Source organism: Mesobacillus zeae (genome assembly GCF_003570705.1).
GTDB lineage: Bacteria > Bacillota > Bacilli > Bacillales > Cytobacillaceae > Mesobacillus_C > Mesobacillus_C zeae.
On record NZ_QWVT01000037.1, the window covers coordinates 1 to 57,671 of the forward strand.

The 57,671-nt window shown below is 44.0% G+C and carries 56 protein-coding genes and 2 pseudogenes (1 of these 58 running past the window's edge); 15 read left to right on the forward strand and 43 right to left on the reverse strand.

Annotation, left to right across the window (positions count from 1 at the left end; translation table 11 throughout):
* Positions 1 to 47: 47 nt before the first annotated feature.
* The 5 genes from D1970_RS18680 to D1970_RS22505 form a co-directional block, all read right to left on the reverse strand.
* The gene (locus tag D1970_RS18680; protein ID WP_119114373.1) at positions 48 to 230 is read right to left on the reverse strand and encodes a hypothetical protein; all 183 of its coding nucleotides are present in this window, start codon (positions 228 to 230) and stop codon (positions 48 to 50) included.
* A 294-nt stretch (positions 231 to 524) separates the two neighbouring features.
* Positions 525 to 1,418: a VanY-A/VanY-F/VanY-M family D-Ala-D-Ala carboxypeptidase gene (gene vanY / locus D1970_RS18685; protein ID WP_119114374.1), complete on the reverse strand. Its 894-nt coding sequence runs from the start codon at positions 1,416 to 1,418 to the stop codon at positions 525 to 527.
* 114 nt (positions 1,419 to 1,532) lie between these two features.
* Complete coding sequence (locus tag D1970_RS18690; protein ID WP_119114375.1) at positions 1,533 to 2,639, reverse strand: sensor histidine kinase; 1,107 nt, start codon at positions 2,637 to 2,639, stop codon at positions 1,533 to 1,535.
* Positions 2,632 to 3,327, reverse strand: coding sequence for a vancomycin resistance response regulator transcription factor, VanR-F/VanR-M family (gene vanR / locus D1970_RS18695; RefSeq protein WP_119114376.1), 696 nt, complete (start codon positions 3,325 to 3,327; stop codon positions 2,632 to 2,634). Before vanR ends, D1970_RS18690 begins: the two co-directional genes overlap by 8 nt.
* 466 nt (positions 3,328 to 3,793) lie before the next feature.
* Positions 3,794 to 3,949: a hypothetical protein gene (locus tag D1970_RS22505; RefSeq protein WP_181213441.1), complete on the reverse strand. Its 156-nt coding sequence runs from the start codon at positions 3,947 to 3,949 to the stop codon at positions 3,794 to 3,796.
* A 545-nt stretch (positions 3,950 to 4,494) separates the two neighbouring features.
* Here D1970_RS22505 and D1970_RS23140 point away from each other — a divergent pair.
* The 5 genes and pseudogenes from D1970_RS23140 to D1970_RS18720 all read left to right on the forward strand — a co-directional run.
* Positions 4,495 to 4,674 (forward strand): annotated as a pseudogene (locus tag D1970_RS23140) (DUF5937 family protein); the annotation flags it as partial.
* 57 nt (positions 4,675 to 4,731) lie between these two features.
* Positions 4,732 to 5,532: an ArsR/SmtB family transcription factor gene (locus D1970_RS18705; protein ID WP_246370288.1), complete on the forward strand. Its 801-nt coding sequence runs from the start codon at positions 4,732 to 4,734 to the stop codon at positions 5,530 to 5,532.
* A complete protein-coding gene (locus D1970_RS18710; protein WP_119114379.1) occupies positions 5,532 to 6,341 on the forward strand; it encodes an ABC transporter permease in 810 nt (269 codons plus the stop codon). Before D1970_RS18705 ends, D1970_RS18710 begins: the two co-directional genes overlap by 1 nt.
* 13 nt (positions 6,342 to 6,354) lie before the next feature.
* Positions 6,355 to 7,332, forward strand: coding sequence for an ABC transporter ATP-binding protein (locus D1970_RS18715; RefSeq protein ID WP_119114380.1), 978 nt, complete (start codon positions 6,355 to 6,357; stop codon positions 7,330 to 7,332).
* A 5-nt stretch (positions 7,333 to 7,337) separates the two neighbouring features.
* Positions 7,338 to 8,141, forward strand: coding sequence for an ABC transporter permease (locus D1970_RS18720; protein ID WP_181213442.1), 804 nt, complete (start codon positions 7,338 to 7,340; stop codon positions 8,139 to 8,141).
* Between the two features lie 117 nt (positions 8,142 to 8,258).
* Here the strand turns inward: D1970_RS18720 and D1970_RS18725 are convergent, their stop codons facing one another.
* The 7 genes from D1970_RS18725 to rraA form a co-directional block, all read right to left on the reverse strand.
* Positions 8,259 to 8,891: a response regulator gene (locus D1970_RS18725; RefSeq protein WP_119114382.1), complete on the reverse strand. Its 633-nt coding sequence runs from the start codon at positions 8,889 to 8,891 to the stop codon at positions 8,259 to 8,261.
* The gene (locus D1970_RS18730) at positions 8,884 to 9,936 is read right to left on the reverse strand and encodes a sensor histidine kinase (protein ID WP_119114383.1); all 1,053 of its coding nucleotides are present in this window, start codon (positions 9,934 to 9,936) and stop codon (positions 8,884 to 8,886) included. The genes D1970_RS18725 and D1970_RS18730 overlap by 8 nt, the downstream gene beginning before the upstream one ends.
* Entirely contained in the window at positions 9,933 to 10,667 is a 735-nt protein-coding gene (gene liaF, locus D1970_RS18735; RefSeq protein ID WP_119114384.1) for a cell wall-active antibiotics response protein LiaF, read from the reverse strand. Before liaF ends, D1970_RS18730 begins: the two co-directional genes overlap by 4 nt.
* A gap of 149 nt (positions 10,668 to 10,816) precedes the next feature.
* Positions 10,817 to 11,464 carry a PspA/IM30 family protein gene (locus D1970_RS18740; RefSeq protein ID WP_119114385.1) on the reverse strand — a complete coding sequence of 216 codons (648 nt, stop codon included), beginning with the start codon at positions 11,462 to 11,464 and terminating at the stop codon, positions 10,817 to 10,819.
* A 19-nt stretch (positions 11,465 to 11,483) separates the two neighbouring features.
* Positions 11,484 to 11,831 (reverse strand): lmo0954 family membrane protein, encoded by a 348-nt coding sequence (locus D1970_RS18745; protein ID WP_119114386.1) that lies wholly within the window; start codon positions 11,829 to 11,831, stop codon positions 11,484 to 11,486.
* 613 nt (positions 11,832 to 12,444) lie between these two features.
* A complete protein-coding gene (gene safA, locus D1970_RS18750) occupies positions 12,445 to 13,050 on the reverse strand; it encodes a SafA/ExsA family spore coat assembly protein (RefSeq protein ID WP_119114387.1) in 606 nt (201 codons plus the stop codon).
* A gap of 93 nt (positions 13,051 to 13,143) precedes the next feature.
* On the reverse strand, positions 13,144 to 13,635 hold the full coding sequence (gene rraA / locus D1970_RS18755) for a ribonuclease E activity regulator RraA (protein ID WP_119114388.1): 492 nt from the start codon (positions 13,633 to 13,635) through the stop codon (positions 13,144 to 13,146).
* 120 nt (positions 13,636 to 13,755) lie between these two features.
* Between rraA and D1970_RS22510 the strand changes: the two genes are divergently transcribed.
* Complete coding sequence (locus D1970_RS22510; RefSeq protein WP_181213440.1) at positions 13,756 to 13,893, forward strand: hypothetical protein; 138 nt, start codon at positions 13,756 to 13,758, stop codon at positions 13,891 to 13,893.
* Positions 13,894 to 13,924: 31 nt separating this feature from the next.
* Here D1970_RS22510 and D1970_RS18760 read toward each other — a convergent pair.
* From D1970_RS18760 to D1970_RS18770, 4 genes and pseudogenes are all read right to left on the reverse strand, one after another.
* Positions 13,925 to 14,362 (reverse strand): annotated as a pseudogene (locus tag D1970_RS18760) (DUF421 domain-containing protein); the annotation flags it as partial.
* Between the two features lie 12 nt (positions 14,363 to 14,374).
* A complete protein-coding gene (locus tag D1970_RS23475) occupies positions 14,375 to 14,746 on the reverse strand; it encodes a DUF421 domain-containing protein (RefSeq protein ID WP_336105014.1) in 372 nt (123 codons plus the stop codon).
* Between the two features lie 97 nt (positions 14,747 to 14,843).
* Entirely contained in the window at positions 14,844 to 15,443 is a 600-nt protein-coding gene (locus tag D1970_RS18765) for a general stress protein (RefSeq protein WP_246370276.1), read from the reverse strand.
* A 71-nt stretch (positions 15,444 to 15,514) separates the two neighbouring features.
* Positions 15,515 to 16,657, reverse strand: coding sequence for a trans-sulfuration enzyme family protein (locus D1970_RS18770; RefSeq protein ID WP_119114390.1), 1,143 nt, complete (start codon positions 16,655 to 16,657; stop codon positions 15,515 to 15,517).
* A gap of 270 nt (positions 16,658 to 16,927) precedes the next feature.
* On the opposite strand from D1970_RS18770, the gene bioD reads away from it, so the two are divergent.
* The 3 genes from bioD to D1970_RS18785 are packed head-to-tail and all read left to right on the forward strand — an operon-like array spanning position 16,928 to position 19,594.
* Positions 16,928 to 17,620, forward strand: coding sequence for a dethiobiotin synthase (gene bioD, locus D1970_RS18775; RefSeq protein WP_119114391.1), 693 nt, complete (start codon positions 16,928 to 16,930; stop codon positions 17,618 to 17,620).
* Positions 17,617 to 19,011 (forward strand): adenosylmethionine--8-amino-7-oxononanoate transaminase, encoded by a 1,395-nt coding sequence (gene bioA, locus D1970_RS18780; protein ID WP_119114392.1) that lies wholly within the window; start codon positions 17,617 to 17,619, stop codon positions 19,009 to 19,011. Before bioD ends, bioA begins: the two co-directional genes overlap by 4 nt.
* Positions 19,001 to 19,594: a biotin transporter BioY gene (locus D1970_RS18785; RefSeq protein ID WP_119114393.1), complete on the forward strand. Its 594-nt coding sequence runs from the start codon at positions 19,001 to 19,003 to the stop codon at positions 19,592 to 19,594. Before bioA ends, D1970_RS18785 begins: the two co-directional genes overlap by 11 nt.
* An 82-nt stretch (positions 19,595 to 19,676) precedes the next feature.
* On the opposite strand, the gene D1970_RS18790 is transcribed toward D1970_RS18785, so the two are convergent.
* The 5 genes from D1970_RS18790 to D1970_RS18805 form a co-directional block, all read right to left on the reverse strand.
* Entirely contained in the window at positions 19,677 to 20,411 is a 735-nt protein-coding gene (locus tag D1970_RS18790) for a CBS domain-containing protein (protein ID WP_259339715.1), read from the reverse strand.
* A 190-nt stretch (positions 20,412 to 20,601) separates the two neighbouring features.
* Entirely contained in the window at positions 20,602 to 20,736 is a 135-nt protein-coding gene (gene ypzF / locus D1970_RS22520; protein WP_281373562.1) for a protein YpzF, read from the reverse strand.
* Between the two features lie 81 nt (positions 20,737 to 20,817).
* Complete coding sequence (locus D1970_RS18795) at positions 20,818 to 21,966, reverse strand: DEAD/DEAH box helicase (RefSeq protein WP_119114394.1); 1,149 nt, start codon at positions 21,964 to 21,966, stop codon at positions 20,818 to 20,820.
* A 543-nt stretch (positions 21,967 to 22,509) separates the two neighbouring features.
* Positions 22,510 to 24,918 carry an immune inhibitor A domain-containing protein gene (locus D1970_RS18800; RefSeq protein WP_119114395.1) on the reverse strand — a complete coding sequence of 803 codons (2,409 nt, stop codon included), beginning with the start codon at positions 24,916 to 24,918 and terminating at the stop codon, positions 22,510 to 22,512.
* Between the two features lie 567 nt (positions 24,919 to 25,485).
* Positions 25,486 to 28,935 carry a bifunctional 2',3'-cyclic-nucleotide 2'-phosphodiesterase/3'-nucleotidase gene (locus D1970_RS18805; protein WP_259339716.1) on the reverse strand — a complete coding sequence of 1,150 codons (3,450 nt, stop codon included), beginning with the start codon at positions 28,933 to 28,935 and terminating at the stop codon, positions 25,486 to 25,488.
* A 318-nt stretch (positions 28,936 to 29,253) separates the two neighbouring features.
* On the opposite strand from D1970_RS18805, the gene D1970_RS18810 reads away from it, so the two are divergent.
* Positions 29,254 to 30,315 (forward strand): M20 family metallopeptidase, encoded by a 1,062-nt coding sequence (locus D1970_RS18810; RefSeq protein WP_119114397.1) that lies wholly within the window; start codon positions 29,254 to 29,256, stop codon positions 30,313 to 30,315.
* Between the two features lie 34 nt (positions 30,316 to 30,349).
* On the opposite strand, the gene D1970_RS18815 is transcribed toward D1970_RS18810, so the two are convergent.
* The 3 genes from D1970_RS18815 to D1970_RS18825 form a co-directional block, all read right to left on the reverse strand.
* Positions 30,350 to 31,528, reverse strand: coding sequence for a PqqD family protein (locus tag D1970_RS18815; RefSeq protein ID WP_142921036.1), 1,179 nt, complete (start codon positions 31,526 to 31,528; stop codon positions 30,350 to 30,352).
* Positions 31,529 to 31,691: 163 nt separating this feature from the next.
* Positions 31,692 to 32,864, reverse strand: coding sequence for an HD-GYP domain-containing protein (locus tag D1970_RS18820; RefSeq protein WP_119114399.1), 1,173 nt, complete (start codon positions 32,862 to 32,864; stop codon positions 31,692 to 31,694).
* A gap of 167 nt (positions 32,865 to 33,031) precedes the next feature.
* Positions 33,032 to 34,258, reverse strand: coding sequence for an ATP-binding protein (locus D1970_RS18825; protein WP_119114400.1), 1,227 nt, complete (start codon positions 34,256 to 34,258; stop codon positions 33,032 to 33,034).
* 289 nt (positions 34,259 to 34,547) lie between these two features.
* Here D1970_RS18825 and D1970_RS18830 point away from each other — a divergent pair, with 289 nt between their 5' ends.
* The gene (locus D1970_RS18830; protein WP_119114401.1) at positions 34,548 to 35,615 is read left to right on the forward strand and encodes a GGDEF domain-containing protein; all 1,068 of its coding nucleotides are present in this window, start codon (positions 34,548 to 34,550) and stop codon (positions 35,613 to 35,615) included.
* Positions 35,616 to 35,652: 37 nt separating this feature from the next.
* On the opposite strand, the gene D1970_RS18835 is transcribed toward D1970_RS18830, so the two are convergent.
* The 7 genes from D1970_RS18835 to D1970_RS18865 all read right to left on the reverse strand — a co-directional run bounded on the left by D1970_RS18835 (position 35,653) and on the right by D1970_RS18865 (position 43,462).
* On the reverse strand, positions 35,653 to 37,506 hold the full coding sequence (locus tag D1970_RS18835) for an AMP-dependent synthetase/ligase (RefSeq protein WP_119114402.1): 1,854 nt from the start codon (positions 37,504 to 37,506) through the stop codon (positions 35,653 to 35,655).
* An 836-nt stretch (positions 37,507 to 38,342) separates the two neighbouring features.
* On the reverse strand, positions 38,343 to 39,866 hold the full coding sequence (locus D1970_RS18840) for a SulP family inorganic anion transporter (RefSeq protein WP_119114403.1): 1,524 nt from the start codon (positions 39,864 to 39,866) through the stop codon (positions 38,343 to 38,345).
* 177 nt (positions 39,867 to 40,043) lie between these two features.
* A complete protein-coding gene (locus tag D1970_RS18845; protein ID WP_119114404.1) occupies positions 40,044 to 40,670 on the reverse strand; it encodes a TasA family protein in 627 nt (208 codons plus the stop codon).
* A 29-nt stretch (positions 40,671 to 40,699) separates the two neighbouring features.
* A complete protein-coding gene (sipW, locus tag D1970_RS18850; protein WP_119114405.1) occupies positions 40,700 to 41,278 on the reverse strand; it encodes a signal peptidase I SipW in 579 nt (192 codons plus the stop codon).
* A 9-nt stretch (positions 41,279 to 41,287) separates the two neighbouring features.
* Entirely contained in the window at positions 41,288 to 42,088 is an 801-nt protein-coding gene (gene tapA / locus D1970_RS18855) for an amyloid fiber anchoring/assembly protein TapA (protein WP_181213438.1), read from the reverse strand.
* A gap of 136 nt (positions 42,089 to 42,224) precedes the next feature.
* A complete protein-coding gene (locus D1970_RS18860) occupies positions 42,225 to 42,821 on the reverse strand; it encodes a CalY family protein (protein WP_119114407.1) in 597 nt (198 codons plus the stop codon).
* A 245-nt stretch (positions 42,822 to 43,066) separates the two neighbouring features.
* On the reverse strand, positions 43,067 to 43,462 hold the full coding sequence (locus tag D1970_RS18865) for a YbaN family protein (RefSeq protein WP_209796922.1): 396 nt from the start codon (positions 43,460 to 43,462) through the stop codon (positions 43,067 to 43,069).
* Positions 43,463 to 43,642: 180 nt separating this feature from the next.
* On the opposite strand from D1970_RS18865, the gene proC reads away from it, so the two are divergent.
* Positions 43,643 to 44,449 (forward strand): pyrroline-5-carboxylate reductase, encoded by an 807-nt coding sequence (gene proC, locus D1970_RS18870; RefSeq protein ID WP_119114408.1) that lies wholly within the window; start codon positions 43,643 to 43,645, stop codon positions 44,447 to 44,449.
* Between the two features lie 47 nt (positions 44,450 to 44,496).
* Here the strand turns inward: proC and nagE are convergent, their stop codons facing one another.
* From nagE to D1970_RS18930, 12 genes are all read right to left on the reverse strand, one after another.
* On the reverse strand, positions 44,497 to 45,942 hold the full coding sequence (gene nagE / locus D1970_RS18875; protein ID WP_119114409.1) for an N-acetylglucosamine-specific PTS transporter subunit IIBC: 1,446 nt from the start codon (positions 45,940 to 45,942) through the stop codon (positions 44,497 to 44,499).
* A gap of 340 nt (positions 45,943 to 46,282) precedes the next feature.
* Positions 46,283 to 46,606 carry a nitrous oxide-stimulated promoter family protein gene (locus D1970_RS18880; protein ID WP_119114410.1) on the reverse strand — a complete coding sequence of 108 codons (324 nt, stop codon included), beginning with the start codon at positions 46,604 to 46,606 and terminating at the stop codon, positions 46,283 to 46,285.
* 463 nt (positions 46,607 to 47,069) lie between these two features.
* The gene (arsC, locus tag D1970_RS18885) at positions 47,070 to 47,489 is read right to left on the reverse strand and encodes an arsenate reductase (thioredoxin) (protein WP_119114411.1); all 420 of its coding nucleotides are present in this window, start codon (positions 47,487 to 47,489) and stop codon (positions 47,070 to 47,072) included.
* Positions 47,490 to 47,521: 32 nt separating this feature from the next.
* The gene (locus D1970_RS18890) at positions 47,522 to 48,820 is read right to left on the reverse strand and encodes an arsenic transporter (RefSeq protein WP_119114412.1); all 1,299 of its coding nucleotides are present in this window, start codon (positions 48,818 to 48,820) and stop codon (positions 47,522 to 47,524) included.
* 14 nt (positions 48,821 to 48,834) lie between these two features.
* On the reverse strand, positions 48,835 to 49,170 hold the full coding sequence (locus D1970_RS18895) for an ArsR/SmtB family transcription factor (protein ID WP_119114413.1): 336 nt from the start codon (positions 49,168 to 49,170) through the stop codon (positions 48,835 to 48,837).
* Positions 49,171 to 49,268: 98 nt separating this feature from the next.
* On the reverse strand, positions 49,269 to 49,502 hold the full coding sequence (locus tag D1970_RS18900; RefSeq protein ID WP_119114414.1) for a thioredoxin family protein: 234 nt from the start codon (positions 49,500 to 49,502) through the stop codon (positions 49,269 to 49,271).
* Positions 49,503 to 49,519: 17 nt separating this feature from the next.
* Positions 49,520 to 50,518, reverse strand: coding sequence for a permease (locus D1970_RS18905; RefSeq protein WP_119114415.1), 999 nt, complete (start codon positions 50,516 to 50,518; stop codon positions 49,520 to 49,522).
* A gap of 9 nt (positions 50,519 to 50,527) precedes the next feature.
* Positions 50,528 to 50,890 carry an ArsR/SmtB family transcription factor gene (locus tag D1970_RS18910; protein ID WP_181213437.1) on the reverse strand — a complete coding sequence of 121 codons (363 nt, stop codon included), beginning with the start codon at positions 50,888 to 50,890 and terminating at the stop codon, positions 50,528 to 50,530.
* Positions 50,891 to 51,021: 131 nt separating this feature from the next.
* Entirely contained in the window at positions 51,022 to 52,029 is a 1,008-nt protein-coding gene (locus D1970_RS18915) for a FecCD family ABC transporter permease (protein WP_119114455.1), read from the reverse strand.
* Positions 52,029 to 53,030: a FecCD family ABC transporter permease gene (locus D1970_RS18920; RefSeq protein WP_119114456.1), complete on the reverse strand. Its 1,002-nt coding sequence runs from the start codon at positions 53,028 to 53,030 to the stop codon at positions 52,029 to 52,031. The genes D1970_RS18915 and D1970_RS18920 overlap by 1 nt, the downstream gene beginning before the upstream one ends.
* A gap of 40 nt (positions 53,031 to 53,070) precedes the next feature.
* Positions 53,071 to 53,982 carry an iron-hydroxamate ABC transporter substrate-binding protein gene (locus D1970_RS18925; protein ID WP_119114416.1) on the reverse strand — a complete coding sequence of 304 codons (912 nt, stop codon included), beginning with the start codon at positions 53,980 to 53,982 and terminating at the stop codon, positions 53,071 to 53,073.
* Positions 53,930 to 54,778, reverse strand: a complete 849-nt coding sequence (locus D1970_RS18930; RefSeq protein ID WP_119114417.1) for an ABC transporter ATP-binding protein — start codon at positions 54,776 to 54,778, stop codon at positions 53,930 to 53,932. The genes D1970_RS18925 and D1970_RS18930 overlap by 53 nt, the downstream gene beginning before the upstream one ends.
* 135 nt (positions 54,779 to 54,913) lie before the next feature.
* On the opposite strand from D1970_RS18930, the gene D1970_RS18935 reads away from it, so the two are divergent.
* From D1970_RS18935 to D1970_RS18945, 3 genes are all read left to right on the forward strand, one after another.
* On the forward strand, positions 54,914 to 55,963 hold the full coding sequence (locus D1970_RS18935; RefSeq protein ID WP_119114418.1) for an NAD(P)/FAD-dependent oxidoreductase: 1,050 nt from the start codon (positions 54,914 to 54,916) through the stop codon (positions 55,961 to 55,963).
* A gap of 514 nt (positions 55,964 to 56,477) precedes the next feature.
* Positions 56,478 to 57,200: a 5-oxoprolinase subunit PxpB gene (gene pxpB / locus D1970_RS18940; protein WP_119114419.1), complete on the forward strand. Its 723-nt coding sequence runs from the start codon at positions 56,478 to 56,480 to the stop codon at positions 57,198 to 57,200.
* Positions 57,197 to 57,671 carry the beginning of a 5-oxoprolinase subunit C family protein gene (locus D1970_RS18945; RefSeq protein WP_119114420.1) on the forward strand. The gene runs 536 nt beyond the window's last position, so only the first 475 of its 1,011 coding nucleotides appear in the window; its start codon is at positions 57,197 to 57,199; its stop codon lies beyond the right edge, outside the window. Before pxpB ends, D1970_RS18945 begins: the two co-directional genes overlap by 4 nt.

The window sequence follows — 57,671 nt, forward strand, 5'->3', positions numbered from 1 at the left end:
TTGAAAAATGTTGACAAACTATTAGCTGGTTTAGCTTAATAAAGGATTTAGTTATATGATTTGTTTTTCCTGTTCTTTTTCCCAAGAGAAAACGCAGCAGCGAAAAGAAATATCATTGCTAACCCAACCCCAATAATCATTGAATAGTCGAAAAAATTTTTAAGTGCCATACCACCCGAAATAGATGAAACAAACAAAAGTAAAAAGAAAACCGTATAATTCTTTTTCATAATTTTTCACCATCCCTCAGATATTTTACCATAAAAATCCATTTTATTCTTCAACTAACCTGCTTCGTTTGTTTAATATCCATAAAATTATGCTCCTGCCCATTACCGATAAGTTTTTAAGTCGAATAAAGCGTTATTTTCTAATATACAAATTTATATATTGTAATTAGTCTGGTATTGAGGTGATAATTTTGAACAACAAAACATTTCAGTTTGTGGAATAATCTTTTACCTATAAACTTACTCTTACATTGATTCGATTATGGTATAAATTAAATTTCCTGTTTTCATTTATCATTCGTAAATGGTCACAATTACTCCATCCATATTGTCACCTGAAATCTCATATTCGTGATTTTTCGGCAGATTAATGGTCATGTTTTCAGAAAAAGGGTAATAAGAAACAGTATATTTTTTACCTTCGATCTTAACCGAAACCTTCTTTTTCTCCTTTAGGTAATCTAAATATTCTTCTAAAACAAAACCCTTTTCCTTCATAATCGCACTATGCGGCAAACCAACATAGCGAATATGCCAAGGTTCATATTGGATGCCTGTAATATCAGTTTTATCCTCTGGATAGCGTAAAATAAAGCCGTATTTCCATGCATTTTTTTCTATCCATTTTCCTTCTGGTGCATCTTCCATTTTCATCTGTGTAGACCCTACATCAAGCGATAAACCCAAATTGTGTTCACTATAACCCGGAGGTAGGGCCCGGTTAGATCCCATTTGTTCATATAGTATATTTTGTTCCTCAAAACTGCGAAATCCACTTGTGATGGCGAAATTATGGAGTCCATCTTTTCCAGCATCAGCAACCATCTCTGAGAATGTATGTGCAATATCCTTTGACATATAATCTTCACTACCTAATAACACGTATCCCTGTGTCAATTCATTGTACATGGATAAATTGACCACGTCTGATTTAATACTCTCTTGGTGAGCTGGGTGTTCATTGTTGACCAATAGCAGATTTCCTTGATAAATTTGTTCTTCTGTAATATCTGTTTGTTGGCTATTTTCGGAAGCCCTTCTATCCTCTGCTTTATCATTTTCATGTTGATCATATTTCTGCACTTCTACATTTGGTATATCTGCTTTTGATTCAAAAAACGATTCCTTATATATGAAGGTTAAAAACAAGCACAAAAGTAATAATAGTAAAAATCCCCACTTCTTCATTTTTCAGTTTCCTCCTTATTCTTCTTTATTTAAAATAATAGGTAAAACTATTTAAAAAAAGAGTGGGGTAAATCTTAAATTTTTCTTAAATCATGTATTTGAAATCAATCTATCTTAATTATTTTGTTCACTTTCCTTTGGTAATCGGACTTCAAAAGTTGTCTGTACGACGCTGCTTTCAGCAGTAATTGATCCATTATGCTGCTCTGCAATATTCTTCGCAATGAACAGGCCCAATCCTGTGCTATCTTCTCTATGGGTTCGTGCTTTGTCTCCGGTATAGAACATATCAAAAAGATGCGGGAGTTCATCTGGAGGAATGCTATCTCCATAATTCACAACTTGTACTACCACTTCATTTGCTTCAATGGATCCATTAATATCTACATACTGACCGTCATATCCATAACGAATTGCATTGGTGATAAGATTTTCAAACAGTCGTGCTAGCAAATCTCCATCACCCAAAATGGGTAAATGGATCGGACTATTCATCCGGGCAATCAAATGATTTTTTTCGAATACAGGATACAATTCTTCATTTAATTGGTTTAGCAGGTCAGTTAAATTAAATCTTTTTTTATCTACTGGCAGCATTCCATAATTCATTTTAGTTATCTCGAATAATTCATCAATTAGCCTTTCTAAACGTTGGGATTTAGTAAAAGCAATCGTTAAAAAATGCCTGACTTGTTCTTTCGTCAAGCTTTCATCTTTAAGGATTAAATCCAAGTAACCCAAAACAGAAGTCAGTGGTGTACGCAGATCATGTGCCAAGTTTACGACTAGCTGATCCTTACTGCTTTCCGAAAAGTCACCTCTTACTATTGCTTCTTTTAATTTTTTACTTGCGAGATTGATGTCTTTCGCAATATCATTGAATTCATCATTTGATTGGATTTCAACTTGATGTTGAAAGTCGCCACGAGCAAGGTAGTGAATTCCGCTTGAAATCTCGTTGAAATAGGTAGAATAGCGTTTCGTAAGGAGAAAGAAAAACAATATCGAAAGTGGAATAAAGAAAAGTAAAAAGAAATTAATGTCTCCAATTTTGTTCATAAATAATCGAAAATGGGTTAATAAATCGCCGTAATCAACCCAAGTATGATAATAATATTGAAGTATTTTAAAGATTATATAAGTTATGGTACCAGACAGAATCATACTCAATCCAAATAACACAATCATTTTTGAGCGAAAACTTCGTACGATTTTAACCATTGAATGTATACCCAACTCCCCACACAGTTTTAATTAATTTGTTTTTCTGTTTATCTTCTTTAAGTTTTTTTCGTAACGTACGAATATGAACCATAACGGTATTCCCACTTTCAAAATATGCTTCGCCCCACACCTGCTGAAAAATGTTTTCCACACTATAAACTTTCTTTGGATGACTGGCTAGTAAATACAAAATATCAAACTCTTTAGGAGTTAGCTCAATATATTCACCGTAAAGAGTAACCGCATGTTGATCAGGAGAAATAACTAGTCCACCAAACTCTAGATTTGATTTATTTTCGGTCTTAGCTTGATTCAATGTAGTAAATCGCCGTAACTGGGCATTTACTCGAGCTACCAATTCAATGGGAGTGAATGGTTTAGTCATATAATCATCTGCTCCAATTACGAGTCCCTGTACTTTGTCGAAATCAGATGTTTTAGCACTCAAAAATATGATAGGCATATTATGCTGTTCACGAATGCGGTGGGTTACTTCATATCCATCCATTTTCGGCATCATAATATCCAAAATCAGCAAATCAAAGACCTGATTCTCGACAACACGAACAGCCTCTTGACCATTCGATACTTTCATGATACGGTACCCTTCTTTTTCTAAATGAAAGGCAATTAGATCAGCAATTTCCTCCTCATCATCAGCAATTAGTATCGAAATATCTTTCATATTTGCACCCCTAAATAAAGTTTACATATAGGTCCTATTCATTTTCTATTATGTCTTTTCTTTTTCAAAAAAAATGGTCTTATTGTTGGACTAAAAATAAACACAGCTCTTCAACTAAACTTCCTATTATCTTAATTACAATCCTTAACAATATCATTGAAAAATACCTTATTTTCCTTTAGAGTGCTACTCCACAATCTGGCTCGATTGTTGAAAAAAAGCTAATGACGATTGTTCAACTAAACTGCTTACGTTAGTACAAGAAGAAAAGCTGCCTTGTAACAGCTCAGATCTTTAACTCAAGCACCCAGTTTGTTTAAGCGAAAAGGTTCACATTACTAATTACTAAAGAATTTTTCCTCAAAAAGGAACTATCGAGAAATGTTTAATACCTAAATCTAAAATAACGCTATCCATCCCTAAGTAAAAACTTCTCGAATCCGTCTTGGAATCAATAAATTTAACATTAACGAAATAACATTTTTATCACAGAACCTCCTATGAGTCCTAATCCTGCTCCAATACTTATTGTAAATGCAATATTTAAATTAAATATTGATCCAATGATAATTCCAACACCTGCACCAATAGCCACTCCAATACCTACTGATAGTTGAAACATATTGCTCTTTTCCCCTTCAAATTTATAAATTAACAATCTCAACATTATTTAAGTTTTACTTTTCTTTAACCTCCCCAATAGATGAAGTTTCAAATTGAAGTAAACTGCCCTGTTTAAGTGAAAAATTTCACAATCTTTATATTTATTTTAATATATAACCTTCTCAGATAACACCAATATATTGAATTTCACACTTGAATTCACACCATAATTCACACTCACTCCAATAATTATTTCCACCCTTGAGAATACCCTTGTGAATTCATATGTGAAAAAATGGAGAAAACACGAATAATCCTTTAAATTGCAATAAAAAAACACACTGCGAAATCATATGTGAAATCGAGTGTGTTTCCCTTTGTGATTTAACTATTTGCACCCCTGAAGTGAACCTGTTACTAAAAGGCCTGAGGTTTTTTTTTATTGTCTGCAAAAAAAGATATGTAAATACACAATGATGTTGACAATCCTATTAATCTTTTATAAAATACTGAATAATTTTGCAAAATTATATATTTGATTCGCGTTTTGGCGAATCAAGAAGGATGATCGTTTTGAATGATTTAAATCATTGGTTAGCTACGCATGTACGAATTATTTATTCACCCTTTCGCGAAATGATTACAAGTCTGCATGTTTTGTATAATCCTGCCCACCACCTGACGAGGCTGCAATGGGCAGAGGAGATTAGAAAGAGCATGAAGCCTTCTTTGTGGAATTCCTTTTGTCATTACAGTGAAATCAGCAATGAATGGCTCAATTTTTTTGATGTATACGATGGATTGCATTTTGAAGAAAAGCACCCTGAAGAAGCCATTGAAAGGTTATGGCAATTAAAACCGGAAGCAATCATTGAACCTATCCTAGGAAAGAGAGCCAATCTCCCGGAAGACGAATTAACCTTGATGGAAAAAGAAATGATTTCTAAACCAAAATTTTTCCTTGATGGTCTATGTGAATTCCTTTATGTCTACCAACAGAAATTTTTTGCGCGAGAGCTTTTCAGGGTTGAACCCTGGCTGATTAAATCAGTTCACGAACTCTCACAAAAAACGCTACAGGACCCAGTCGCGGCAATAGGTTCTGTTCATCCCCGTTTCAAGGTAGAGAGAAAATCATTAAAATTCATAAAAGCTCAAACGTGGATACTTGACTATGAAGAAGTTGATTCCTTAACCATTTACCCATCGTCTTTCATTGCCCCTCACCTGCTTGTGGGAATTGAAACGTCTGAAATCATTGTCTATCTTCAGGTATCTCTGCCTGATGAAACAGCACCACAAGGGGTTCCGGGAGATTTGTTGGATGTACTGCAATCTTTGGGAGACAAAACAAGAATGAATCTTCTTAGAACCCTTCTTTATCACCCATACTGTACACAGCAGTTGGCTGATAAGACTGGACTCGCAAAATCTACAGTTTCCAAGCATCTTAAAATGCTTGAGCATGCTGGCCTGCTCAAGAGCGAACGGCATGGGAATTTTGTCTTTTATAAAACCAATAAAGAAAAATTAGATCAATTAATAGTCGATTTAAATCAATTTTTCGACCAGCCTTTGATCGAGAAAAAGGAGGAATCTTAATGTGGCTTCCCTTTTCCGCAACTTTTGAGCGGAACTATTTGGTCATGAGAAGAGCATTTCCATGGTCATTTTTTCTGGGCCATATATTAAGCGGTGTTTATATCATTGTGTTTGCCTATTTGTCCTATTTCTATGTGTTCCGTGGAGAACTCAATAATCGTTTCATCTCATCGGCAGGTACAGGAGATTATCTTTCCTATGTTATCCTTGGCGGGCTTCTATATTCTTTTTCAGTTTCATTACTGATGATTGTTAGCCGCGCCATCATTACCGAACTTAGAGAGGGAACACTAGAGGCACTGCTCCTCTCTCCTTCTTCAAGAAAGGGATACTATTTAGGCTACATGGCCCAAGGCTTCATGAGGGTTGGACTGGAGTTTTTTGCAATAACCTCCGCAGGCTACTTTTTCGGTTTGCACCTGAAAAATATCAATTGGATCAATATAATTGTGGTCCTTATTGTTTTAATTCTTGCTACATTTACCCAGGCGCTCATACTTGGGACATTCATGCTGTATTTCAGGGACACATACATAACCCAAAATACTTTATTTGTACTAATGAGCCTTGTTTGCGGCATAACGTTTCCGCCCGCATTCCTGCCTGAATCAGTCGCTTTAATCGGTGAAATCATGCCATTAACACACGGACTGGATGCATTAAGGATGGTTTGGATAGAGGGAAAGCCTTTATCCGAAGTATTTCCTCTCCTGTTAAAAATACTCGTGCTGGGGATTGTTTATTTTCCTATTGGAGCGGTATGCATCAAGAAGATGGAAAAAATCGTTTTGGAAAAGCATTTCGGATAAGGGGGGAATAGATGTGATAGAAGCTAAAGGATTGAAGAAGACTTATACGATATCAAAGAAGGCCGGCTTTCTTCGAAAAGAAAAACAGAAAGTAAAGGCTGTAGATGGAATTGATTTAACAATCAGTGAAGGGGAAATTGTTGGTTTACTTGGATTGAATGGTGCTGGCAAGACAACCACTATTAAAATGCTATGCACCCTATTAAATCCTACAGCAGGGACTATTTCAGTCGATGGGTTAGACGCAGTTTGTGATGCCATGGCAGTAAAAGGTCTTGTGAACATGATTGCCGGAGGTGAGCGGATGCTCTACTGGCGGTTAACTGGGGCTGAAAACCTTCGTTATTTCGGTAAGCTGTATGGTCTTCATGGTCTTGAACTTGAAGAAAAAATTAGTAGCTTGTTGAGTCAGGTTGGTTTATCTGAAGTGAGCGATACACCAGTCGAGCTTTATTCAAAAGGAATGAAGCAGCGGCTTCAAATTGCCCGTGGCCTGATAAATGATCCCAGGTATTTATTTTTGGATGAACCCACCCTTGGACTTGATGTCCCGGTAGCAAAACAATTGAGGGAGACAGTAAAGAACCTGGCAAAGGAGCAGCAAAAAGGAATTCTTTTAACAAGCCACTACCTTGAAGAAGTGGAGGAGCTTTGTGACCGAGTCTATATTATAGAAAAGGGAAAAATAGTCCTTCATGACACACCACAAAAAATTACGGAAACCGTCGTAAATGAATTTCATGTTTCTGTTGAAACTAGAACTCTGTCAGCACTGGAACAGAGTAAACTTGCAAAGGGCCTTCCAAGCTGCAAGATTCAGTTTCTCCCATCTTCAGATGGCACAATATTGGAGATAAAAGCACCGTTCGATCCGACTTCAATCATTATTGCGATCTGTGTGGAACAGAAGATTTCCATCCAGAAGCTTGAATTGAAGCGGCCTCGGCTGGAGGATGCAATTCTTGCTCTTGCAAAGGAGAAATCAGCATGAGGTGTATGTCCATTTTATGGGCTGAAGCAGTTAAAAGCCATCAGCATAACTTCCATAATAAGCTCGTCTATTTTTCGCTGCTTATCTGGCCTGCCCTTTTATTCGTGACTTCGTATTATTCGTTCAAGCCATTTAATCTTTCCGCTACTGGCCCTTTGTCTGCATACATAGAGACAGACCAAATCATTTTATTTTTATTAACTGGATACCTTGCTTACATCTTTTTTTGGAGCCTCGTTCAATCTGCCTGGAATATGTCTTATGAACGTCAGGCTGGAACATTGGAGTTAATCTTTTTAACTCCGGTTTCCCGTATTACTGTCATGTACGCGCGAGCTGCTGGGAATCTCTTTGAAGCCGTTTGGCTATTTACCCTTTTTACATTGCTTGTGCTTCTGACTACCGGCCAAGCAGACCACATTCACTGGGCCAATGTCCCAATTGCTTTATTGTTTTTAAGTATTTCCGCTATCGTTTGGGGAGGTTTTTTAAACATTGTGTTTCTATTCTCCAGAGATGCAGGCATTCTTTTTACGATTTTCGAAGAACCTATGCAGTTTTTCTCGGGGGTCCGCATTCCAGTACTTGCCTTTCCTGTATGGGGAAAAGTGATTGCCTTTTTCTTCCCGTTAACGTATGTACTGGATATATTCCGGAAACTTATTTTGGATGGAGCTGGGTTGTTACAGCTGATAGATCAATTCCTAATGTTGGCGGGAGTTTTGGCCATTTTATTTACAGTCTCGGTTCTCCTTTTAAAGAAAGCAGAACACCATGCCAAGGAAACCGGAAATATGGTTCTTTTTTAAATGTTGTTGAATTTACAGGGCACAAAATATGTTGTTATCTAATCATGTGGAGCCGGCCGAGCCTTTATAGAGCTTACCGGTTCCTTTTTTATTAAGCTCCAGTGCTGCCCTGGCCGCTTACTTCACCAATCCGTGCTTGAAGGCGTAGATGACGGCCTGGGTCCGGTCCTGGACCTCTAGCTTGCTCAGGATATTGCTGACATGCGTCTTTACAGTTTTTAATGCAATGAAGAGTTCATCGGCAATTTCCTGATTCGTTTTGCCTTGCGCTATTAAGAGCAGTACTTCCATTTCTCGCCCTGTCAGCTCTGCGTGCGGAAGGATGACTGGCTTTTGACGCATCTTCGCCATCATCTTTCCTGTCACTTCAGGCTCAAGCACCGGCTGTCCATGGTAAGTCGTCCGGATAGCATTGGCAATTTCACTCGCCTTTGATGTTTTTAGCATATAGCTTGTGGCGCCAGCTTCCAGTGCCGGATAAACCTTCTCATCGTCGAGAAAGCTTGTTACAATGATGATTTTTGCTTCAGGCCATTTTTCGATGATTTGCCTCGTCGACTCAATTCCGTCCATTTCCTTCATGACCAGGTCCATTAAAATAATATCAGGCTTTAGTTCGAGGGCCATTTCGGCGCCAGTCCTGCCGTTGTCAGCCTCCCCGATCACCTCGATGTCCGGCTGGGCGGACAAATAGGATGAGACTCCAATCCTCACCATTTCATGATCATCGATAAATACCACTTTAATCATTTTCATCACCCGCTGTATGCAAAATTGGCACTTTGACTTCAAGCTTTGTCCCTTTGTTTTTGACGCTGACAATTTTCAGTGTACTGCCTATCTCCCCGGCGCGCTCATGCATATTCTGGAGGCCATATGAACCTGCTTTAGGCTCATCTGCTTCGAAGCCCACGCCATCATCGGAAATGCGAAGAATCACCATATCATCCCTCGTCACCAATAAAACTCCCAATTCAGTTGCTTTTGAGTGCCTCAGTGTATTTGATACACCTTCCTGGAGGATTCTGAACAGATGGTCTTCCACCCCTTTATCAAGCAGAAAAGGCTCTATTTTCCAGCTGATCTTCATCGAAACTTTTTGCTGAAGTTCGACCATAAGCTCTTCTATGCCTTCCTGGAGGCTTTTCCCTTTCAACGCAGCAGGGCGGAGATGCAGCAGCAATGCACGCATTTCCAGCTGGGACTGGTGGATCATTTCTTCGACCATCTTGAGCTGTTTTGCTTCATGGTCACTCACTGGACTTTCAGCATTCTGCTCGTTGATGGCAGACATCATCATGGAAGCAGCAAATAGCTGCTGGCTGACAGAATCGTGAAGTTCGCGTGCAAGCCTGTTTCTTTCCTGTGAAACGATTTTCTGGATCCTTACTTCCTGCTCTTCTGCTTTTTCTGTTGCAAGGCGTTGCGAAAGCTTAGCCTTTTCCGTAATTTGCTTTTGAAGCCTGTCAATCCTGGATGAAATATCTGTGACCTCTTGAAGTACAGCCCCCTGCCCGGTTTCGGCATGCCTGCCTTCTTCCATCTTGAACAGCCATTGGTCGATTCTTTGGAACTGGCGGTGCAGAAAAAACCCTGAAAACACACCATACAGAATACCAATCGTTATGCTGACAGAGGCCGTGAACAGAATAAACGGGATATCAAACAGCTCTTGTTCCCAAAGGTCAATCCACTCTTTAAACGGAAATTCCCAAAAGTATGCTGCTGTCAAAAAAACAAATAACAGGACACTGAGAAGGATCCCTCCTAGAATCTGCCGCTGGATGGTATTCATATTCTTTTCACCTCAAGATCTCCGACAAGCATCGAGGTGATAATCTTGACTCGCTGTTCTGCTCCGTCATAGCCGGGAGTCTTTAGAAGTAGTGTCTGATTGAATACTTTCGATTCATGGTGCTCCAGTGCATCGACTGAGCCTGCCACCGCAGCATGGCGGATATTTACCTCCACATCATAAGGAATGAAAATTTTGATGCTTCCCACTATGTTTCGGATAAAGACGATGGTTTCCCCTTTTGGAAGGACTGTGTAGCTTAAGTCAATTATGCTGTCGCCAATCCCTGTGAAAATATTGATGTCGTTCCATTCGTATACGTGGCTGGGGGTTTGCTGCTGCCCGAATAGCTGATTTTTAAACAGCGGATGCTGCTCCACAATGACGGTGTCCTGCGGTTCGCCGGCAGGTTCAGTCAGAACCGGATGGATGGTTTGCGGACTTTTCTTTGATTGTGCAAATTGAAGGATCATATATAGGAAAATGGCAAGCAGGAAGAACCTGAATGTCATCATGCCGAGCACACTGCTCGCTAAAAAGAGCAAGCCTCCCCAAAACAGAAATTTCCCGAATTTGCGGGGCATCTTTTTCCAGCCAAAGTAAATCATTGCAGCAGAAGCTGGCAGCGAGAAGATCAGGCCTTTGTTAAAGAAAGAGATTTCAAGTAAAAGGAGGACAGCGCTAATTATTACAATCCAGCTGATATAGTCTTTTTTCATCTGCCGCAGCATGTCCACCCCTCCTTCTCATTTCGTATCTTATTACTACCTATTTTTTAGAACACACTTTTAAGTTCCCGGATCCTTCGCGGATCCCGGAAAAAAGTGCCCAAGAGGCGCAAACATTTGTCCTGCGCCTCTTTTAGAATACCACGTTATCTTTATGAAAGAGTATGTGTTTCTTGTTTTTTTCGTTCTTTTTCCAGTTGATCGATCCGGCTGTCAATTGTAGACCGCAAATATGATTGATCAGCCTCCTGCTCAAGGCGTTCAAGATAAGTCTCAATATCAGAAAAGCGTGAGCCTGGTTTATCTGCATACCTCTCGGAATCGATTACTAAGTCCATCCTGCGGCGGGCGCGGGTTGCATTTTCCTTCCCCATAAGCTCCAGCCTTCTGATATGCATGTCTTTCAGTTTATGCTGCATCTCTTCGTATTTTTGTTCAAGTTCTGACAGCTGCGCACTCACCTCTGACATGGATGCTTTTAGACGGGCTGCCCTCTCTTCGTATTGAGATTGTTCAAGGACGGCGAAGGAAAACAGCTGATCTTCCCCTGCTTGTTTTGCAATTTCCGCTTGGCGTTTGCGCTTTTCTGTCATTTCAGCTGCCAAGTGATACTCTTTACCGAATTGGTCTTGAAGCTGGCGCTGGCGTTCCAGCAGCTTGCGCACCTTATCCGTTTCGCGTTCACAGTCGCGGAGGTATTGGTTCAGAAGGCCGATAGGATTTTGCTTTTCTTTCTTTTCCAAGGCTTCATGCAAATCAGTCATCACGATATTTTTTATGCGGTTAATCAAGTTACTCATATTCAATCTCTCCTCAGCATTAGTATTTTTTTAGTTCTGCCCATTGCTTTTCAAAGCTGTCAAAGGGGTCATTGTCTTCTTTGATGTTAAAGGATCTTGTTTCGTTCCATTTTTTATATACAAGGTAAAGCACAGCCGCTCCCACTAGGCCAACCAGGGCAGGAATGTTTCCTGCGGCTGACAGGAGGATGATAAAGCCTAAAACTCCCCAAGCAATCTTTTTGAAAGTGGAATCCGCTTTTAGGAACTGCTTCAGCACAAGGTACAGCAGGATCAGGCTGATAGCCAGCCCGATAAGTGAGCCGAGGTTTGAAATAAGCACGATAGCCGCAATCCCTCCGGCTGCCAGCAAACCAATTTTTTTCATATTTGCTCCCTCCTTTCTTGATTCCATCATAACCCTGCGTTAAAAAAACCATAACGAACCCTAGCTTGATTTTCCTCTAGGACCACCGACCGATACCGTGTAGGACCAGGTGGTGTGGTAAAGCGGCAAGAGACTGTAGCGTGCTTTTGCATGGTGCCGGCGGGTGATGTGGTAAAGCGGCAAACTCCCGCAGCGTGCCTGACCCCCGGTGCGGTGGTGCGGTATAACAGCGAACCCACACTGCGTGCCTGACCCCCGGGGTGCGGTGGTGCGGTATAACAGCGAACCCACACTGCGTGCCTGACCCCCGGCGCGGTGGTGTGGTATAACAGCAAACCCACACAGCGTGCCTGACCCCCGGTGCGGTGGTGCGGTATAACAGCAAACCCACACAGCGTGCCTGACCCCCGGCGCGGTGGTGCGGTATAGCAGCAAACCTACGCAGCGTGCCTGACCCCCGGCGCGGTGGTGCGGTATAACAGCAAACCCACACAGCATGCCTGACCCCCGGTGCGGTGGTGCGGTAAAGATCGCCCCCAACAAAAAAAGATCGTCTTTACTGCGCTAGGACTAGCTCAGTAAAGACGATCTTTCATACATACTTTCAGATTGTCTACTTGGCGATAAACATTTGCGTCCAGTAGTGCCCGTATGAACCTCCTGAAGCATATCCAACACCGATATGTGTATAGTTGGCATTGAGGATGTTGGCACGGTGGCCTGGGCTGTTCATCCATGCTTTTACGACTTCTTCTGGTGTACGCTGCCCAGCGGCAATGTTTTCCCCTGCACTTCTATAGGAAATCCCAAAGTTTTTCATCATGTTAAACGGGCTTCCGTATGTCGGACTTGTATGGGAAAAATAGTTTTTATCCCTCATATCAGCAGACTTATACCTTGCTACCCTTGACAACTGCCAGTCAGAAGCAAGCGGCTTAAGGCCGTTTTTGGAACGCTCTTGATTTGTCAGCTGAATCACTCGATATTCAACGTTTTTGGAAGCACTAATATCAGGGATCGTGATTTTCTGACCCGGATAAATCATTGCAGGGTTGCTGATCTGCCTGTTGGCACTAATAATTTCGGAAAGGCCCACTTGATATCTCACAGATATTTTCCACATGGAATCTCCCGGCTGTACTGTGTACACCTGCTGTGCAAACGAAATGGTCGGAATCAGCAGCATAATTGCAAGAGTAAATAACATTTTCTTCAACATTTTTCTCAATCCTCCTCCCAAGTTAGGATGAGAAAAATGGTCGAATTTATTCAAGAACCAAAAATATTTATTCTATCTTTTCATTAGTTTTGATTATAAGGTTATAGAAAGAACATCCTTTTTCGCAGCTACAACCCCATCAGTATCTGCATAAACGTAATCTCCCGGACTTAAGGTTAAACCGCCAAAAGTAAGAGCGACACCTTGTTCGCCCTTACCTTCCTTATTGCTTTTTAATGGATTGCTTCCAAGCGCTAGTATGCCTATATCAAGCTTTACAAGATCTTCGGTATCCCGTACACAACCGTTAATAATAATACCGGCAAGGCCTCGATTTTGGGCTATTTCTCCAAGTCTGTCCCCTAAAAGGGCACAACGGCGTGAGCCTCCGCCATCTACAACAAGCAAGGTTCCTGGCGGCACTGTTTCAAGCGCTTTTCTGACAAGTACATTGTCTTCAAATACTTTAAGCGTCTCAATGGGTCCATAAAATTTCTGCTTTTTTCCGTAGGATTTGAACTCATAAGAACTAACCTCAAGCTCCCCTCCAAACTCATCGCAAAGATCCGCAGTTTTAAAATCCATAAAAAACATCCTCCTTTTCCCTTTCCCTAGCTATTTCTGTGAACCCTCACACGATTCCTGCCTTAATTTTTGGAAAAAACGCCTGCCTTCCTGCATATAACCTACAAAGGAGGGATTGAAATGGCTTATTGGTGGGTCGTAACGATTGGCATGCTCCTTTGTCTGGGACTATCTGGCGGGGTCCTCTTTTACTTTATCTCCTCAGGCCTTGATTCAAATGATTCAACAAGGGTTGACACCTTTAATCAGGAAAAATAGAAAGCTGCGGAGATATCCCGCAGCTTTTTGTTTAACAAATACATTGCTTATATTTCTTAATAAATAGACCGTGTGGTTCAGTCCTTTCAGCATAATAAACTTCTTTGATATCATCGACTCCTTCTTTTCGAAGAATGGAATAAAGCCAATTTTCATCGTTACCCAGTTCTTTCAGGCTTTCTTCATGTATTTTACCCTCATCAATCAATAGAACCGACACATGCTCATTTTGGGCTTCCCTATTTAATCCTTCATAAGTTACAGGGTTAAAACGATTGTATTTCATGACACTGATTTCCCCGCTAGTTTCTTGAATGACGTACTTCACTTCCCTTAATGCAAAAATACCTTTTTGGCGGAGCATTCCCCTAAGCTGCTCCAACTCCAGGTTAGCTCTTTCAAGTGCTTTGATACTTACCTTCCCATCCTTAATCAGCACCTGGCTTTTCCCTTTTAAAGGGCCGCGGAGCCAATCGTATTTCTAAGTCAGTTTTTCTACGCTATAAATTAATAATGCCCAAACACCAATTAACCCGAGCATTTGCGGGATTGTATGGTCAAGATGAAAAATCGTTTCCTCTACTGTGCCTCCAAGTATCAAAGCATAAACGAAATCAAATGGTGTTACCTGTGACATATGCTTTTTTCCAAGAAGACACGTGTGACAAGGACAAGGGATGCCAAACCGACCACAAGCTTTACAACAATCATTCCATATATCAAAGCAGAATCCTCTCCTATCAGCTATAAACCTCGTCTCATTTATTCCCCCTATTTTAGGAGAGTGAAACAGATAGGTTGATTTACCAAAAGGGATACACTTTAACACACCACCGCACCGGGGGTCAGGCACGCTTTAGGATATTAGTGCAACGCAAAGAGGCTTCCCGCCAGGAAGCCTCTTTGCGTTGCTGCACTATATATACTTGTTCAAGATTCAATACTGTTAGTTAAAAGTCTCTGCTGCCGCCTAAGCGGGTATTGGCCGGATTGTCTGAAGTAAGGGGTGCATTTGTTGGGTCATTTGATGTCATTGTACCGCCTGTTACATTTGCATTGGCTGAAGCATCAAAAGCTCCGCTGTTCACACGGTCATTGCGTCGTTCCACCACAACAAGAATCTTGCCTTCTTTTACATATCCTTCATAACGGTCGGCTTCTTCTTCAGGAATCCCCAGCCCAATCAGGGCTCCAGTAAGTCCACCCGCACCAGCACCCACTGCTGCGCCCGTCAGCGTTGCCGCAATAGGACCAGCCGCAACGATTGGCCCAATTCCAGGAATCGCAAGCGCGCCAATTCCCGCAAGCAGTCCAGCGATTCCGCCGAGCGCGCCGCCTGTTGCAGCCCCCGCTGCAAGTCCTGCTTCTGTCTTGGTGCCAGTGGCTTCATTAATATCATCCACTTCATCATTGTCGCGCCCAATAATAGAAATATCCTCAGTCGCATAGCCTTGTCTCTTCAAATCTTCTACTGCATCAATGGCTTCCCCTTCGTTATTGTAAACTCCTACAAGGTGCTTTTCATGTTCATTCATATGTGTATTCATCATTTATTCCTCCTTTGTACGAGTAGTACATTTATAAAACTACCCGTCCTTCAGAGACATAAACATAAAAAAAATCATATCAGAGCCATTTCAATCGCCTTATCAAACTGGCCAATGATATCCCCGCTGTTTTCAATTCCCACAGATATTCTCACGACTGACATAGTAATCCCCAGTTCCTCCTGCGCCTCTGGCGGCAGGGCACGGTGTGATGTTTTAAGGGGATGGGAGACAGAAGTCACCACACCCGCAAGCGTCGGCACGATCTTTACCCAGCCGAGCGATCTGAAAAAGCGATGGATATCCACTTCCTGGCCAAGCTCGACCGTAACAACGGCTCCATACCCTTTCTCTCCGCGCTCGAAAGGATAATACACTTTCCTCACATTCCGATTGTCCCTAAGCGACTCCGCTAACTCTTTAGCATTTTCCGACTGCGCCTTCATTCTGAGAGCCAGCGTCTTCAGCCCCCTGCATGTAAGCCATGCTTCAAAGGGGCTTAAATTTAAGCCCAAATTGACGATTCGCGCGCGTGCCTTATCAATAAGCTCCGCGCCTCCGACAATCACCCCTGCCGTCACATCGCTATGACCGCCAATATATTTCGTCGCGCTGTGGGCTACAAGATCGACGCCTTCCAAAAACAGCCTGCAATGGTACGGAGTTGCAAATGTATTATCGACGAGCGTGTATATACCATGCTTTTTAGCTATTTTGACGACTTCCTCTACATTTTCAACGCGGAGGAACGGATTCGTAATGGACTCCGTATACAAGAGCTTTGTTTTTTCAGTAATGGCCCCTTCAATGCTCTTCAAATCTTTAAAAGAAACAAAAGTCGTCTCAATCCCCAGTCCGCTGAGTTCCGCCTTCAGCATATGGTAGCTCCCGCCGTAAACATCTTCTGCCGCAACAATATGATCGCCGTTTTTCGCAACCGCAAGGATTCCCGCAAGAATAGCTGATAACCCCGATGAAGCTGCAACTCCCGCAGGAGCTCCCTCTAGAGCAGCAACGGCTGCTCCCAGTTCGTCCGTATTTGGGTTGCCTACCCGCGAGTACAGATAATTCCCTTCTCCATGATAAAAACCTTCAAGCTCATCAAGATCACCAAATGTAAATGCAGAAGTCTGGTAGATCGGCGCTGCTTTGCTTTTTATATTCCCTTTCACCTTGCATGTCCCGTGTAATACCAATGTTTCAAATCGCTCAGCCAACCCAGCCACCCGCTTTCTTTAATAAAAAAACTATTCCCAATACGCGAAGCAGTTTGATGCACCTATGTATCCGAAAATAACTGATAACCATGTTTTATGATTGATAGGAGTATACAATAATCAAAATAGTGCGTCAACGACTGTTGACCGTCCGACTCACCCTTACGAACATGCTGCAATTGGTTCCTCTTTAAATCTAAGAGATTTACAAGGCTGCTTTTTATATGTTAACCTTTTATAAAAAAAGGTTAACATATAGGAGGGAAGGTTGTGGCGCAGCATTTTTGGATAGCGGGAACAGATACTGATATCGGAAAAACGTTAGTAACTACATACTTCATGCGGCATTTTCAGACAAGAGGTGCATCTGTCCTGCCCTACAAGCCTGTTCAAACTGGAATCACGACTACAAATCCAAACAAGCTAAATGGGGACACGGAATTCTATCAGTCATTCAGCGAACAAATTTTGGTAGAAGAACATCTTAATAGTTACTCTTTTAAGGAGCCTGCTTCGCCCCACTATGCAGCTAAATTGGAAGGCACTGCGGTAAATGAAGAGATTATCCTGCAGCACATCGAACAAGTGAAGCTGATGTATGACCATGTTATTTGCGAAGGTGCAGGCGGATTATATGTGCCTTTAAATGAACAGCGGAACTATCACTTTATTCATCTGATAAAACAATCGCAGCTACCTGTCATATTGGTGGCCCGTACAAAATTAGGAACGATCAACCATACATTATTATCCCTTGAAGCGCTTAAAATGAGCGGTATCCCCATTATTGGCATTGTTTTTAATGCTTTCGAAGGTACTGATCTGGAGATTGACAATATAAGGACAATTCAGGAAATCACAGGCTTGCCCTCTCTTGTTTTACCAAGGTTAAAAGACTTATCAGAGTTAAAAAATCTCGACATTGCAAATACGGAATTTTACGAAAGGCTGGCAATGATATGATCCCTGAAGTTTCGAGCTTACAAAGAAGAGATTTAAACCATGTTTGGCACCCCTGTTCCCAGATGAAGGATTATGAAGACTTCCCTCCCATCGTGGTCAAAAACGGAAAAGGCATTTACCTGTATGATGAAAATGGAAAGCAGTATTTGGACGCTGTTTCATCCTGGTGGGTGAATTTATTCGGACATGCCAATGAGCGGATTAGCACTGCGTTAACAAATCAATCTTTCCTGTTAGAACATGTGATATTTGCCAACTTTACGCATGAACCAGCCATTTTACTGGCGGAAAAATTAGCAAATATCAGCCCGAAAGGTTTATCGAAAGTATTCTTTGCAGATAACGGATCATCAGCAATAGAAATCGCTTTGAAAATGAGCTTTCAATATCACATGCAAAAGAATAAGCCTGACAAAAAACGTTTTCTGGCATTAACAGATGCCTATCATGGTGAAACTCTCGGCGCCCTGTCTGTTGGGGGAGTTTCTCTTTATAACGAAGTCTTTCAGCCTCTATTGCTGGACACTGTAAGGGCAGTTGGGCCCGATTGCTTTAGATGCCCATTTAACGAGATGCCCGAAAGCTGCAGCACACCATGTATATCCTATGTAGAGGAAAAATTAAAACTGCATCACGAAGAGTTAAGTGCAATCATTATTGAACCTTTAATTCAAGCCGCAGCAGGTATGAAAATGTATCCTCTCTCTTATTTAAAAAAACTGAAGGAGCTTTGTCTGCAGTATGATGTCCATCTTATTGCGGATGAAATTGCAGTAGGGTTTGGACGGACGGGGACAATGTTTGCATGCGAACAGGCAGGCATTACACCTGATTTTATGTGCTTATCAAAAGGATTGACGGGCGGCTATTTGCCGTTGTCCGCTGTCTTGACCACAGAGGACGTTTACCAGGCCTTCTATGATGATTATGAAAGTATGAAAGCATTCCTGCATTCCCATAGTTACACAGGAAACCCTTTAGCTTGCAGAGTAGCTCTTGAGGTATTACAAATTTTCGAAGAAGAAAGTACCCTTGATGAAATTAAAGAGAAAAGTGCCTACATGAATGAACAGGCTTCCCATTTATTCAAAGATCAGCCATACATCGGCGAATACAGGCAAACCGGAATGGTTGGCGCTATTGAATTGGTAAGGAATAAAGCAACAAAAGAACCTTTCCCCGGTGAAGAGCGTATTGGATATAAAATTTACCGACTGGCTCTCGAGAAAGGCCTTCTCTTAAGACCTTTAGGAAGCATCCTGTATTTCATGCCGCCATATGTTATTACGAAAGCGGAAATAAAGGCGATGATTGATATAACGAATGAAGTTATTCAGGAGTATTTTGAAACAGTCCAGCTTAATCAGGAGGTTTTTGAGTATGAAAAATAGCTCAACTGTTTCATTGGCAGCAGTCGCTTTGTTTGCCGCATTAACAGCAGTTGGTGCATTTATTAAGATTCCGCTGCCATATGTTCCATTTACACTGCAGGTGTTGTTTGTCTTTTTAGCAGGAAGTCTGTTAGGAAGTAAAAGAGGTATGCAAAGTCAGCTTGTTTATGTAGGAATGGGCTTGGCCGGAGTTCCCGTCTTCACAAACGGAGCAGGTTTTGGCTATGTTATGCAGCCGACATTCGGCTATCTAATCGGCTTTATCGCTGGAGCATTTGTTGTAGGTTTTATAATTGAACGAATAGCAAATCCAAAGATCCACCATTTTATTATTGCCAATTTTGCCGGCTTACTAGTAGTCTACTTATTTGGCGTACCCTACCTATATATGGCGCTCAATACATGGATGGGCGTTCCAAGTAGCTGGACACATATTTTAATGATTGGTTTTGTATACAGCATTGCAGGCGATATCTTCATTTCACTTATCGCCGGAGTCTTAGCTAAAAGATTGTACAAAGAGTTCCATAAGAATCGGGCTAATAATAAAATCAGTCTGCAAAAAGATACCTCATGTAATTGATAAGTTAAAAGGCATAATCACCTCTTCTCATGGTGATTATGCCTTTTACAACTGCCACTAGCCCGATAACTATAATAGTGTCTTAAGAATCCTTCACGTTCCCATCACTTTCTATCAAATCCCACGGTGTCATGACGCCGATTGGTTTTTCATTCGTCTTTCCCGTTTTGGTAATAAAAACTGCCCGAAGCTTTCTATCCCGCGTATGCGATTCCTCGAATAATTCCTCGACCTCAAAAAGGGTTGCTGCCTCGGAGACGAAACGGACATAGTAGTGCTTTTTGCTTGCTAATAGTTCACTCACCTTCACATTTTCGATGGTGATGAATTTGCTCGATATATGCTTGGCCATCCACTGGATAATCTCAGTGGAGGTCAAAAGCGCCTTATACTCCCCATCTTTGTCGTAAATCGGAAACCTGGTAAAGTCAAATTTGTTGATGACCTTTAATAAATCTTTCAGCAAGGCGTCCTCATAATAATAAAAAACGGGCGTGGTTGCGATGGATACAGCCATCTGAGGCTGCTCAAAGTGGGAGGCGATTTTTTCAATCCTGTCGACAACTTCCTTATGAGGCTCAGCAATATAGTAATCAATATCAACCTTTTCATGGACAATCGCATTTCGGAGCTTCGCAAACTGATGAAGTTCCTTTTTATATTTCCTGATAAGTGAATGGCTCTTGAAACCGGAGTAGAGCAATTCAACAAACGCTTGGCTGTCAGGTTTTTTCACCATTTCCTTTAATGATTTATGGATGCGGTTAAAAGCCGCCTCAAACTGTCTGGACAAGTCCCGATGATTCTTTTTTTCCACTGCGCTTTCCTCCGTATCAGAAGTTTTAAGTCTATAGATCAACACTGTTATTGCATATCCTTTTTCCGTGAAAAAAAGCTTGGCTGGTTGCGCCATGCTTTGTCTATATTCATCATAACCGCGAACCGCAGCAGCTGTAAAAACCTTATGCCGGCAAAACAAAAATCCCCCAGGGTAAGGGGGATTTCGTTTAGTCTATAGGATTGTTCTGCTTTTTTTCTTTCTGTCCGGTTGTAAATTCGACGAGCTCTTCACTCGTGCCATTGCCTTTTTTCTTGTTATTGTTGCGCTGAGCATTGGCGTTGCCTCGTTTTGTCCTGCCCATCTGTTTCGACTCCTTTATTGAAGGTTCAAAAATAGTATGGGCATAGAACAAGAAAATATTCGGCTTCACTCCGCCTGAATCCTATCTCTCTTCAGCGTTAATGATGGACCCTTTGTAAAAGTCCTTCTCTTCCGGGACTTTGCCAATTTCTTTGCAGTACTTTTTAAGGTCGCGAAGCTCCCTCTCATTAACGATGGAAAGGACGGTTCCCTCTGCTCCAAAGCGTCCGGTACGGCCTGACCGGTGGATGTATTGCTCAAGGTTTCTAGGGAAGTCATAATGGACCACATGAGTAACCCCTTTAATATCCAGGCCGCGGGCGGCAATATCAGTGACGAGCAGCATTTCTGTACCGCCTTCCCTGAATTGCTTCAGGTTTGTCTGGCGCTGCTGTTTCGTCAGGTCGCTATGAAGGACCCTCACTGGGGTTCCATTATATTGAAGCTTTTCTGAAGCAACCTGCATGTTGCCGATATCTTTCATAAAAACAAGCACTTTCGCGGAATCAAGCCTGTACATCTTTTCCAGGACCTTGATTTTTTCGCGCGGATCCCTGAAAAAATAACCATGCTCAACATCTGCAGATTGGAACGTATCATCTTTCTTAATGCGGATGATTTCCGGCTCTTCCATTAGCTCTTTCGCAGCCTGTTCCGTATGGTTCGGAAGCGTTGCGGAGAATAGCATCGTCTGGCGGTGGCTGGCAAGTGTTGATTTAACAATGCTCTCCACAGTGCCACGGTGTTCAGCAACAAGCAGCTGATCTCCTTCATCAAGGACAACCATCCTGACTTCGTGCATTTTCAGTTTCTTTTGCTTGATCAGTTCGTATGTCCTGCCGGGCGTTCCGATAATCACTTGCGGGCTTTTCTTCAGCTTCTCGAGCTGGCGCTTCAAGTTTGCCCCGCCAATCAAAGAAGTGGATGTGATGCCGCTACCCTCCGACCATTTTTGAACCTCAGAAAGAATTTGCATAACGAGTTCTTGCGAAGACGCAAGAATGACAGCCTGAGAATTTCTTTTTGCGGTATCAATTTTTGCAAGCACAGGTAGCAAGTACGCCAAAGTCTTGCCAGTACCCGTTGGCGACTCGGCAATCACGTTCCGCCCCTCAAGGATTAAAGGCATTGCTTCAGCCTGGACAGATGTAGGAGCCGCAAAGCCAGCCTTGCTCCAAGCAGCGTGTATAAAAGGTTTCAAGTCATTTATCAACAATTGATTTTCAGTCATTATAGTCTCCTTCAAAATCCATCATTACTCTATTGAATAGTAACCAAAACGCCCCCATAAGTCCAGTGCCCCACAAAAGGATGCGCTCACATTAAAGTGGATATGCATACTCGTTTTCCTAAATAAGTAAATTATGGATTATGTATCTATCTATTAGGAATATATCCTCGGTAATCGGGAATATCTTGGCCGTTACTGGGAATATCCTAACGGTAATCGGGAATATCCTGGCCGTTACTGGGAATATCCTAACTGTAATCGGGAATATCCGGTCTGTAATTGGGAATAAGTGATTTTACAAAGCCTACAGGATCTGTTTTCACGCTTAATAAACGGGTTTTCCTCACCAATAATCTCTTTTTCACATCCCCAAACACAAATTCACCACCCGCCAGTCAAAAAAAGTGAACCTCCCGCATTTTTTTCACAAAACGAAAGAAAAATTAAGACCCTTCCCGTTAAACCTCACCACGCTCTACATAAAATATTCGCAAACAAAAAAAGAAACACCGGGCCTTTAAGCCCGGTGCCTCTCTATCCATGCTATTTGCGGATCCAGACTGCACCTGCAGAATTATCTTTCGCTTCTCCAAGCACCTGGAACTTCAGTCCGAAGTTCGGAACTTTACGTCCAGCATCAGGAATCATATCGTTCATATACTTGCGGGAATCATCAAACGTTGTCACTCCGCGAAGACCTTTGTAGTCATATGTTCCGCGGGTAGGGTTTTCGACGTACCATGCAGGAGACTTGTCATAAGAGAATGCCGCATCTGCCACCTGGTACCTTGTGCTTTGGTTAATGGTTTTCGTACCATCTGTTTTTGTACCGACAATAGCTTCAGGATGTGCGTCCACTACCCCAATGAATCCTTCGCCAGGGTGTACGCCAGTCCAGTTATCTGTGAAGCTGTCATCGCCATACCAAACGACCATTCCAGTGTTGTACTTCACGCCGCGGGAGAATTCAAGCGCCTTGTCGGAGCCAGCATAGTTTCTCCACTCGATGTAGTAGTAGTGGTCTTTCAGGAAAGTACCGTTCGTCTGGATAAATCCGTCAAGTGTAACAGCTGCATTGCCTTCAGCTCCGTCAGCGAACACTTCCTTGCCGTCAACTGTCAGCTTCAGCTCATCCATTGCAAAACCGGCTGGAGCCAAGCCGCCATCTGTTACGTATTCAAAAACAAGCTTTACTTTCTGGCCTGCAAACTGGCTCAGATCATACTTCTTGTCTGCCCACTGGCCTTTTGTAGTATCCATACCTTCAGCAACGTTTTCATCGCCAATCTTGTCGATCGCAACTTTTTTGCCATCGCTAGTGACAGCAGAGATGTCTACATAGTCATAGTCAAACTCGACTTCGTAATTTGCTTTGTATTCAAATACAGCATTTGCTGCATTCGTTAAGTCAAATTCAGGGGTCGACATAGTAGTATGAAGGTCATCCCCTTTTTCGCTGTAATAATACTTGCTGCCAAACGGTGTTTGGATGCCTTTTACTTCTTTTCCTGGAAGGTTCACTTTGACCATTCCTGGATTTTTCGATTTCGTGACACTTTGGTCAATTATTGTTGCAATACCGTTCTTATCGATATCCTTGTAATCTACTTCCATGATGTTCGCCCAGTTGCCGCCCATCACTTTTTGGAAAAATTCTTTGTTCTGCGGAGAGAAGCTTGTCGCTTCAGTTCCGGCAACATTTCCGTTCCAGCTTCCGCCGGACATAATCGACCATGAAGCTACAGGCTCGCCGTGGCCGCTATAATTTGTGTCATACTCATCCGGAAGGCCAAGGTCATGGCCATATTCATGTGCGAATACGCCGACTGCTCCATCTTCAGGCTCTACCGTGTAATCAAATGCAGCCATTTGTCCGCCCCAGTAAGGAACGGAAGCCGTTGTGCCAGGAATGCGGTACGGTGCATTTCCAACCGTCCAGCGGTGTGACCAGACAGCGTTGTCACCCAGTTTGCCGCCGCCAGCTTCCTGCCCGACACCGGAGTGAAGGATCATCAAGTGGTCAACAAGGCCATCCGCCTCGTTTTGGTTACCGTCGCCATCGATATCATACTGATCGAAATGATCGTAATCAGCTAAATTCATGCCAGACGCAGCAGCTGCGTTCAATGCATCCTTCACCAGGCCGCGGGCACCTTTGATTCCAGGCGCGTTATCATGGCCGCCAGCAGGGTTGTCCGAACCGTAATCAGCGGCCTTCCCAGGCACTTTCAGCCAATTGGAAACTTCACCGGAAACCGTATAGCTTCCACCGGATTGTTCTTCAAAATATTGCTTGAAAGTCTGTACCTTTTCACCGTTGAACAGTTCAAACTCTTCATCGCCGAAAAGCATTTTTTGGTAATGTTCACGGTTGAAATCATCCGCCCACATATAACCGTCACGCTTATCGATATTGTTATGAGGGAAATCAGCATATTCAACCAAAAGAACCAGTACTTTATCTTCGCGGACAGAACCGTTATAGCCTGCATCTTTCGCCAGGCCTACCTTTGCAGGACCTGTAGGCTTTCCGCTTTTATAATTTTCATGTCCTTTATCAAGCTGCTTTTTAAATTTGGCTTTTTGCTTGGAAAGGAAATCCTTCGTTTTCTTGTCAAAGCCTTGCTGTTCTTTCGTTAGGCTTTTAGCACCCATCACAGGCGTGCTTGGCTTTTCACCTTGTTTTTTATCGATGTACTTTTTCACTGCCTTGGCCACTTCATCCTGTGTAGCATTTTTGGAAACAAGGCCTCTCTCCTTCAATGCTTGAGCAAGTCTGTCCTGATCGACAATATTCAGGTCGATTGGCGCCGATTCAGACATAGCCGGTTTAACAGAAGCTGGCTTTGCCTCTTGCTGTGCAGCGGCGAAAGTCCCGGTAAACAGTGAAGAAGCTACTACAGCACTTGCAGCAATGCTAGAAAAAACCTTCAAGCTGCTCTTCTTTTTCAAATAAATACCCCCCGTATGCTAGATTCGATGTTTAATATTTCAGAAGACTCTGATACTAATTTTATCAGCATAAAGGCAATATTGTAAATATTTTTAAAATATAGTAAATGGTTGTTTAATGAGTAATGTAGAGTTATTTAATCACCTTCATAGTCTATTAGCACTTCTTGTTGTCTTTATCGCTTTTCTAATTAAGCCTTTAGGCCTTAAAACCGCTGTTTATCTTCATATAAAAATTGTTTAGTGTAGCTAAATTTGATTCAATAGTCCTGTTTTAGAAATATAATATTTCCCGTCTGAGAAACCCAATCCAGCATCCATTCAGCCAGATCATCAACCGCTGTAACAAGCTATGCGACAAGAAACTTCCCCTTTCAAGCCAACTTATTTTCCTATCAGACAATGAATTAGCTTTTCAGCTGAAATTATTGCAGAATGAGCCGATTGCATTTCTGTAAACAGCCAAAACGGCCTATCTATTAGTTTCCCACACTTTAAACGACTAAAGTCACGAATCTATTAAAAAATGCCGGGATTCCTCCCGGCACTTAAATCAATGAAAGGTTTCTATAGTTTTACAACGCGTCCTTCGATTTGCGGATTGACCTCTCCCTTATCTTTGATGTAGCTGATAAGCGCATCCAGATCCACAACATCCACTGTCTTATCCGAAATTCCTGCTAATACCGAGTAGCCGTCACCGCCACCCGCCATGAAATTATTCACAGTAATGGAGTAGGTTTCGTTCATGCTGATCGGTGTTCCATCATTTTTCATCATGGAAACAATCCGGTCACCAACAGCTCTTGTATCGTCATAGGTTATTTTTAAGCCGGAAATCGGCATAATTCTGACTTTGCTGCCCCATTGCTGCTCGAGCAATGTTTTGATATCAGAGCCTTTGACATTCATTTTGACAAGATCGTTACCGAACGGCTGAACAGTAAAGGCTTCTTTCCAGGTAATATCACCGCCATCGATTTCATCTCGGACTCCTCCAGGGTTCATGAAAGCAAAGTCTGTACCAGTGGCATGCCTCATAGAATCAGCAATCAAATTCCCCATTGCCGATTCGCCTGCAGCATTTGCCGAACGTGTAATCGGGGCAGCTGTCGTCCCAATCACTTCGTTTAAAATAGGGGCAACGCCTGAAACATAAGAATCAAGGAGCTTCTTCATTTCAGAATCAGGTGTGATGGCAGAACGGTCAGTCATCACAATTTCAGCTTTTTTAGAAACAACATCTTTTGTTTTCGGATTAATGGTTAAATCTACATCGGCAAAAGCAGTGCCGTAAGAGTATGCTTGGACAAGCAGTTTACCGTCAACCGTCGTATTTGTATAGGCATGATTATGCCCACCAAACAATACGTCTACCTCGTCATCCACTTTGCTTGCAATCCCGGCAAGCTCTTCCCCAGGGTTTGATCCGTCCAAAGCAGATACAGCCGGATTATGGGCGAGCACAACGATTGTCTCAACGCCCTTACCTTTTAATTCGGCTGTATATTTGTTGATTGCTTCCGCCTCGTCGGTAAACTCTACACCCGCTACCCCGCTAGGAATAACAATGCCAGGTGTATCGGAAAAAGTGACGCCGATAATTCCGATTGGCACACCGTTCACTTCTTTAATAAAGTAGGGATCGAGGACAGGCTTCTTCGTTGCGCTGTCGATGACATTTGCTGCGACATAAGGGAAGCTCGCTCCCTCAAACTCTCCATACTTTTCGGCTGTTTTTGGGTGGCTTCCGCCGAAAATCAATCGCTTCATTTCGGCAACGCCTTCGTCAAATTCATGGTTTCCAAGCGTTCCGGCGTCAAAGCCAAGCTTGTTGAACATGGCAATGGTCGGTTCATCCTGAAGCAGCGCTGAAACAGGCGAGCTCGCCCCAACTGCATCACCTGCATGGACTAGCAAAGTGTTTGGGTTTTGTGCTTCCCGTTCCTTTAGGTATGCAGAAAGATACTCGATTCCGCCAGCATTCAGCTTCGTGTTGTAAGTATCAACCTGACCGTGAAAGTCATTGATTCCAAGAAGCTGCAGCTCGAAGTTTTTTGCAGCTGGAAGCTTAAATGAATACTTGGCAAAATTGTTTGCCCCAGGTCCTTCGTACTTGATCGGGCTTCCTTCAGCAATCGCATTTTGTGCTTCTGGTGCTGATTCAAATGTAACGTTCACATCATCAGACACAGAAGAAAACTTCCAGTTGCCGTCAGCGGATGGATCGATTGTTCCTTCTGCTGAAATATAGTCGATGATGGCCTGGCGATTTTCGTCAGGATAGATTTCTACTCCAGTGTTGTTTCGCACACCAGGGAACTGGCCACTTGCCCGGTAGTTATTTGTGACAACAAGAAATTCCTGTTCAGGATCAATCGGGCTGCCATTGTACTGCAGATTTTTGATGCGGTTTGCCTCCGCATTCGCTACTTTTCCTGTCAGGTCATATTTCGCAGGCTCGGTGACATCGATTTCGTATGTGACTCCATCAATGACATCATAATTGTATGTTGGGAACGCTGGGTTCACTAACGGTTGCTCGTCTGTTTTTCCCGCTGTAACCTGATTAAACTGCCCTGCGGACATTTCAAGCCATTCTTTTACATCCGCACCTTTTACTTTTACAGTCGAAACTGTATTAGGGTACAGGTACAAATCCGAAACATTTTTAATCGCTATCGTTCCTGCAGGTATGTAGGTGTAATAGCTTGCTCCGTTCCTACCGCCAGCTTTGAATGGCGCGCCAGCAGAAAGAATCGGAAGGTTTTCGTCAGAAGTGCCTTTGACTTTATTTTCGATATACCACTTCTGTGCGTTTGTCACAATTTGGATGGACGGATCGTCCTGTACGAGCGAGAAGTAGCTGTGAATGTCTGCAGTCGTAGTCCCAACCGGCTGGCGGACATAATTAACTGTGCCCTCGTGGTCTTCTTTCACGGCTCTTAATACTTCAGGATCAGGGTCTGCCAGGCTGGTCTTTGAGGCTTTATCATAAATGGCCCTCAACTGTGACTTGGCCGACTGGACAGTCCACTTTCCTTTTACCTTTGCAAGCGTTAGGTCCATGACGCCAAGCTGGTTGCCCCAATTCCCAGGCATAACTACAGGGACACCATTAATCGTTCCATTGCTCTGGTCCACACCCGGAAGTCCTTTGAAATCTCCTGGGAAAGTCAAATGGTTGTGGCCTGAAATAATCGCGTCGATTCCCTTCACCTTCGTCAGGTCATAGGCAGCGTTTTCTTCCATTTCCACTGCTTTTTCATCGCCAATCCCAGTATGGGCAAGGGCAATGATAAGGTCCGCGCCTTCTTCCTTCATTTTTGGAATCTGTGCTTCCACCGATTTTACAATATCTTTCGTGATGACTTTTCCGTCAAGGTTTGCTTTATCCCATAGTGTGATTTGCGGAGTCACTGCCCCAATCACACCGACTTTGATAACTTGAGTCTTGCCATTTTTATCTTTTACTTTTTTATTGATGATTTTATAAGGTTTGAAAAAATGTTCGTCATTGGCAGGATTATTGTCACGATCATCCTTGTAAACGTTTGCATTAACATACGGCATTGGAGCATCGTCAAGCACTTCATCCAGGTAATCAAGGCCATAGTTGAACTCGTGGTTGCCTACTGTTGCCCCATCATAATCCATCAGTTCCATCGCTTTGAATACAGGGTGCTTTTCACCATCTTCCAGCTTGTCCACTTTGGCTTTATAATCGCCAAGCGGGTTTCCCTGAATGAGGTCGCCATTGTCAAAAAGCAAAGTGTTCTTGCCGGCTTGCTCCGCCCGGGCTTTTTTTACAAGAGTTGCAGTTTTCGCCAGGCCAAACTCCAGCGTTCCAGCATCCTTGTAGTAATCGTAATTGTATAAATGTGTATGAATATCGGTCGTGCCCAGGATTCGCAGCTGAACTTCATGCTTCCCCGGCTTGTCCGGCTTTGCGGCTGCTGCAGGCGATGCCCATGAAAGCGGTGCAGAAAGCATGGTCAGCGCCATAGTTGTTGCCACCACCGATTTTCCTATTTTACAAAAAGGTTTTTTCAAAGCAAAACAGCTCCCTTATCTTGATTTTGCATTCTACCAAACTAATTATATTGCTAATTAGATAATTATAAATAGGATGAAAGTAATAATATTTCGTAAATTTTTGTTAAAAATCCTGACAAATCTATCCTACAGTTCCTGAAAAGAAAAAAACCCGGAAGAATACTTTCAGGAAACCAAATCATATCGTTAGAATGGGGCTGGTTTGGATAAAAAAAAAGGTTGAGAGGCATGAATTGTGGTAAGTAAATTAATGTAGAAAAAATGAAGGAGGACTTGCGCATGGAAGCTTTGAAAACTTTGCTTAAGGAACTTCTTCTGATTGACAGCTCGACACAGGATGGCGCGAACCAGGCTGTTGAATTTTGCGGAACATGGCTGATTGAGCAGGGCTGCAATGTTTCGCTCCTTGAAAACAATGGCTGTAAAATGCTATTATGCGAGATTGGCGAAGGTTCAGAGACAGTGGTGTTCAATGGCCATGTCGATGTTGTAAGCGGAAAGAAGTCACAGTTCCTTCCTGTCGAAAAAAACGGGCGTATGTATGGACGGGGATCAGCAGATATGAAGGCAGGGATTGCTGCGATGATGTTTGCTGTTTCACGCTTAAAGAATGAAACATTAGGGGTGAAAATCCAGCTTCAAATCGTTTCGGATGAAGAGATTGGCGGCTATAATTGTACCGGTTATCTTGTTGATAACGGACATACGGGGGATTTTGCCATTTGTTCTGAACCGACCCAGCTTGGCATTGCGCTTCAAGCTAAGGGAGTGCTGCACATGGATATTGAAGTTGCCGGGAAAGCAGCACATGGCAGCAGGCCATGGGAAGGTGAGAATGCCATTGCGAATGCCTGGGAGCTGTACGGAGAAATTTGCGGGCTGCCGTTTTTGAAGGACCACACAGAGTTCTACCCTGCCCCGTCTGTCAATCTAGCAAAAATAAACGGGGGCGAGGTTTATAATAAGGTACCAGATTTATGCACAATGTCATTGGATATCAGGTATCTTCCCGGGCAGAAGACAGAGCAGATCATCAGGCAGATTGACGATATTACAAATGGCAAACTAATCATCAAGGTTGCCGGGGCTCCTGTCGAAACAAAAAAAGAAAACGTGTATATTCATAAGCTTTCTTCAATTGTTGAAAAGCATACAGGTATCCCTGCCCGGTATTTCGGCCAGCACGGATCGGCGGATACGCATTTTTTTGCGTCGAAAGGCATCCCGGCCATAGAGTTTGGCCCATCCGGAGCCAACTGGCACGGGGACGAAGAATATGTGGAAATCCAGTCATTGTACACTTACCTTACCATGCTCGAGGATTTTGCAAGAGCGTTTTAGTGCTGTTCAAGCAAGGCATTCCACTTAGCCTAAATTAATGCTGCAAGCGGTATTTTTTTGACCAAGAGTAAAGCAGGAGAGCGAAAATCAGCACGAATTGCAAAAGGAATACAACACTATCCCAAAAGAAGATGCTTCCCGCGGGCTGTGAAAATCCCGGTATAACCTTGCCTATGGCGAACACCAGCTGCGGAATATAGTAGAAAGCGGATAGAAGCACGGTGACCATAACTCCTGCCACATAGAAGAAGGCATAGCGGCGGACCAGCTTTTCCTCTCCCTTAAAGCTGTCTGTTGCTTTTTCTTTTGGCAAAAAAGAAAGCCAGCGCCTAAGGTAATTATGGCCGTTTTCCATCAGATTATAGCAGCCTGTCATATTTTCAAAGACATAATACAGGTCTGTCTTCATATACACGCAGCATTGGTAGGCAAGCCTGACAAGTGTATCGAATACAATGATTTTGGCCAGACCCAGTGCAAACGCATGGCCGGCAAACAGCCATTGGGAGACAGCCGCAGTAAAGAGAACAAGCCCATCAAAGTACATGCCGGCAAGATACAGTCTGTTTCGTTTGTCCGGGCTTAGCGACCATACCCTTGACATGTCCGTCTCCAGCACGATAAAAAACAGCCTGTGGCCGATTTCGACCTTTGCAGGAAGACCCGCGGCACGGGCAGCCAAAACATGGCCCAGTTCATGGAAGCAAACAAACAGGAAAGTCACAACTAGCCATAAGAGGAAATTGTACATCATCAAATCAAACAGAAAAATGTCTTTGTAACCGGGGAAAGTTTCCGGCCTGAGGATAAACATAAAAAAACTGGCGCTTAACAGGAGACTGTAGATTTTAACGCTGAGATCATTAAAGAAAAACCGGCCTAAACGAGGGGAAATCCAGCTTAAACCTGAATCATCTGTGGAAACTGCCTCAATACCGTGTACCGTTTTGCCATCAAGGCTTGCAATCAGTCCGATGCTTTCGAGCTGCCCAACAAATTCAAGGATGTCCACATCCTCGTCAGGGAATTGTTCCTTCAAAGCCGCCTCAACCTCACCAAGGCACTTCCCCTCGTTCATCATCGAGATGGCAGCCACACAAACCTCCTGCATCTCATAAAACTCTTGTGAACGAACATCCTCCACAATATAATTCTTCCTGTCCTTCCGTATATCCAGCGGACACAAAGCTACTTTCGAATCCAATCCAGCCACACTGACCAGTCCCGTCCTTTTAGAATCTAATCGGGGGATGTCTTAGAAGCAGGCATCCCCTTGGGAGAACTATCGGTTAGGAACAAAAAAACACCACCAGCATGTTGTTTTGACCTCTTTTAACTTTCTGATTTTCATGATCTTCACCTCCTCTCAAATGCCCTCATTTTGATTCGGAAGCCTTTTTAGATGCGTAGTTTTTATGAAATTCAACCCATTGAGGATAAACTTCAATGAAGTATTGCAACAGAGTAGGATCAAATTGTGTTCCCTGTCCTTCCAATATTCTCCTATAAGCTTCTTCGCAGCTCATGGCAGCCCGGTAAGAACGTGACGAAGTCATGGCATCAAACGCATCGGCAATGGATACTATTCTTGCTAGTAAAGGGATCCTTTCTCCCACTAACTGATGAGGGTACCCTTTCCCATCCCATCTCTCGTGATGGAACCGAATAACTTCGATGCTGTTTCCCAAACCGTTTATCTTTTTGATAGCTTCAGCGCCTGCCTCTGGATGTGTTTGAATCACCTGATATTCTTCTAATGTTAATTTTCCAGGCTTCATTAAAATCTTGTCAGGAATATTCACTTTTCCGATATCATGGAGAAGACAGGCATTATGGAAATCGTTCAGCTCCACATCGGAAAATTTCCCGATATTTTTTGCCAAAGAGCCGGCATAATGAGCCACTCTTTCGCTATGCCCCCGGGTGTAAGGATCTTTTAATTCAATTGTCGTGATAATTCCTTTAACTATTCCAGAAAGCTGTTTTTCATAGGAACTGGTAATTGCACCAACGTAGCCTTGAAATCGTCCTAACATGACAAATGCTATTCCAAATATGATCATTAAAATAGTGAGGGGTAGAAGGACCTGCCAGCTTTTTAATATGAGCCCAACCATAATGTATTTGAACGCAATGCCTGTAAAAACAAATCTAAAAAAGTTTTTGTTTACAAAGATAGGAGTGAACAAAATGAAAAAAACTTCCACAATATTTCCTGTTTGATAGGTCAAATCGCTTCCTAAATAGGTGAAGGCATCATTTATGATTGACATTACTATGTAAACTGAAATTAAAATGTACTTTGTTAAATATATCCTCTTACTTTTTCTTAGTGCGTAAGTAATAGGAATCAAGAGAAACACGAACAAGTAGTACCAGTATCCAAAGTCAGATGGTAATCCTGGTTCTATGTTCATTACATACTTTTTATAGATATAGTAGTAAAAAAAATCATATAAAATGAATATTACGTAGAATAAACCCAAGAACCATATTAATGCCCTTTGCTCTTCAGTTCTTAATCTTGCATCATTTGTCTCTAACTGCATTACAATACCTCAATTCAATTACAAAGTTTCCTACCTTTGATATCGCCAATAATAAGAAGGATTTAAATACTATTTATGTTTCTTTAACAATAATAGGTCTAAATACCTATTAAAATTCGATAAAATATGACGGATATATAAATATCCATCATATTAACAGGGGATAGTCACTCGCCAGTTGGCAAAGTGACTACGACAAGAGTCCCTTCTCCCAGTTTGCTATCGAAACTGATACTTCCCTGGTGTTCTTCAATTATTTTCTTTGTAACAAGAAGGCCCAGTCCTGTGCCAGTTTCCTTGGTCGTAAAGAAGGGGTCGAACAATTTCGAAAGCTGCTCTTCGCACAGACCTTTTCCAGTGTCTTTTATGCGAATACTTACTTCTTTAGTGCCAGGTACTATCTGAACAGATATCCTACCTCCATTCGGCATAGCTTCTATTGCGTTTTTTATTAAATTAATCAATACCTGTTTGATCTGATTGTCATCGCAAACAACAGCGGGAATGCTTTCCCTCGTTTCAATCTCAATTTGGACACCTTCCCTTTCAGCTTGAAGGGCCATCATTGAACTGACATATTCAATAATGTTCATTAAGTCATTTTCTCGCTTCATCGCGTTACTTGGTTTCCCGAGAATGAGTAAGTCTGTGACAATCGCATTGATTCTGTCAATCTCATTTAACATGATAGGATAATAATTATCCGTGTTACTGTCTCTTTCCTGCTGCAGTTGGGTGAACCCTTTTAAAGAGGATAAGGGGTTCTTTATCTCGTGAGCAATCGCAGTCGCCATCTGGCCAACAACGACATGTTTCTCCTGTTGCCTCATATTTTCATAAGCTGTCAATAAAGCTTTGATATACGATTGAAACCGGGTAAGAAATACCCACCCAATCAGGCACAGGAATGAGATTACAAAGACAGGGAGGAATGCTTTTGGAGTATGGAGCGCCAACCCAAAAAAGATATATTTTGTGAGATAGCTTATTGTCACTGCCCAGAAAAAACGTTTATTTAAAAAAATAGGCGTAAACAAAACAAAGAATAGTTCGAGTACATGCCCGCTGGCAAACTGCTGCTTGGTTGGCCAATAAATCATAATATTATTTATAGCATCCAAAAAAAGAAAACTTATAATATATATATATTTTATTCTGTATGGCTTGCCACACTTTAAAAAGTAAAGTGCTGGGGGCAATAATAAAAAGCATATTATATAATACCAAATTCCCATACCGCCTTTGGGAAATCCAATCTCTTCATTTGAATAATATGGAATGACAAAATAATAGACAGCATCGTAAGAGATAAGAATAATATAAAAAACCCATAAGAAAAACTTGGCTGTTTTGATTTCTTCAAATAAGAGGACATCCTCTGTTTTACTGTTCACTGGTATAACCCCTTCTTAATATGAATAAATACTTTGTTGCTCAGTCCTGATTATATCAGTATATGTAAGTTATTGGTGGAGTTTGTCGAACATTTATTTGCCAAAAACCAAACTTTTTTGACAAACCTCCTTGAATTCTTTTAACAAATGCATAACTATTTCACGATATAAATTCAAATAAATTCCACTTTAACCAAACTAAAGGTATAGTTATTAATTGGGCCCAGTGATTTTAAAATAGGATTATACTTTACTCATATGGCGTAAAAGAAATTCGAGGTGTTTCATTTTGGCTGAATCGGTTCTAGCTAATCTTGGCATTTTACTTTTAATGCATTTGCTAATCAATACCGGGTATCTTTTTCACCAGGCGAAGCGGATTTCTGGCAGCTGGCTTTGTCTGATTCACGTATTGGTTGTTGTGGGTGCCTCTGTTTCTATGGTTTATTTTCCGGTTCGCTTCAATGGATCTGAATTCGATTTAAGCTTGGCCCCGCTGATTTTTCTATCGCTTTTCCATGGCTTGAAATTCAGCGTTCCTGCCTTGTTTCTTTTTTTCCTATTACTTCAGCTTTGCGGAGAAGATTTTGAATACGGGAGATTCTTTTTCCATACTGTTTTGCCTGTCCTTCTCCCTTTGGCCTTTTACCCTCTTGACAAGGATAGAATCCATTACGCAAAAGCCTTTCTGATTGTGACAGCATCCTGGATACTTGCAAATCTTCCTCAGACATTGGAAGACCTTAGCGCATTGGAAGGGTCCTTGCTCGTCCGATATGGGTCATTTATGCTGGCTAGCCTTATCCTTTATTTATTTATCACATCCGGAAGAAGGCAGCTTAGCCTCATGAACCAGCTTCAATACTACGCCGAGAGAGATGCATTGACAGGGCTCTATAATATGCGGTCTTTCGGGGAAATGCTATCAGGCTTCAAACATGATGAAAAAAAGATGTTTATTGCCATGGCCGATATCGACTCTTTTAAAAAAATTAATGATACATACGGTCACCAGGCCGGTGACGAAGCCATTAAAAAGGTCGGGGAAATCATCCTGGCAGAACGCTCTGCACCAATTGTGGCTGCACGGTATGGAGGGGATGAATTTCTTATTCTCCTGGCTGCAGATGATGAAAAAGAGGCGATGTCGGTATTGGAGAACATTCGTAAAATAGCTTCTTCCACTTCCTTTCTATATGATGGCACACAACCAGACAGTACTTTATCCCTATCCATCGGAGCTGCTGAACTTACAAACCCAGACTGCCTGGAGCAAGTGATCGGGCAGGCTGACCAGCAGCTGTATTTGGCGAAAAGAAAAAGCCGCAATTGTGTTTGCATCAATGTCGCCCAATGAAAAAAGACAGGCTAGCTCCTGTCTTTTTTCATTATGGTCATCCTTCAGACAACCCTTCTTCCGCTGATTCTGCCAGCTGAAGATATGCTTCCTGTTGATAACCAGCAATGATACTTTCTTTGTATTTTTCTTCGATAACATTGTAACGTACCTTTAAGCTTGGAGTAATAGATCCATTATCGACCGTCCACTCATCAGGAACGACGATGACTTTTTTAGGCTGTTCAAATGGAGCGAGCTTCACTGTGAGCGTTTTCATTTCTTTCTCAATACGTTCCTGCACTTTTGGATGCTGGATCAATTCCTGCCTGCTTACAGCTTCAACACCATGCCTTTCCGCCCAATCCCGTAAGTTTACCTGATCAGGAGAAATGACAGCAATGATATATTTTTGGTTATGGCCAAGAATGACACTGTTTTCAATATAAGAACTTTGGTTGATTGCATTTTCGATATGCTGCGGTGCTACATTTTTTCCGGTCGATAAGATCAAGAGTCTCTTTTTACGGTCGACGATCGTTAAATAGCCGTCGTCATCCAATGTACCGATGTCGCCGGTCCGGAACCATCCATCCGAGAATTGCTCGGCGGTAGCCTCTTCATTCCGGTAATATCCCTTCATGATGCTTGGGCCTTTAACGAGGATTTCTCCGTCCTCCGCAATCCGGACATCGACATTGGCCAGAACTCTGCCCACCGTTCCGATTTTTGGCCGGGTCATCGGGTTCGAGGCAATGACAGGTGCTGTTTCGGTAAGGCCATAGCCTTCCAGAATGGGAATCCCCATTGACCAGAAAAAGCCTGCAATTTCCGGATTGAGAGCTGCCCCTCCGGATACGAGCGCACGCATCCTCCCGCCGAGATTAGCTTTTACCTTGCTGAAAACAAGCCTGTCTGCAACGGAATAACGACGTCGCAGCTTTCTCGGCATTTCACCAAAAACCATTTCATCCATACTGGCATTCGCCAGGTATTCGTAACGCTCAGTCCCTGTGCCGACTGCCCAGTTAAACAGTTTCTTTTTTATCGTACCGCCTGCTGCCACTTGGCCCTGCACCTTGGCATACACTTTTTCGAGGAGCCGGGGGACGGTGGTCATAATGGTTGGCCTGACCTCAAGCAGATTGTCGGGGATTGCTTCGATGCTTTCAGCGTAGGCAATTGTGGCACCAGCTGTCAACGGAGTAAACTGTCCTGCCATCCGCTCAAAAACATGGGAAAGAGGAAGATAGCTCAGAAGTATATCATCAGGCCCTGCTTCCATGCACCAGAACTGGATAGCTTTTATATTTGAAAGAAAGTTCCCATGCGTAAGCATCGCGCCTTTTGGCGATCCTGTGGTCCCGGAGGTGTGGATAATGGTCGCAAGCTGCCCGCTGTCAATTGACTGCCAACTCTCCTCCCAGCCTGAAAGAGGATTGTTTTGGCCAGTTACAACAAGTTCGTAGAACGGAATTACTTTGCCCGGATGGGTAAACGGAGATTGTGTGTCCATGACAACCTTGATGAGATCCTCCATGCCTGTCTCTTGTACCTTGTTCAACTGCTGCTCATTCTGAACAATGACAGCCTTACACTCGGCGTTGCGCAGGATGTGTTCAACCTGGTTGGCAGGAAGAGAGGGGTAGACAGGAACTGAAACAGCGCCAAGGCTCAGGATCGCTAAATCGGAAATGGGCCATGTTGGGTTATTTTCCGATAGAATGGCAACCTTGTCATCGCTCGTAATTCCCATTCCTGCCAGCCCGGCTGCGGCATGCCGAATTTGCTTCCACATGGCCGAATAGCTCATGCTCTGGTAAACTCCCCCGCATTTCCACATCAATGCCTTTTTATCCGGAAACCTCAAAACAGAATGGTAAACAGCAGCAAGCAAATTTTCCCTGTTCATTGTACACCACCCCATCAAAGTATGATTACAATGCAGCACTGCTCTGCTCCCCCGCAGCGTGCCTGACCCCCAGTGCGGTTGTGCATCACAGCGTGCAATCGCCACAGGGTGCCTGACCCCCAACGCGGTGGTGCGTTAAAGGGGGTCAGGCACTGTCTCGCGTTTCCGCATTTCATTTTCCTTTATCGCGCATTAACAGTCAGTAGGTTCCCAACTGCCCGTAAAAGCCCGATCGACTCATCTAACAATCAGCGGTAAAACCCACCCGCTGATTGAAGATTCGCCTTATCTCAGTCGGGTGCCTCCAGTCCATACGCCGCTTAACGGGCGCTTTTGCTTTTCTTTGTCCAGCTACAGCACCCAGCGCCTAGTGGACTTCGCCCACCTCCCTACGATAAGTCAACATCGATTCGCTAACGCTCTTCGTGTTTCCTTTATCGCGCATTAACGGTCAGTAGGTTCCCAACTGCCCGTAAAAGCCCGATCGGCTCATCTAACAATCAGCGGTAAAACCCATCCGCTGATTGAAGATTCGCCTTATCTCAGTCGGGTGGCTCCAGTCCATACGCCGCTTAACGGGCGCTTTCGCTTTTCTTTATATCTTATGGGATGGACAGAACTTGACATTCCTTTTTTCGGATTGGACTGCTTAAGAAGTTTTATTGAGGTAATCGGAAATTTCCAGCAGTTAATCGGCCACCCTCAAAGTGCAACCAAAACCCCAACTTATCCAACCACATGCCCCACTATAAATTACAAGTTCACCTCTGATTCACCACAAGCCCCAAACAAAAAAACCGCATCCTGTTAGAATGCGGCCAAGCTTTCAGTCCAAATTATGCTGTCTGATGATCTTTTAAAAAGGTATCCAGTTCCTTGAAATCCTCAAAATATCCCCCGGTACCTAAACGCTCCACGATCTTCATCCTGCGGAGATTTCTCTCGATGTTTTTAGCCGCGCCATAAAGATAGAGCTTCTGGCCTTTACCTTTTAACTGTCCGTCCAGCTGCAGTAGCACCGCTGCTCCAGAAGCATCAATCATATTTACCAGCTCAAGGTTGATTGCAATCACCTTGCCCTCATCCTTGCTGATTACTTCTGTCAGCCTGTCAGTGCAACCGAAATAAAGCGGTCCTTCCAGCCCGTAGACCTTCAGTCCATCCTCCTGACTTTCACTGATGCTGAATCCCTCTTCACTCATCCGTTTCATGAAAATCAATGCACTCATCACGATACCGACCCCAACCGCAACCATCAGGTCAACTGCAACTGTAAGAATCATCGTAACCAGCATGAGTGCTGCATCCGAACGAGGTTCGTCCTTTAATATTTTAAAGCTGTCATAGTCAAACATCGTAATTCCTGTAATGATCAAAATACCTGCAAGTACGGCTAACGGAATCTGGCTCGCAAAAGAACCGAAGACTAGCATGAACAGCAGCAATGCCACACTGTGTACCATAGCAGAAATCATCGTCTGCCCGCCGCTTCTAAGATTCACAACAGATCGGACCGTAGCCCCAGCGCCCGGCATTGCACCAAACAAGCCTGCAACAGCATTGCCGATTCCCTGCCCAATCAATTCTTTATTACTCTTATGTTTTGTCCCCGTCATATTATCCATAACCACTGATGTCAGCAAGGAGTCGATCGATCCAAGGACCGCTATGCTCAAGGCCGCTGGAATCAACGAGACCATCATATCCATACCAGCAATCGGCATATGGAACTCCGGTAACCCTTTTGGAATTTCCCCAATCCTTTCAACAACGTCAAAAACGACAAAATCGTTAATGAACGGAAGGTTAAATGAAATGGCCGGCACTACTTTTTCAAGCAAAAACACCGCCATCGTTCCGACAATCAGCGCCATTAGGCTTGGTGGAATGGCCCTAACCCACTTTATTGACGCAAGCATAAATACAATCGTTAATAACACGACTAAAAAGCTGCCAGTTACGTATTTAAGCTGACCCATTATGATAATGATCGCGATACCATTCATGAACCCGCTCACAACAGGAAGGGGAATAAATTTAAGATAATTGCCTGCTTTCAAAAGTCCGAAAACTATTTGAAAAAGCCCTCCCAAAAATGCTGCTAAAAAAGCATATTCAAGTCCATGACTTGCAATAATTCCTGTAAAAATAACTGTGATTGGCCCTGTTGGACCTGTTACCTGACCTTTTGTCCCGCCAAATAGCGCTGCAAAAAAGCCTGTGATGATGGCTCCGTACAATCCAATGATTGCACCTTCAGAGCTGCCGGCTGCCTGGATACCGAACGCCAAGGCAAGCGGGAGGGCCACCACTGAAACTGTAATCCCTGCTAAGAACTCACGCCTGAGCATTTGAATCATTCCAATGCGCCTTCTTTCCTCATGAATAACACGTAAAATTATATGCCTGCTTTATCACAGTTACAATATACAGAAATGAACGTTTTAAGGATTTTGGGCCGATTGCCTTCGGCGTGGTTTGCGCACATTCCAATGCCCTCCAAAAAGGAAAAACCTTGACCAAGAGATCAAGGTAAATCACGACAGGCTGAGATCCTGCTTTTTCCTTTGTAAATAATATAAATACATGGCTCCTCCACCGAGTGTAAACAAAATTCCGGCTGCCAGCATATTGAATATCCCTGTTGCTGTGTTTGGAAGTTTAGGCCCATCTGGCGGCAGCACGCCACCCATTGTCCCTTCCACATAGAACCTGATTTGAACCTTGCAGCCCAGTCCCTGATAATCATTCCCCAACTCCTCGGGCATTTCCAGCTTGAAGACGAGGTTCTCTTTTTCACTGCTTTTGATTAATCGGGGCTCTAGCTTTTTAAAGTCATCAAGGGTTCCCGCAAATAATTCTCCTTGAGGCCCATATACCTTTAAAACAAGATTCTGGTACAGCTTTTCCGATCCAGAAGTCAGCTTCGCTGATGTTATATATTTAAAATCCTGCCTACCGCTGTTCTGGAGTGTGATGCTTCGCTCAGCCCAATCCCCTGGCTTAATATTCGATAAGTCAAACAATACTTTGTCCGGTGTTGCCGAAATATCGATTTCCTGTGTGTCCGGGGCCGCCGTTGTCTGGCCTGTGGACAAGGTAACCGCAAACAGCAACAGCAGCATATACAGAATAGTCAAGGCTTTCTTATTTCGAGACTGCACTCCAATCCCCCCTTAATCCTCTCACACCACTACACCGTTTTTTCAATTGTTTCAGAAGCTTTTTGCTTCTTTTCCAGATTGGATACTGCCTGCCATATTGTAAAAAATGAATAGCAAAGCAGAAGGAGGCCGGGAAGGATCAGGAGCAGGGCGCTTCCATTCTTCGACTTGGCATAATCAATAATATACCCGGCGTACGGTATCGTGTAGCCAGCGTATTCAGCAACTACATTTTCTGACAGAACGGGATCCATATCCTCTGTCCTGTTATTGTCGCCCTTCGTCCGATACATGACCTTATCGCCGTTTTTGACAACTTTTGTAACTCTGTGGGTAACAAGTTTGTTGTCTTCCACTCGGTACGTTATGACATCATTTTTCTTAAAGCGTGTCATATCCCCGTCCGGCTTAACAGCAATAACCGATCCCGTCATGATTCCCGGTTCCATGGACCCGGAAAGGACGGTCTTAAGCTGATAGCCAAAGAGCTGCGGCTCTCCTCCTGACAATTTTGAAGAAACAACGACGAATATCAGCACAGCCAAGACAGCGAACATGACAACAGTAATAAAACGGCTGAACCATTTACCCAACATTTTTATATTCATAATGATCTCCTACCTTCCATCACTGCTTGCTGGGGCAGCTTCCTCTTTTGGGGTTAAAGTCTCGTTTTCTGCAGGAAGAGATTTTTCATCGCCTGATCCCGCGGCAGGCTGTTCGCTTTGCTCGGGCTTGTTCTCTTCAGGTACGGGCGGTGTAGCTGGCTGCTGGCCAACAGGTTTCTCAGTTTCAGGCTTCTCTGAAGGCTGCTGAGGCTTCGGCGGCTCGGTTTCTTCTGTTTCTTTTGCAGGAGTTTCTGCAGGCGCCGGTGCTTCTTTTGTACACTTGACAGTGATTGTCTCGCTCCAAAGTTCCTGCCTGGAATCATAATTATTACCGTGGCCCGGCCTTTGGAAGGCTTTGAATTTGTAATTTCCGGGGTTAGTCGCCATAAACTTCAGGACGCCCGTCTGGCTGGCATTGATCGGATTAATTGTTCCATCGCCAACCTTGGTGCCTTTTTTCGGATTACCAGTTTTGGCGTAATATACTTCGTACTCTGTCGGGCCCGTCATATTGCTTCCGGTATTTTTCACTTCAGCTAATATTTCGGCAGGGCTGCAACTGTTGACTGTCTGGTCTACTGAATCGTTCACGAATTTCAGCGAGCTTTTATCCCATTCTTCACGCCATTCTCCAGCCTGGATGCTTCCGGAGACTTCAGATGCATCATTGAAATATGCACCTGTATTTGTAGTCAGCAGGACCACGGTAAGCATTAACGCGTAGAAAACTCCAAGCAATCGGGCTGCCATGCCCCCTGTCCGCTTTTTCTTGCCAAACTTCTTGATTCTCCCACCGTCTTTGTTTCTCACACCTCTCATCTCCTTGGCGTTGTTATGAAAAGGAATAATCTGCTTCACCTTATATAAATGGCTTTTATAAAACGTGAAAAAGATCATTCAGGAATAAGGAGGGCGGCAAAATCCACCCTCCCCCTGCCAGCCTGTCTTACTTCTCTTCGCCAGCTCCCTGCTTGCCTTCAAAAGTCCATTTCAGTTCAAGCTTGTCGCCTTGGAAAATGTTTTGATCCTGATTATTTTCCACGAATTCATACTGGACAAATAGTGTATCGGAAGTACCTGCCTTAAGGCTACCGCCTCTTTCATCAAGCCAAGGGATGAAGATTTCATTTTCAATTGCATCGGGGCTCATTGATTTAAGCTCTGCCAGAGTAGTGCTCCAGATGATGCCATCTGTCTTATCCCAGTTATAAAGGAAGTTGACTTTGATATGCTTACCGAAGTCTTCTCCCGCATTGTTGCCTTTAGCATCGACTACGCTGTAGTCTGTCTTCAATAGGATTTCTGCGATATCCAGGCTTCCATCATTCATTAGCTCGAAGGAACGTGTCATTGTGTCGCCAGGCTTGATATTTTTTACATCAACAATAGTTGTTGGTGCAGCATTCAAATCCAAAGTACCTGCCTGGAAGTTCGCACTTGTTTCAACACTGTCGCTGAAGAATGCATATGTACCTCCGCCAATAAGTGAAAGTCCCAGTGCGGCTGAAGCTGCTCCCATACCCAATTTCTTTTTTAGACTCATTTTCGTTTCCTCCTCTTTCCCCTGGTAAAATTTTTGCGGGCTCAATCCTTCGTTCTTTAAAACGAACCCTACAAATGCGATTATAGTATGTTTTGTTCTTTTTTAAAAACAGCAAAAACGGCCGAATTTTCTTAATAAAGAACAATTTGTGGAAGAATACACTTATTATCTCTTATTTCCTCCAAATTACGTTCTTTAAAAAGAATTTTCTGTATATAAAAAAACTGCAGTGCGCCAACTGCAGTTTAATTCGCGGGGATAGTCTTAATTTTACAGATGAAATAGTAGTATTTGTATACAACAATGAGGAGCAGCGCCAATTTCAGCATAAGGCTGTCCGTCATGATTATTGGGATTGCAATCATGCAGTCTGCCAAAAGCAGCAGGGTGATTTTTTGGCGCCTTGTCATTGCCCTTTCCCTTACAAAGCTTTCAAGATATTTTTTATAAATACTTGTCTCCTTGAACCAATTCTCAAACCGCTTCGATCCCTTCGCGAAAAAGAAGGAGGCCAACAGCAAAAGCGGCGTCGTTGGAAGGACAGGAACGACAATCCCTATCACTCCAAGTCCCATGAAAAGAAAGCCCAGGGAAACAAATAATAATTTCATCAGCCTGGTGATAATGCCCAACTCCTTCATTCATCAATCCGTTCTTATTTTACTACATTTCTACCCTGTAATTAATACAAACAAGACAATTTATCATCCTTAAAAACCTGGATAGGGCAGGAGGCTTATTTTGCTAGCGGTTATGTTATAATCAATCATTCAAGAGATGAACGATCGCAATGAATTTTTTATGGGAAAGGACGTTTTTAAATGGCACGTGAAATTGGCTTTATTGGCTGTGGGAATATGGCTAAAGCGATGATTGGCGGAATTGTCGGTTCCGGGTACACGCATGCCACCCGGGTGTATGCTTCTAACCGTTCGATGGGAAGCCTTGAGGAAATGAAGGAGCGGTTCGGAATCCATGTAACAACCGACAATGCTGAAATCGCCCGGAAATGCGACATTGTGTTTCTTTCCGTCACTCCTGATTTATATGAAAAAGTCATCGGGGACATTAAAGACATTGTGAAGGAAAATGCCATCATGATCATGATTGCTGCAGGGCAGACGATTGAACAGAATGAGAAGCGTTTCGGGCGCAAGGTCAAGCTGGCAAGAGCGATGCCGAATACACCGGTGCTGGTTGGAGAAGGCATGACAGCGTTGAGCGTGAATAATGAGATTACAAAAGACGAGAAGCATGAGCTCAAGGAGCTGTTTGAAAGCTTCGGGAAAGCGGAATACGTGGAAGAGCAGCTGATGGATGTTGTCAGCGGAGTCAGCGGATCGTCTCCTGCCTATGCCTATATGTTCATCGAGGCGCTGGCGGACGGCGCAGTGCTGCACGGACTTCCGCGTCAGCAGGCGTATACTTTTGCATCGCAGGCGGTTCTCGGTGCTGCTAAAATGGTGCTCGAAACCGGAATACACCCTGGTGAGCTAAAGGACCAGGTGTGCTCTCCTGGCGGTTCAACGATAGAAGCAGTGGCAAGCCTTGAAGCAAATGGGCTGCGATCTGCTGTGATCAGAGGGCTCAGTGCAGCGATTGAAAAATCAAAGCGAATGACAGAATAGAAAAAACAGCAGCACCGACTGTCGGTGCTGCTGTTTTTTCGTCAAAGCTACTTGCGAAGTTTTTCCACTTCATCAGCCACAAATTGAACGTGCGGCCCGATGATAACCTGGATGTTTTGCGCTCCTACTACATTAATGCCCGGAACGCCGGTATCCTTGATTTTTTGTTTATCAACATTGTTCATGTCTCTTACTTCTACCCTAAGCCTTGTTGCACAGTAGTCGACAGCCGTTACGTTGGAGTCTCCGCCCAAACCGTCAAAGATTTTTGCTGCCATCACAGCAAATTTGTCAACCTCCTGGGCACTTTCTTCTTCTGCAGTGTCTTCTTCAGTATCTTCTTCACGTCCTGGGGTTACCAAATTCAATTTCGTAATCAGGAACCTGAACAGGAAGTAATATAGTACGGCAAATACCAAACCTTGCACAATCAGCATGTATGGCTGGTTTGCAAGAGGCAGCCTCGAGCTCAAGAAGAAATCCACGAAACCAGCACTGAAGCCAAAGCCTGCTGTCCAGTGGAATGAAGCGGCAATCGCCAGCGAGATCCCTGTCAATGCAGCATGCACTACATACAGCAATGGAGCAGCAAACATAAAGGCGAATTCAAGCGGCTCAGTAACACCTGTGAAGAAAGAGGCAAATCCTGCAGCCAGCATCAGCGCATATACTTGTTTCTTCTTTTTATCTTTTGCGGTATGGTACATTGCCAGCGCGGCTGCCGGCAAACCAAACATCATGACCGGGAAGAAACCGGCCTGATACATGCCTGTTACCCCTTTTACCCCTTTGCCGCTCCAGAACTTTCCGATATCATCGATTCCTGCAACATCAAACCAGAATACGGAATTCAATGCATGGTGCAGTCCCGTTGGAATGAGAAGACGGTTGAAGAAGCCGTAAAGCCCTGCGCCCACTGCTCCAAGCTTACTGATCGATTCACCAAATGATACAAGTGCACTAAAAACGACCGGCCAGATAAAGAAAAGAGCAACTGAGATCAGCATCATCGCAACTGCAGTCATGATCGGGACAAGCCGTTTTCCGCTGAAGAACGCCAGTGCATCTGGAAGTTTCACATGGCTGAAACGGTTGTACATGATTGCAGCGATGATACCGGATAGAATCCCGATGAACTGCGTTTCAATTTTATTAAAAGCGGGGTTGACTTCTTCAGGTTTGATTTCCTGCAGCATCGCTACAGAATCTGTTGATAGCAATGTGGTCACAACAAGAAACGCGACAAGACCACTTAGTGCTGCTGAACCATCTTTATCCTTTGACATCCCCAATGCAACACCGAGGGCAAAAAGCACGCCCATATTGTCAATGATCGAGCTGCCGGCTTTGACGAGGAACGCTGCAGTTGGGCTGCCTCCTCCCCAGCCTGAAGGATCGATCCAGTAGCCAATTCCCATCAAGACAGCGGCTGCTGGCAGAACAGCAACAGGCAGCATCAGAGAGCGGCCGAGATTCTGCATATATTTCATCATTTTGTTTCCCCCCATGAATGTAGTTCACAAAGCAAATCCCCTATGGTCGACTGAGTATGTGTGTATCCTTTTGCTTCCAGCCCCAACCCCTTCTACATAAGGATGCCAGGAACATGTCCCGGGGTGAGAATTTAAAACGGTAATAAGTGCTCTATCATTGAAAAGCAATGGATGCTTTACAACCAGTTTGTCAGCGTGAACACCCTCGCAAGAAAACGCTTTCATAAAAATATATTCCCCGAAGGCGAACAGTATTTCTTATATTCGCCTTTCAAAAATATTTTTACTCATTTAGAATATATCTTTTCTTATAGGCCTAGACAATCCATCTTTAGCACGCTTATTTATTTAAAAGATGCTTCACAGAATATACCGGATGGTACAGCAGCATCCAAGGACCTGAGAACCGCATAACAGATTTCATCCTTTCGCGGTAGACAGGTTTATAGCAGTGAATAGAGCAATTGGAGCAGGCCGTCTTTTCCTCTCCAAAGCGGCAATGTGACAGGCGAAGGAACGCGTATTCCTTCAGTTCTCTGCACTCCTCGCATAATTCAGCCGAGTGGTGCTTCTTCTTGCAATACAATCCGATCATTTTCGACACCATTTCTTTTTCCTTTTGAATCACCGGACCATTATTCAACGCTCTTTTCATAGTTGCCATACAGCATCCCTCTTTTGAAGTCATTTGTTCAATATAAATGGTATCATGCGACCCGCCTTCAGTAAGCTAACAATTTATTACAAATAGCCGAATTTTTTCAGATAATTTCAGGAGGGAGAACAAAATTTTACCATTTTGATAATTGGGAGAAAATTAAAGCATGATTCTGGTGCGGTGCGTACATTTAATTTTCCTCTTTCAGCTTTTCATTTTCCCTAATGCAAGATTTATTTTCTAAAATTTCTCTTTTATTTTCCTGTTCCTTCGATTTGTTTTCCTGCACAAGTATTTTGGCATCCTCTGGAAATTTCACTTTCCACTTTGGCTGTTTTTTTCCTGTTTGTCCCTTTTATTTCTCTCATGAAGGTGTGGTACGGACATTTTCTTTCCTGTCCTTCGATTTAAATGGATTTTCACCAAATAAAAGAACCAGCTTAATTTAACAGCCGATCCTCACTCTTATTTATTCCCCTGTCTCAGCAAATTTCTTGATCCGCTCACCGATTTCGTCACGGACGCGCTGGAAGAAGGCCCATTTTTCTTCATCTGTACCTTCGGCTTTGGCTGGATCGTCAAAGCCCCAGTGCACTCTTTTTACGTGCGGCGGGGTGGTTGGGCAATGGTCATCGGCATGGCCGCAAAGTGTTACTACAAGACTTGCGTTGTTCAAGATTTCAGGATCAACCACATCAGATGTGTGATCTGAAATATCAATTCCCGCTTCCCGCATCGCCCGCACCGCATTCGGATTCAGCCCGTGTGCCTCCAGGCCAGCGCTTTTTACAGTCCACTCATCACACAAGTATTTTTTTGCCCAGCCCTCGGCCATTTGGCTGCGGCAAGAGTTGCCTGTGCACAGAAAATAGATCGTTTTATTCGACATACAAGAAAACCCCTTCCATCAGGTAGAATCATTTATGAAACAATGAGAAGCCAGACATAAAGGCCGGCAAGAGTAATCAGCAATGTTGGGATCGTGAGGATGATGCCGGTTTTGAAATACGTCCCCCAGGAAATTTTCACACCTTTCAGTGACAAGACATGAAGCCATAACAATGTCGCCAGCGAGCCGATTGGTGTAATTTTTGGCCCAAGGTCCGAGCCAATGACATTTGCATATACAAGCCCTTCCCGGATAATGCCGGTTGTATTCGTATCGGCAATCGCCAGTGCATCGATCATGACTGTCGGCATATTATTCATGACCGAGGAAAGGAGTGCCGCGATAACACCCATGCCAATTGTCGCTGCGAATAAACCTTTGTCTGCCACCACCTGGATCACATCAGCCAGCACGTCAGTCAGGCCCGCATTTCTCAAGCCGTACACAACAACATACATTCCAATCGAGAAAAATACGATCGCCCATGGCGCCCCTTTGACGACCGTCCGGGTATTGACAGCATCGCTCCTTCTTGCCATAACAAGAAAGAACACCGCCACAACGCCAGCAATCAATGAAACCGGAATATTCAGCATCTCGCTGATAAAATAGCCCGCCAGCAAAAAGCCAAGGACGACCCATGACAGTCTGAACATCCTGCTATCCTTGATTGCCTCGGCAGGCTTCCTTAATTGGACAGGATCATACCGGCCGGGAATCTGCTTTCTGAAGTACAAATACAGGACGAGGATACTTGCTGCCAGCGAAAATAGATTCGGGACAATCATCCTCGAAGCATACTCAATAAAACCAATGTCAAAAAAGTCCGCGGAGACGATGTTTACAAGGTTGCTGACAACGAGCGGCAGTGAAGTTGTATCTGCAATAAAGCCGCTGGCCATAATGAACGGAAACACCATTTTTTCATCAAACTTCAGCGCACGTACCATAGCGAGCACGATTGGCGTTAAAATCAATGCAGCTCCGTCATTCGCAAAAAATGCTGCCACAAGCGCACCCAGCACCGTTACATAGATGAACATGCGTACGCCGTTCCCTTTTGCCGCCCGCGCCATATGTAAGGCTGCCCATTCAAAAAAGCCAATTTCATCTAAAATAAGTGAAATAATGATAACCGCAATAAATGTAAGTGTAGCGTTCCAAACAATACCAGTGACATCCAAAACGTCCCCGAAATCAACTACTCCGGCAAGCAAGGCAAGCAAAGCACCGCCGCACGCCGACCAGCCGATTGAAAGGTTTCGCGGCTGCCAGATGACCAAAACTAAAGTTCCTAAAAAAATTAATGATGCAAGCACTGTTGATAGCAATTGCACTCCTCCAATCAATCACAAAAAATTCGCAGGCCTTGCTGTTCAAGCTCTTTTAACCGTCCTGCCTGCCCGGGAAAATGATTAAGAATATCCCTGACTAGTGGATAATCCTCCGTATCTTTGTTCAACGAATAAAAAACCCATTGCCCTCTCCGTGTTTCAGTGACAAGGCGTGCATCCTTCAGTTTCCTGATATGCTGGCTTACCGCCGGCTGGCTAAGATTGAAAATGGCTGTAAATTCACATACACAGCAGTCTTGGCTCTCCAGTATTTTCATCATGGTCAGTCTAGTCCGGTCACCGAGCAGCTTTAATACCTGTGCACCTTTATCCATGTCAGTATTCATCCTTCCACCTCCCAAATCATCATATAAGAATATACTTATATATTCAACTTAAAAAATTAGCCGCGGCTTTTCCGCCGCGGCTAATCACGCTTCAAACATTATTTTGAAATTAACTCTTTCACCTGGCCGACAGACAGGAGCTTTCCAGTCGAAACGACCTTCTCCTCAACGACCAGGGCAGGCGTGCTCATGATCTTGTAACTCATGATATCCCTGATGTCTTCTACTTTCTCTACCTCTGCTTCAATACCCATTTCATTGACGGCAGCAAGAACGTTTTGTTCTAGCTCCTTGCACTTTTTGCAGCCTGTTCCTAGTACTTTGATTTTCATCCTAATTCCCTCCACATTTATAAAATAACATTAAAACCGTAGCCTATCAGGATAATCCCGATGGTGACCACTCCTGCAAAAAGCGCAATCAGCTTTGGCTGAATCACTTTCCGCAAGAGGATGAATTCCGGAAGCGACAATGCCGTGATTGCCATCATGAAAGAAAGGGCCGTTCCCGGTGCAACTCCCTTGTTCATCAAAGCTTCTATGATCGGCAATGATCCAACAGCATTGGAATACAATGGCACCCCGAGCACTGTGGCAACTGGGACCGCAAACGGATTGCCTTCCCCAGCATACTTGATCAGCAAGCCTTCAGGAGCGTAGCCATGGATCAATGCGCCCAGCCCGATGCCGATGATCAAATACAGCCATATTTTGCGAACGGTCTCAACCACATTGCCCACCGAAAATTGAACACGATCTTTTAAGCTTTCAGCCGTTAAAAACTGGCTGATTTTTTGCCGCAGTCCTTTTGCTTCATTGCCAGTGTTGAAAAATTCCTGCCCGGCACACATTTCGTAAACATATGACTCAACATACTTTTCCATCTTCATTTTCCCGATAATGGCACCTGCCACGATTGCAAGAAGCATTCCCGCAAGCACATACAGGAGGCCCACCTTCCAGCCAAACATTGAAAAAAGCATGACGAGCGAGATTTCGTTCACAATCGGAGACGAAATCAAGAAGGTAAATGTAATGCCTAAAGGGATGCCCGCTTCAACAAACCCAATGAATAACGGAACCGTCGAACAGGAGCAGAATGGCGAAAGTACTCCGAGAAAGGCAGCAAGCACACTTGCGGCGCCTTTCCTCCTTCCCTCAAGCCATACCCGCACCTTTTCCGGCGGGAAAAAGCTTCTGAGAAAAGAAATGACAAACACCATAACAGCGAGCAAGAACAATATTTTCAACGTGTCGTAAATGAAGAAATGGAGTGCTCCTCCAACCTTTGACGACATTTCGAGCTGAAAAACCTCTGTTACAAGCCATTTTGCAAAGTAATCAAACATAATTCCCGCCTACTTTAACTCGTTTTTTATCATCGTGATGATGGGAGATAGCTTTTCTTTTTCAACGGAATAGATGGTGAATTTCCCTTCACGCCTCGAAGCAATGAGTCCTCCGGCTTCCATGATTCGAAGATGGTGGCTTACCGTAGAAGCGGCCCCGCCCAGTGCCGTCACAATTTCGCACATGCACAAATCCTCTATCCATAGGAGCGAAGCAATCCTCAGGCGCGTTTCATCGCTAAGCGCCTTGAAAAATGAAGCAAGGCCCTGGGCCTCGGAAGGATCCGCCACTGCCGGAAACTGGCTCTCCGCGCTTTCCCGGACTTTCTCCATCGAGGCCTTTCCTTTTATTTCCCAGCCTTTATCATTCATTACAGCACCCCCTTTTCTATATCATAAAACTACTTTTCTAGTTTTATAGTTTGAATATGTGGCCGATTTGTGACAAAAATAACATAAAAAAAAGCTCTCCCCTCAACCGGGAAAAGCCATTTCTATTAGTCTTATTTTTTCATAAGCAAATAAACAAAGAACGGTGCACCGATCAGTGCGGACATGATGCCGGCCGCAATACCATCAGGCTCCACGATGTTTCTTCCGATTGTATCTGCGAAAAGGAGCAGCCAGCCGCCGATCAGCATGGCAAGCGGAAGGGCCAGCTGGTTTCGGGGACCAATCAGGAGCCTTGCCAAATGCGGCGCCATTAATCCGATGAATGCAATGCCACCAGTAACAGAGACCGCAGCCGCCGCTAGGGCAACCGCAACCAGAAGCAGCACAAGCCGCTCTTTTGCGACCGAGACGCCGACACCGATGGAAACAGGATCCCCGAGATGGAGAAGGTTAAGCCGGTTCGCTTTATACAGGATGAACGGTACAAGCACGATAACCCACGGCAGCAGCGCCAAAACAAATGGCCAATCGGCTCCCCAAATATTTCCCGCCAGCCATTTCGCAATAAAATCGACCTTTTGCGGCTCTGCTGATGAGATGATGACAATCATAGCACCTGAAAGCGCCATCGAGAAGCCAATCCCCACAAGGATCATCCTTGTAGGCTGCAGACCAATCCCTTTTTCATAGGAAAAGAGGTAGATGCAGCATGCTGTTAGGAGCGCACCCAAGAAACCGGCGATTGGGAGCATATAGGCAAACGAGCCTGCATCGATAGAAAAAAACAGGAAGAATACAGCGACGCCAACGCCTGCCCCCGAATTAATGCCAATAATGCCCGGATCAGCAAGCTCATTCCTTGTCAGTCCCTGGAGGATTGCACCTGAAGCTGCAAGCGCAATACCTGCCAGCAACGTGATGACAATACGAGGCAGCCGGACGGACATCAAGACAAACTCTTCCTTAAATGTCCCCTGACCAAGAAGGACAGGCAGGATGCGGTCATAAGAAACAGGAGAGTAGCCGAGGCCAAGGCTGGCAATGATTGTGCAAAATATCAAAGCAAGTAGGGATAAAATCAAGATTTTTTGTTTTCTGATGACAGAGGGATGGATCATCATATCGTCTTCCTCCCTCGATGAACAATGTACAAAAAGAATGGCAGTCCCAGCAAAGATACAATAGCATACAAAGGTGTTTCATAGGGGGCATTGATTGTCCGGGCAAGTGTATCGGCAAGAAGCATAAAGCTTCCCCCTGCCAGCGCCGACATCGGCAAAATGTACCGGTAGTTGGCTCCGACTGCCATCCTGGCAATATGCGGCACCATTAAGCCGACAAATGCGAGGTTTCCGGCAAGGGCAACAGCCGCACCGGCCAGCAGGATGACCGAGAGGAGGAGCAGCGCCTTGATTGCCGCAGTTTTCTGTCCAAGACCTGCCGCGACTTCTTCACTTAAACTCAGGATTGTCAGCTGCCGCGACAGGATAAGAGAAAGAACCAGTCCAATTACAATGAAAGGGACCATGAGACCTAACTGCTCCCAAGTTGACCCAATCAGCCCTCCAGCCGTCCACATTGATGCTTCCTTTGAAATCTTGAAATACAGGCTGGCCCCCTCGGAAATACCATAGAGGAATGCGGAAACAGCTGCTCCGGCGAGTACAAGCCGAAGCGGGGAGTACCCCCCTTTCCTTCTCGCCCCAATGCTGAATACGAGCAGTACACCAAGGGCCGCCCCAATGAAGCTGGCAGCCGTCAACGTAAAATATCCTGCAGCCGGGATCATTCCAAGAGTTAAAACGAGCGCAGTGTTGGCACCGGCAGTAAGCCCCAAAAGGCCTGGATCTGCGAGCGGGTTTCTTGTCATTCCCTGCATGATGGCTCCTGCAGCAGATAGGGCGGCTCCTGTGAAAATCGCAGCAATTTCGCGCGGCAGGCGGATTTCCCGGATCATTGTCACGGTATCCGTCTTTACATCCCAGGCAAGAGCGGCCCATACGTCCAGCATCGATGTGTCGGCAGCCCCAAAAACGAGGGCTGTCCACAAGGAGCACAGCAGGAGAAACACTGCCGAAGTGAATGCAGCTATATAAAATCTGGCATTTTTATGTTTCATCATGGCATATCATCTTTTCCATTCATTAGATTGGAGTCTTTTATTCTTCCAAAAAGGCTTTCTTAAAATAATCGAGCTGATAGTCGAGCGTTAGCGGATCATTGAAGTAAAACTCTTTTGCATTGACTTCAAACACCCGTTTATTTTTCACGGCTGGGATATTTTTGTACGTTTCCGTTTCCATGAATGAGGCATCAGCATCCGGATTTTTGCTAAAAATCATATAGTCGCCGGCATATTCGGGAAGGACCTCTGCCGAAATAGCATAGTATCCAGGCTTAAGCGCCATTTCTTCCACCTTTGCAGGCATTTTCAGGCCCATCGCCTGGTAGAGAATTTCCGTCCCCCTGCCCCAATTGTCACCAAATACATAGATTTGCTTTTCAGAGTTTTCGATGACGGAAACAGTAGCGTCCTTGCCGATCTTCGTACGGATTTCATCCCCTGCAGCAGCGGCCTCCTTCTTGAATCCCTCTACCCATTTCTTCGCTTCTTCCTCTTTGTTAAGAAGCTTGCCGATTTCCACATGCTGTTCGAGATAGTCCAGTTTGCCGTATGTGTACGTGACGGTCGGGGCAATTTCCTTCAGCTTGTCGACATTTTTGATACTGGAAAGCCCTATGATTAAATCAGGATCCAGCTCAATAATTTTCTCAAGATTTTCATCGCTGACCTCTTCAACATTCTTCAATTTTTCAAATCTTGGGTTCATTTTTGACCAGGCGTCCACGCCGACAAGGTTGACATCAAGAGCCATGACATTTCCGGCAAAAGAGGAAAGGACAACTAATCTTTCGGGATTGGCAGGAACTTCAACAGGGCCCTTCTCAGATTGATAGGTCCTTTTTTCTTCAGAGCCTTTTTTCGGTTCAGTTTCCTTCTTTTCATTTCCGCAGGCACTAAGAGCAAGTACCAGCATAAGCAAAATTGTCAGCATGATTTTCTTTTTCATTGCGATCTTCTCCCTTTAGCAAGTTATATGTGTACAGCATGGGTTTTCCTGTGCGCGGATCCTTGCCGATTTCGGCATCAATCCGGAACACTTCCTTCAAGACACGGCGGCTGATGACTTCTTCACCATCACCTGTTGTCACGACCCTTCCGTCCTTCAATGCAATCATATGGTCAGCAAAGCGTGCGGCCTGGTTCAAATCGTGAAGGACCATCACGATGGTGCTCCCCTGTTTTCTGTTCAAATCCTGTAAAAGCTCCAGGACCTCAAGCTGATGAGACATATCGAGATACGTCGTTGGTTCATCGAGAAAAATCATATCGGTCTCCTGCGCAAGAGCCATTGCGATCCATGCCCTTTGCCTTTGACCCCCTGAGAGTGCGTCGACAGAGTGGTACTTAAACTCCTTTGTCCCAGTTGCCTCAAGTGCCCAATCGATCACCTCGATGTCTTTTTTAGTCAGTCTTCCAAAGCCTTTTTGGTAAGGAAAACGCCCGTACGATACGAGCTCGCCTACCGTAAGCCCGGATGCGCTTTCTGGCGTCTGCGGAAGAATAGCCAGCTTCCTTGCGAGGCTTTTCGTGTCTTCCTTCGAGATGCTTGCACCGTCAAGGATAATGGATCCGGATTGGTGGGAAATAATGCGGGACATTGCTTTCAGCAGAGTCGATTTGCCGCATCCATTCGGTCCGATGATGATCGTTACTTTTTTATCAGGAATTTCAAGCGTCATATCTTTAACGATTGCCTGCCCTCCATAGCCAACCTGCAGATGCTCGGTATAAAGGCGAACCATGCTATTGCCTCCAATTTGAATTTATCATTGATAATGATTATCAATATCGTTTACAATGAACACTATAATTAAATTTTCCAAAAGAGTCAACGGCAGTTTTTTTAAAAAATTCCAATAAAGGCCAGGTGGATAGGAATGACAGGATGGGAAGTATTTGATTTGACAATCATTGGCGGGGGGCCTGCGGGGCTTTACTCAGCTTTCTATGGCGGTCTCAGGGGAATGAAAACGAAAATAATTGAAGCACAGGCTGAACTCGGTGGAAAGATTCATGTTTACCCGGAAAAAGTCATCTGGGATGTCGGCGGCCTGGGGCCCATCACAGGGGCGGAACTTATTGGCCAGCTGTCCCTGCAGGCTCTCACCTTCAGCCCGGAAGTTGTGCAGAATGAAAAAATCGTCCGCATCTCCAAAAACAGTGACGGGATTTTCGTCCTCGAATCTGCTGCAGGTACGACCCATCTATCCAAAACGGTGATTGTCGCAATTGGAAGCGGAATCCTCCGACCGCAAAAGCTTGCTTTTGAAGGTGCGGATAGATTCGAGACAGCAAATCTTCACTACACTGTCCAATCAATTAAAACATTCGCTGATAGGACGGTCATCATTTCTGGCGGCGGGAACTCCGCTGTCGACTGGGCTAACATGCTAGAGCCTGTGGCTAAAAAAGTTTATCTGACTTATCGAAAAGAATCTCTTTCCGGACATGAATCACAGGTATCCCAGCTAATGGACAGTTCCGCGGAAATTTTCCTCGAAACCTCTATTACCAGGCTGATGGGATGCGTAAAAAACCTGACCATAGAAAAAGTGGAGCTGACTAACCATAGAACAGGCGAGATAACGGTATTGCCGGTTGATGAAGTCCTTGTCAACCATGGTTTCGACCGGGACAGCTCACTCTTAGAGAACAGCGGACTCGACATCTCCCTCCTTGATGGTTTTTATATTGAAGGCACCGCAGCCAGCGAAACCTCGGTCCCAGGTTTGTTCGCTGCCGGGGACATCCTGAAGCATGACGGCAAGCTGAACCTTATTGCTGGCGCATTCCAGGATGCTGCCAACGCGGTCAACAAAGCGAAGCAGTACATCCAGCCGGATGCGGATACAAGAGGAATGGTTTCATCCCACAATGACCGATTCAGGGAGCGTAACCAAAAGCTTCTCCAGAAGATGATTCAGTAGTTTTTCGTTAATAAAATCGTCGCTGCCAGTTTCAGCCCGGCTGTTTGTTTTTCGATAGAATAGGATATTTATCAGGCTGAGGCATTCAACTGCTGCCTGTTTCTTTTTCCCTCAGAAACAGTCTTGTCTGATCATCCAGCAGGATGAACCGAATTTCCCATCGGAATCGGACAGGGATAGCCTGGATGAATAGGGTATGCTGGATTTGCGGGAATCCCCCATAATTTTTAATTATGTTTGAAGATGCGTGACAACAATGTAAATCCGGCCACTTCCGCTTATAAAAAGGAGCGGCTTTATTTTTGTAAGATACTTATTTTTTCATTAGATGAGGGGAAACCTTAAAAGGTTTCCTTGGCTGATATCCTTGTAAGCCTATACTTTATTATTCATTTTCTGGCATGTTCTTCCAAACTGCTGATAAATAATGATTTTTTAAAACTAAGTTTTTAGTGTATAATCTTTTTAACAATATTCTCGAAATTTCGACATATTTAGAGAAAGGGGATATGTTATGCCTCATCAATTTTTTCCACTTGGGGAGACGGCAGTCACAGTTCAGTTTGGCGACCGCATCACAGAGGAGCAGCATCGTAATATTCTGGATATTTCGGCATATATAGATGAGTTTCCTCCGAAGTGGATGGTCGAATATGTGCCTGCCTTTACTTCCATTACTTTTTACTATGACCCTCTATTGATTTTCGCAGAACGGGAAGAAGCGGGCTATTTTGAAACCGCATATGAAACAGTGTGCCACTGGATTGACGAGCTGATCTCAGGGATGCAGGGTTCGCGGAACAAGGAGCCCCGAATGATTGAAATTCCGGTATGTTATGGCGGGGAGTTCGGTCCTGGACTTGATTTTGTCGCGAAACACAACAAGCTGACAACCGATGAAGTCATTCATTACCACGCCGGCGGCGATTATACAGTCTATATGATTGGATTCGCTCCAGGTTTTCCGTATATCGGCGGACTCAATGAAAAAATTGCTGCACCAAGACTTGATACGCCAAGCAGGGCTGTACCTGCAGGCTCCGTCGGCATTGCCGGCAAGCAGACAGGCATTTACTCCATCCAGACACCCGGCGGTTGGAGAATTATCGGGCAGACACCGCTTAAGCTCTTCCGACCCCAATCAAATCCCCCGAGTTTACTAAGGGCTGGCGACCGACTCCGGTTCAAGCCTATTTCCAAAGAAGAATTTTTTCATATAAAGGAGACAGCGGAATGAGTATGGAAGTCATACATCCCGGGCTGCTCACTTCAATTCAGGATTTTGGGCGGTTCGGAAACCAAAAATACGGTGTTATCGTCAATGGAGCAATGGATACACTTTCACACCGCGTTGCCAATCTTCTTGTAGGCAATGCTGAAAAAATGGGCACGATTGAAATGAATATGCAGGGAGCCGCATTCCGTTTTCACAGCGATGCGTTCATTGCCATTACCGGAGCAGAAATGAATGCAACCATCGACGGTGCGCCCGTTCCAATGTGGAGGCCGATTTTCGTTTATAAAGACGCTGAACTTAAATTCGGATTCAGCCAAAAAGGAAACCGTACATATATAAGTGTGGCTGGCGGATTTAATATCCCGAAAGAAATGGGCAGCGAGTCCACGTACCTGCTGGCAGAAATCGGCGGTTATAAAGGGCGCAAGCTCCAGGAAGGAGATTTTCTCAGTTTCCGGAAGTCCGTTCCCG

Excerpts from the sequence above, each read along its gene's own strand:
- D1970_RS18725 (WP_119114382.1), bottom strand. The coding sequence starts at position 8,891 with ATGATTAAAGTGGTATTTATCGATGATCATGAAATGGTGAGGATTGGA.
- D1970_RS18865 (WP_209796922.1), bottom strand. The coding sequence starts at position 43,462 with ATGAAGGAGTTGGGCATTATCACCAGGCTGATGAAATTATTATTTGTT.
- proC (WP_119114408.1), top strand. The coding sequence starts at position 43,643 with ATGGCACGTGAAATTGGCTTTATTGGCTGTGGGAATATGGCTAAAGCG.
- liaF (WP_119114384.1), bottom strand. The coding sequence starts at position 10,667 with ATGCTGCGGCAGATGAAAAAAGACTATATCAGCTGGATTGTAATAATT.
- D1970_RS18745 (WP_119114386.1), bottom strand. The coding sequence starts at position 11,831 with ATGAAAAAAATTGGTTTGCTGGCAGCCGGAGGGATTGCGGCTATCGTG.
- D1970_RS18795 (WP_119114394.1), bottom strand. The coding sequence starts at position 21,966 with ATGACTGAAAATCAATTGTTGATAAATGACTTGAAACCTTTTATACAC.
- D1970_RS18810 (WP_119114397.1), top strand. The coding sequence starts at position 29,254 with ATGGAAGCTTTGAAAACTTTGCTTAAGGAACTTCTTCTGATTGACAGC.
- D1970_RS18935 (WP_119114418.1), top strand. The coding sequence starts at position 54,914 with ATGACAGGATGGGAAGTATTTGATTTGACAATCATTGGCGGGGGGCCT.
- D1970_RS18740 (WP_119114385.1), bottom strand. The coding sequence starts at position 11,464 with ATGAGTAACTTGATTAACCGCATAAAAAATATCGTGATGACTGATTTG.
- D1970_RS18910 (WP_181213437.1), bottom strand. The coding sequence starts at position 50,890 with ATGAATGATAAAGGCTGGGAAATAAAAGGAAAGGCCTCGATGGAGAAA.
- D1970_RS18785 (WP_119114393.1), top strand. The coding sequence starts at position 19,001 with ATGAAAAATAGCTCAACTGTTTCATTGGCAGCAGTCGCTTTGTTTGCC.
- D1970_RS18860 (WP_119114407.1), bottom strand. The coding sequence starts at position 42,821 with ATGAGTCTAAAAAAGAAATTGGGTATGGGAGCAGCTTCAGCCGCACTG.
- vanY (WP_119114374.1), bottom strand. The coding sequence starts at position 1,418 with ATGAAGAAGTGGGGATTTTTACTATTATTACTTTTGTGCTTGTTTTTA.
- D1970_RS18710 (WP_119114379.1), top strand. The coding sequence starts at position 5,532 with ATGTGGCTTCCCTTTTCCGCAACTTTTGAGCGGAACTATTTGGTCATG.
- D1970_RS22510 (WP_181213440.1), top strand. The coding sequence starts at position 13,756 with ATGGCTTATTGGTGGGTCGTAACGATTGGCATGCTCCTTTGTCTGGGA.
- ypzF (WP_281373562.1), bottom strand. The coding sequence starts at position 20,736 with ATGGGCAGGACAAAACGAGGCAACGCCAATGCTCAGCGCAACAATAAC.
- D1970_RS18730 (WP_119114383.1), bottom strand. The coding sequence starts at position 9,936 with ATGAATACCATCCAGCGGCAGATTCTAGGAGGGATCCTTCTCAGTGTC.
- sipW (WP_119114405.1), bottom strand. The coding sequence starts at position 41,278 with ATGAATATAAAAATGTTGGGTAAATGGTTCAGCCGTTTTATTACTGTT.
- D1970_RS18930 (WP_119114417.1), bottom strand. The coding sequence starts at position 54,778 with ATGGTTCGCCTTTATACCGAGCATCTGCAGGTTGGCTATGGAGGGCAG.
- D1970_RS18925 (WP_119114416.1), bottom strand. The coding sequence starts at position 53,982 with ATGAAAAAGAAAATCATGCTGACAATTTTGCTTATGCTGGTACTTGCT.
- D1970_RS18840 (WP_119114403.1), bottom strand. The coding sequence starts at position 39,866 with ATGATTCAAATGCTCAGGCGTGAGTTCTTAGCAGGGATTACAGTTTCA.
- rraA (WP_119114388.1), bottom strand. The coding sequence starts at position 13,635 with ATGGATTTTAAAACTGCGGATCTTTGCGATGAGTTTGGAGGGGAGCTT.
- D1970_RS18895 (WP_119114413.1), bottom strand. The coding sequence starts at position 49,170 with ATGAATACTGACATGGATAAAGGTGCACAGGTATTAAAGCTGCTCGGT.
- nagE (WP_119114409.1), bottom strand. The coding sequence starts at position 45,942 with ATGATGAAATATATGCAGAATCTCGGCCGCTCTCTGATGCTGCCTGTT.
- D1970_RS18720 (WP_181213442.1), top strand. The coding sequence starts at position 7,338 with ATGTCCATTTTATGGGCTGAAGCAGTTAAAAGCCATCAGCATAACTTC.
- pxpB (WP_119114419.1), top strand. The coding sequence starts at position 56,478 with ATGCCTCATCAATTTTTTCCACTTGGGGAGACGGCAGTCACAGTTCAG.
- bioA (WP_119114392.1), top strand. The coding sequence starts at position 17,617 with ATGATCCCTGAAGTTTCGAGCTTACAAAGAAGAGATTTAAACCATGTT.
- D1970_RS18915 (WP_119114455.1), bottom strand. The coding sequence starts at position 52,029 with ATGATCCATCCCTCTGTCATCAGAAAACAAAAAATCTTGATTTTATCC.
- D1970_RS18880 (WP_119114410.1), bottom strand. The coding sequence starts at position 46,606 with ATGGCAACTATGAAAAGAGCGTTGAATAATGGTCCGGTGATTCAAAAG.
- safA (WP_119114387.1), bottom strand. The coding sequence starts at position 13,050 with ATGTTGAAGAAAATGTTATTTACTCTTGCAATTATGCTGCTGATTCCG.
- arsC (WP_119114411.1), bottom strand. The coding sequence starts at position 47,489 with ATGTCGAATAAAACGATCTATTTTCTGTGCACAGGCAACTCTTGCCGC.
- D1970_RS18835 (WP_119114402.1), bottom strand. The coding sequence starts at position 37,506 with ATGAACAGGGAAAATTTGCTTGCTGCTGTTTACCATTCTGTTTTGAGG.
- D1970_RS18680 (WP_119114373.1), bottom strand. The coding sequence starts at position 230 with ATGAAAAAGAATTATACGGTTTTCTTTTTACTTTTGTTTGTTTCATCT.
- D1970_RS18900 (WP_119114414.1), bottom strand. The coding sequence starts at position 49,502 with ATGAAAATCAAAGTACTAGGAACAGGCTGCAAAAAGTGCAAGGAGCTA.
- D1970_RS18820 (WP_119114399.1), bottom strand. The coding sequence starts at position 32,864 with ATGCAGTTAGAGACAAATGATGCAAGATTAAGAACTGAAGAGCAAAGG.
- D1970_RS18905 (WP_119114415.1), bottom strand. The coding sequence starts at position 50,518 with ATGTTTGATTACTTTGCAAAATGGCTTGTAACAGAGGTTTTTCAGCTC.
- D1970_RS18690 (WP_119114375.1), bottom strand. The coding sequence starts at position 2,639 with ATGGTTAAAATCGTACGAAGTTTTCGCTCAAAAATGATTGTGTTATTT.
- D1970_RS18765 (WP_246370276.1), bottom strand. The coding sequence starts at position 15,443 with ATGATGAATACACATATGAATGAACATGAAAAGCACCTTGTAGGAGTT.
- D1970_RS18920 (WP_119114456.1), bottom strand. The coding sequence starts at position 53,030 with ATGAAACATAAAAATGCCAGATTTTATATAGCTGCATTCACTTCGGCA.
- vanR (WP_119114376.1), bottom strand. The coding sequence starts at position 3,327 with ATGAAAGATATTTCGATACTAATTGCTGATGATGAGGAGGAAATTGCT.
- D1970_RS22505 (WP_181213441.1), bottom strand. The coding sequence starts at position 3,949 with ATGTTTCAACTATCAGTAGGTATTGGAGTGGCTATTGGTGCAGGTGTT.